Source organism: Solimonas aquatica (assembly GCF_900111015.1).
Lineage (GTDB): Bacteria > Pseudomonadota > Gammaproteobacteria > Nevskiales > Nevskiaceae > Solimonas > Solimonas aquatica.
In genome coordinates this window covers 1-57,243 of record NZ_FOFS01000018.1, presented here as the reverse complement: position 1 = coordinate 57,243, position 57,243 = coordinate 1, and the positions used below count along the sequence as shown (strand labels likewise).

The following is a 57,243-nucleotide window of genomic DNA, read 5'->3' as shown; positions in this document are numbered from 1 at the left end:
AGGCGGTGAAGTCACCACTGAACACCATGCGGATGCCGGGCATCACGTCCCAGCCGAAGTGACAGCGCGCGCCGTCCAGCTCGCTGTAGCGCGCCGCGTGGGCTGGCTCGGCATAAGAGAGATAGATCTCGCAGGGCGGCGCGCGGCCGCCGAGCAGCTCGCGCAGCTCGCAATGCGTGGCGAACACCAGGGCCTCCAGATGAAACTGCAGGCAGAGGTGGCTCATGGGCTGCGTCGGCGAAAAGCTCACCTCGGCGCGCTCGGCACTGGCGCGGTAGCGCATGCGAAACGCCGGCATGATCAGCTTGAAGTAGCGTGCCGCCAGCCGCAGGGCGTAGTCGGCATGCGGGCTGCTGAGCATGCCGTAGCCCACCATGCTGTGCGAACCGAGCTTGAGCGTGCGCCCGACCTCGATGCCGAAGTCGCTGCGGCCGGTGAGGCGGAAGGCTTCGTTGACCAGGATCTCCACCTGCTCGAAGGGCAGGCTGGCGTCGGGACGATCCAGGCGCTCGATGCGGATGCGCGCGGCCGCCAGCAGCTGCGGCACGTTCACCCCCATGCGCAGCAACACCTCGGCGGCGCGCAGGTAGTAGCGCGCAGGCACTTCCACAGGGGCGGCGGTCTTGCTCACCCCGCTAATGTCGAAAAATGACAGGCCCAAGTCAAGAAATGACAGGGTCGCGCAGGCCTTCCCCAAGAAAAATGGCTGCACGCAATGACCGGCGTCATTGCCATATGAACCAGCGGGATTCGGAGGAAGTTTCCAAATGACGACACAAAGTCTCAATGCGGCCGATGTGCAGTGGACCGACGGCAAGCGCTACCTGTGGCTGCTGAGCCCCATGATTCCGGTGCTGGCGCTGGCCGGCTTCGCCCTGTTCCTGGCCACCGGCTGGGGCGTGTTCACCTGGTCGGCCTTCATCCTGCTCTACGGCGTGATTCCGCTGCTGGACTGGCTGGTGGGCGTGGACCAGAACAATCCGCCGGAAGCGGTGGTGCGCGCGCTGGAAGAGGATCGCTATTACCGCAACATCGTGTTCGCCTTCGTGCCCATGCAGTACGTGGTCACCGCGCTGGGCGCCTGGCTCGCGGTGCGCGGCGATCTCGCCATCTGGGAATATGTGGGCGTGCTGTTCACCACCGGCGCGGTCAACGGCGTGGCGATCAACACCGCGCATGAGCTGGGCCACAAGAAGGAAAGCGCGGAGCGCTGGATGGCCAAGCTGACGCTGGCGCCGGTGGCCTATGGCCACTTCTTCATCGAGCACAACAAGGGCCATCACAAGAACGTGGCCACGCCGCATGATCCGGCCAGCTCGAAGATGGGCGAGAGCTTCTGGGTGTTCCTGCCGCGCACCGTGTTCGGCAGCCTGCGCTCGGCCTGGAACATCGAGAAGGAACGCCTGCAGCGCAACGGCAAGAGCGTGTTCAGCTCGGGCAATGAAAACCTGCAGGCCTGGGCGATGACCGTGGTGTTCTTCGCGGCGCTGACGCTGTGGCTGGGCTGGGCCGCGCTGCCCTTCCTGCTGCTGCAGGCCGCTTACGGTGCCTCGCTGCTGGAGACCGTGAACTATCTGGAGCACTACGGCCTGCTGCGTCAGTTCGACGCCCGCACCGGCCGCTACGAGCGCTGCCAGCCGCATCACTCCTGGAACAGCAATCACATCGTCACCAATCTGTTCCTGTATCAGCTGCAGCGCCATTCCGATCATCACGCCAACCCCACGCGCCGCTATCAGGCCCTGCGCCACTTCGAGAACACCCCGCAGCTGCCCTCCGGCTATGCCTCGATGCTGCTGCTGGCCTACTTCCCGCCGCTCTGGTACCGCCTGATGGACCCCAAGGTCGCCGCGCACTTCAAGGGCGATCTGTCCAAGGCCAACATCTACGAACCCAAGCGCGCCAGGCTGATGGCCCGCTGGCATCGCGCCGCCACGGCCAAGACCAAGGCATCGAGTGCAGTGGAAGAAGCGGTGGTCGCGACGCCGGTGCAGGCCACGCGCTTCCAGTGCCCCAACTGCGAGTACATCTACGACGAAGCGCAGGGCTGCCCGCATGAAGGCTTCGCACCCGGCACGCGCTGGGCACTGCTGCCGGCTACCTGGCCCTGCCCGAGCTGCGCAGTACGCGAGAAGCCGGACTTCAAGCCCCTGGCGCCAGACGCCTGAGCCCAACATCTGCAACACCGCCCTCGGCGCGCCACACGCGCCGGGGGCTTTTGCATGAGGTAGTCTCGCCACACGGACAATCCGCCCGGCGCAGCGGCCATGCCCGCAGCGTACGCCGCCGGGCGAAGATGGCCCTTCAAAATTCGGGAGAGCAGAACCATGGAATACGATGTGCTGATCATTGGCGCCGGCCTGTCGGGCATCGGCACCGCCGTGCATCTGGCGCAGCAATGCCCGCAGCTGAAGGTGGCGATTCTGGAACGCCGCCAGAGCGTGGGCGGCACCTGGGATCTGTTCCGCTATCCGGGCATCCGCTCGGACTCCGACATGCTCAGCTTCGGTTTCGAGTTCCGTCCCTGGCTCGGCTATCAGGTGCTGGCCGCCGGCGGCTCGATCCGCGATTACGTGCGCGACACCGCGCGTGAGTACGGCATCGAGCGCAACATCCGTTTCGGCCTGAAGATCACGCGCACGCGCTGGTCCAGCGACACGCAGCGCTGGACGGTGAGCGCGCTGGAAGAGGCCAGCGGCCAGACGCGCGAGTTTTCCTGCCGCTTCCTGATCAGCTGCACCGGTTACTACAACTACGATCAGGGCTATCAGCCGGAGTTCGCGGGTCTTGCGGACTTCAAGGGCCAGTTCATCCATCCGCAGAAATGGCCGGAGAACCTGGACTATCGCGGCAAGCGCGTGGTGGTGATCGGCAGCGGCGCCACCGCCGTGACCCTGGTGCCGGCCATGGCCGAGCAGGCCGCGCAGGTCACCATGCTGCAGCGCTCGCCCACTTACATCTTCTCGATTCCCGCGCAGGACAAGATTTCACAGCTGCTGGGTTATGTGCTGCCGCAGCAGTGGGTGTACCGCTTCGGCCGCTGGCGCAACATCTTCCTGCAGCGTTCGATGTACCGCCTGGCGCGACGCTATCCGAACTTCGTGCGCGGCTTTCTGCTGCGCGGCGTGCGCAAGGCGCTCGGCGGCGAAGAACACATGGCGCACTTCACGCCGCGCTACCAGCCCTGGGACGAACGTCTCTGCGCGGTGCCGGACGGTGATCTGTTCGCAGCAATCCGCGCCGGCAAGGCCGATGTGGTCACCGACCACATCGAGCGCTTCACCGCCAACGGCATCCTGCTGAAATCCGGTCGCGAGCTGCCGGCCGACATCATCATCTCGGCCACCGGCCTGCAGGTGCAGCTGTTCGGCGGCGCCGAGCTGGAAGTCGACGGCAAGCTGATGCAGCCGCAGCAGCTGATGACCTACAAGGCGGTGCTGGTGCAGGACATCCCCAACATGGGCATCCTGTTCGGCTACACCAATGCGCCCTGGACGCTGAAAGCGGACCTGGCCGCGCGTTATCTCTGCCGTCTGCTCAATCACATGCAGCAGCACCAGGTCGCGGTGGCCACGCCGCGCGCACCGGCCGGCGAGATGGTGCCCGACAAGAACATCTTCGATCTGGCTTCCGGCTATGTGCAGCGCGTGGCGCACACCCTGCCGCGACAAGGCCGCGATCTGCCCTGGCGCGTGCTGCACGACTACGAACGTGACAAGCCGATGCTGCTGGAAGAACCCATCGCCGACAGCGCCCTGGAGTTTCAGCCTTCAGTGGCTGCCGCGAAAGCGCTGCTGCGTTCGGCGGCCTGAACGTTCTGGCGCCCGCACAAGAAGAGAATCACGCAGAGGCGCCAAGGCGCAAGAAAGCAAGGCACATTGCTTTTCATGCCCGCGCAAGCGGGCATGACCGCGATTGAAGTTCAGACGCCGAATCGCGCATCAAGGCTTTGCACTTTTTGCGCCTCTGCGTTCTTGGCGCCTTGGCGTGATTCTTAAAAGTTCCTTACGCCGCAAGCCAGCCGCGCGTCCCTACAGATGCGCCTCGTGCACCTGCAGACAGGTGTCGTCGCGCCGGGCCACCGGCTGCAGCCAGGCTTCGATCTTGGGCAGCTCGTAGCGGAAGAAGTAGCGGCAGGCGGCGAGCTTGCCTTCGCGCATCGTCTCATCGGCCTGCGCCAGCGCGCTGAGCGCGACGTCCAGCCAGATCCAGGCCAGCACCAGATGGCCGAAGCCCTGCAGATAAAGCGTGGCATTGGCCAGCGTTTCTTCGGGCCTGCCACCGGCCCAGGCTGACTGCGTGACGCTCAGCAGCTGCTGCAGGGCCGCGCTCAGGTCCGCCGCTTCTTCGCGCAGTTGCCCGCGTCCGCCCGCCTTGCGGATCGTCGCTTCCATCTCGACGCTCAACAGCCGCAGGCCCTGGCCCTTGGCCATGGTCACCTTGCGGCCGAGCAGGTCCAGCCCCTGGATGCCGTGCGTGCCCTCGTGAATCATGTTGAGGCGGTTGTCGCGCCAGTGCTGCTCCACCGGAAAATCGCGCGTATAGCCATACCCGCCGTGCACCTGGATGGCGAGGCTGTTGGCTTCCAGACACCACTGGCTGGGCCAGCTCTTGGCCACCGGCGTAAGCATTTCCAGCAGCAGTCCGACACGCTGCGCTTCTTCGGCATTGCCGCTGTGCTGACGGTCGATCAGCTGCGCGCAGTACAGCAGCAGCGCCAGCGCGCCTTCGCAGTAAGCCTTCTGCGCCAGCAGCATGCGCTTGATGTCGGCGTGCTGGATGATCGGCACCTGCTGCGCGCCGACATCCTTGCCACCGGACTGCAGCGGCCGGCCCTGCCGACGCTGCTGCGCATAGTCGAGCGAGGCCTGATAGCCGGCCATGCCCAGCATCGCCGCGCCCATGCCCACGCCCACACGCGCCTCGTTCATCATGTGGAACATGCATTTGAGGCCCTCGCCCTCGGCGCCGACGCGATAGCCGATGGCGCCCTCGCTGCCGCGTGGCCGATATCGGCCTTCGCCGAAATTGAGCAGGGTGTTGGTGGTGCCGCGATAACCCAGCTTGTGATTGAGGCCCGCCAGCGCCACATCATTGCGCTCGGACGTGCGCACACCCTCCGCCGTCACCAGATACTTGGGCACGATGAACAGCGACAGGCCTTTGACCCCGGCCGGCAGACGCCCCTGGGCATCCGGCACCTTGGCCAGCACCAGATGCACGATGTTCTCGCTCAGCTCGTGCTCGCCTGCGGAGATCCACATCTTGTTGCCGCGCAGGCGGTAACGCGGCCCCAGCGGATCCTGCTCGCCATCCTCGCCATCGGGCTGCGCGCGGGTGGCGACATCGGAGAGACTGGAGCCGGCCTGCGGCTCGCTCAGGCACATGGTGCCGAACCAGCGCCCTTCCAGCTCGGCGCGTGCAAACACGTCCTTCTGCTTGGCCGTGCCATGCGCGAGCAGCAGATTGGCATTGCCGACCGTGAGCATCGGATAGGCAAACATGGCGATGCTGGCCATCGCAAAGAAGCTGTTGCCGGCCAGCTCCGCCACGCGCGGCAGCTGCAGGCCGCCCAGCGCCGCATCCTGGCTCGCGGCCAGCATGCCGGATTCGATATAAGCCCGCACCGCCTGGGCGGTGACCGCCGGCAGCTGCACGCGCTCGCCGTCGAACTGCGGCTCCTCGACATCCACCTGGCGGTTGTGCGGCGCGAACTCGCGCGCGGCGATGCGCTCGCAGTTCTCCAGCACCGCGGTGATGCTGGCGCGGTCCAGATCGGCAAAGCGCGCGCGGTCCGCCAGCTTCTCGACCTGCAGCCAGTCGAACAGCAGGAACTGCAGATTGCTCAGATGGTTCATGGTGCGTCCTGTTTGCGCCTGAAATGACCGCCGACGGCCCTGTGCCCCAGGCAGCGAGGCATCTCGCCGGATCATAGCGCCGCGACGGGTGGAGTTCCGGCGCGCGGACGGTCATCATGCGCCCCGCAGTCCAAGGCCCATCCGCAGTCCGGTCGGCCACCGCCTCAGGCTCACAGGCCGCCTTCACCGCCCGCTCATGCCCAGTCCCCTGCTCACCCTGCCCGTCCACCAAGCCCTGTGCGCGGCACGCGATGCCGGCGAAACGCAGCTCACCTGCTCGCTGGATCTGCAGCGCACGCAGACGCAGCTGCAGCTGGCTCGCGAACACTGGCAGTGGCAGGAACAGCGCTATCCCTACCCCGAGCGCTGCAAGGACCGCACGATCTACTACTGGGACGGACAGGCGTTTGCGCCGCTGTCGCGTTACGGCACGGCGCTGATCAAGCTGGTGCCCACCGAATGGGGCGCGCCCACCTTCGAGATCGACGGCATCAAGATGCTGCCCAGCGCGCAGCTCTCGCCTTACGAGGATGCCCGCAACAAGGTGGCGCTGATCGCGCCGCGCGGCAAACGCATCCTCGACACCTGCGGCGGCCTGGGTTACTTCGCGGCCTGGTGCCTGCAGGAACAAGCGGCCTCGATTCTGTCCTTCGAGAAGAATCCCGATGTGATCTGGCTGCGCACGCACAATCCCTGGTCACCGGATCATGAAGCGGTCTCGCCCCTGCAGCTGCGTCATGCCGATGTGAGCCAGGAGATCAGCGCGCTGCCCGATGCCAGCTTCGACGCCATCCTGCACGACCCGCCGCGCTTCGGCATTGCCGGCGAGCTGTATTCGCAACGTTTCTACGGCGAGCTGGCGCGCGTGCTGGTGGCCGGCGGCCTGCTGTTTCACTACACCGGCACGCCCAACAAGCTCACCAGCGGCCGCGATGTGCCGCGCGAAGTGAGTCAGCGTTTGACGCTGGCGGGCTTTGCCTGCGAAGTGGTAGGCGACGGCGTGCTGGCGCGCAAGGCAGCTCGCGCGGCATCAAGGCGGGCGGGACGATAGCGAGAGCCCCCTCTCCCCAACCCCTCTCCCGCGAGGGGAGAGGGGCTTCAACTTGCGGCCGGATCAAAGCTTTACTGATACCAGCGGAACGTTTCCCCTCTCCCCTTGCGGGAGAGGGGCCGGGGGAGAGGGGTGGCTTTGCCCCCTCAACGCGCCAAAGGATTCGGCGTCGGCTCCGCGAGCTTGCTCAGGGTGTTGCGATCCGTGTGATGAAAAGGCTCGCTCTGGCCACGGATCATCAGCACGGTGTCCTCGTCGTAGGACCAGGTGCCGTCGGCATTGATGCTGACCTTGATGCGGAACTCGGTGGTGCGGAAGGCGTGCTCCAGGAACGGCGCCGAACGGATGCCGAAGCTCACATCTTCGAGCTTGGCCACCACCTCGAAGCTCTTCGCATCGGCCGCCGCCTGGCCATAAGCCATCACCACCTGCCCGCGCGGAATGGCGATGGTGTGGATGATGCCGCCGGTGGCCGGCTCCCAGAGCCAGTAGCCCACCTGATCGTGATAGGTCTTCACCTGCCCGGGCTTGGTGATATGCGTGTGGTAGCGCAGGCCGTAGAGCAGCTGCGGGCCATTGGTCTGCGGATCGATGGGTTGCAGCTCGATGCGCTCCACATAGGCCTGCTTCTTCGGGCCCTCGGCCTTGGGCTTCACGTCCAGGCCGCGCGTGCCTTCCCAGACGCCGGCCATGCCGGCCAGCGGGCCGAGATTGCGCAGGGTGTGGACGTCGACGTCGGAAGGTTCGGTGTAGATATCGCTGGGAAATTGGCTCATGGCTCACCTTGGCGGACTCCGCCGCATGCTAAGGGCAGCCCCCCGCGCCGCTCAAGCGCGCGGCTACTGCATTCGGGCGAAGGGCCGGCGGCAGTAACACCGCACAATGGCCGAGGTAAAAAAGACCAGTTCCCGGGGGAGAAAGCGATGCCCAGTATTCTGCGGCGGTTTTTTGCGGTGGCACTGCTCGGCGCTGCGCTCAGCGCACAGGCCGCCAGCGAGATCGACAACGCGGCGCTGGCCAACGAAGCGGACAGCGCGAACTGGGCCGCTTACGGCCGCAGCTTCAGCGAGCAGCGCTTCAGCACCCTGGACCAGATCAATCGCGACACGGTCAAACGCCTGGGCCTGGCCTGGTCGCTGGACCTGCCGGATGTCTGGAACGTGTCGTCCACGCCGCTGGCGGTGGACGGCGTGCTGTATCTGGCCGTGGGCTTTTCCGTGATCAAGGCCGTGGACGCGGTCAGCGGCAAGCTGCTGTGGAGCTACGACCCCAAGGTGGACGGCCAGAAGATGCGCATGGCCTGGGGCATCCGCGGCCTGGCCTTCTGGAAGAACAAGGTCTACGCCGGCGTGCAGGACGGCCGTCTGTTCGCGCTCGACGCCAAGACCGGCCAGCTGGTCTGGGAAACGCTCACCACCACGCCCGGCGACAACCGCTACATCACCGGCGCGCCGCGCGTGTTCAACGGCCATGTGCTGATCGGCCACGGCGGCGCCGACTTCGGCCATGTGCGCGGCTATGTCACCGCCTATGACGCCGACACCGGCCGGCAGCTCTGGCGCTGGTTCGCGGTGCCGGGCAATCCCGCCGACGGCTTTGAAGATCCCTCGCAGGAACTGGCGGCGAAGACCTGGACCGGGCAGTGGTGGAAGTTCGGCGGCGGCGGCTCGGCCTGGAACGCGCTCACCTACGATCCGGAGTTCAACCGCGTCTACATCGGCACCGGCAATGGCGGCCCCTGGAACCGCAAGCTGCGCAGCCCGGGCGGCGGTGACAATCTGTTCCTGTGTTCCGTGGTGGCCCTGGACGCCGACACCGGAAAATATCTCTGGCACTACCAGACCACGCCCGGCGAGACCTGGGACTTCAACTCCACCATGGACATGGTGCTGGCCACGGTGCAGATCGAAGGCAAGCCGCGCAAGGTGCTGATGCACGCTCCGAAGAACGGTTTCTTCTACGTGATCGACCGCGAGACCGGCAAGCTGATTTCCGCAGAGAAGATTGGCAAGGTGACCTGGGCCGAGCGTATCGACATGCAGACCGGCCGGCCGGTGGAAGTGCGCGGCGCGCGCTATGAAAACGGCGAGTCGCTGATCTGGCCGGGCTCGGGCGGCACGCACAACTGGCAGCCCATGGCCTACAGCCCCGACAGCGGCCTGGTCTACATCCCGGCGCGCGAGCTGCCCGGTTACTACGATGATCGCGGCTACACGCCCGAGAACTACGACATGGACCGCGACGGTCCCATGGGCGTGCACGGCTTCTTCGACGACATTCCCAAGAACGCCGGCAGCAGCTCGCTGCTGGCCTGGGACCCGGTGCATCAGAAAAAGGCCTGGGAGAAGCCGCTGCCCGGCGCCACGCCCGGCGGCGTGATGGCCACGCATGGCGGCCTGGTGTTCCAGGGCCAGAGCGACGGCCAGCTCATCGCACACGACGCACAAAGCGGCGAAACCCTGTGGCGCTTCGACATGGGCGTGGGCACGCAGGCACCGCCCATCACCTATTCGGTGAACGGCAAGCAATACGTCTCCGTGCTCGCCGGCTGGTCCGGCGGCCTGATGGTGCTGGGCTCGCTCAGCGCCCAGCACGGCTGGGTGGGCCGCGAACACCCGCGCCGCCTGCTCACCTTCGCACTCGACGGTGATGCCAGGCTGCCGCCGTCCGCCGCACCCTCGATTCCGCAGCCGCTGCACGATGCCGGCTTCAAGGTAGACAGCGCGCTCGCAAGCCAGGGCCGCACGCTCTATCAGAAGTGCACGATCTGCCACGGCGTGGCCGCTGTCTCCGGCGGCTACGCGCCGGACCTGCGCGCTTCCGCGATTCCGCTCAACACCGCCGCCTTCACCACCATCGTGCGCGACGGCGCCCTGCAGTCACGCGGCATGCCGCCGTTTGCCGAGCTGAGCGACGCCGACGTTCAGGCCCTGCAGCACTACATCCGCCAGCAGGCCGACGACAAGCCCAGCGCCTGGGAACAGGTGAAGAGCGCGCTGAGCTTCATCTGGCTGATGATCAAGATGCAGCTGCTGAAATGGGGGCTGATGTAGCCGTCTTCTGCACTCAGGCATTCGACTTCGAGCGACAAGGCGCGTAAGCTCGCGCGCCCCTTGCAGCTGCGCTTGCACGCAGCCGCCGCGCACCACGGCACGGATGCCTGGCTTTAGCGGCTTATCGCTTTTCCCCCGAGCAGCGGGCGGAGTCAGCCGGACTTGGCGCTGTTGCGCGCCCGACCCGCTTCCGCCCACACCGGCCACCACCGCAGTTGATGGCACCGCAAACGCCATCCCAGACGGAGCGCATGTCCATGGCCACGCCCAATTACCGTTTCGAGAAGCGCCAGAAAGAACTGGCGAAGAAAAAGAAAAAGGAAGAGAAGGAGCTGCGCAAGACCGCAGCCAAGGCGAGCGATACCGAAGCCGCCCCTGGCCAGACGCCGGAATCCGACGCTGCGCCCTCCACCTGAAGCAGGAGTATCCCGATGGCCAAAGCCCATTATCTGATCAAAGTGATTCATTCCGGCCGCGAGAAAGACTACTTCGACTTCTGGCGCCGCAAGCTGGCGAAGAACGCCGCCGGCGAGCCGCTCAGCGCCGAGCTGGTGGGCTTCGACGTCAGCCAGCTGGCCAACAACGCCGAAGAAGCCGTCACCGCCGTGCGCCGCAAGCATCCGAACCTGCAGATCGACACGCAGAGCACGCAGTTGCAGGAGTGAGGGGGCGCGGCTGGGGTTGGCGGGCTGCGGCGCCTAGCTGGGGCTCAGCCCCGTACCACTTTCAAACCTTGTGGCGTTGCGAGCCTTGGTTTGGGGATTACCGAAGTCTGCCTTGAGGACGACGTCTGGTCCGGATGTTTGTCAGCCGGAGCCAGATCCGCCGGCCTTCTCGGCGGACTCGCCCGCCCGATTCGAACGGCGCAGCCGGCTCCCGCGCGGATCAAACATCAAAGATTTCGCGGCCGTGGAATCACGCTCATTCCTGCTCTTTGCCGCCTGGTAGAGCAGGGAGGTTCAATTCCCGTAGAAACGCATTGTGCTTCTGCGTGGCGGCGCGAATCTTCTTTTCGATCTCCACCAGATGCTGATGCGTGGCATGAAGATCGATCTCCTTCTCCGCCACGGCGGTGCTGATGTAGCGGGAGATGTTGAGGTTGTAGCCTTCCTCGGCAATGCGCGCCATGGACACACGCTTGGCGTAGCGTGGCTCCTCGCGGCGGTACTGGTAGGTGCTGACAATCTTCTCGATGTGCGCGTCACTGAGGGTGTTCTGGCGCTTGCCCTTGTCGAAGTGCTCGGCGGCGTTGATGAACAGCACATCGTCCGGCTTCTTGCACTTCTTCAGCACCAGGATGCAGACCGGAATGCCGGTGGAATAAAACAGGTTGGCCGGCAGGCCGATGACGGTATCGATATGCCCATCCGTGAGCAGCTTGGTGCGGATGCGCTCCTCGGCGCCGCCGCGAAACAGCACGCCATGCGGCAGGATAATGGCCATCACACCCTGGTCTTTCAGGTAATGAAAGCCATGGAGCAGAAACGCGAAGTCGGCAGCGGACTTCGGCGCGAGGCCGTGGTTCTTGAAGCGCACGTCTTCGCCCATGGCCTCCTTCGGCTCCCAGCGATAGCTGAAGGGCGGATTGGCGACCACGGCATCGAACTTGGGCATCTTCGCCGGGTTGGTTTCCCGAAGATAATCCCAGTCATTGAGCAGAGTGTCGCCGTGGTAGATCTCGAACTCGGTGTCCTTCACCCCGTGCAGCAGCATGTTCATGCGCGCGAGGTTGTAGGTGGTGATGTTCTTTTCCTGACCGACGATCCGGCCGATCGTGCCCTGGTTCTTCCGAACCATCTTGCGCACATTCAGCAGCAGCGAGCCGGAGCCGCAGGCAAAGTCGAACACGCTGCCCAGGTGCTTCACTGTGCCAGTTTCCGGCGCCTGGCTATCCAGCGTGACGATGGCGGAGAGAATGTCGGAGATGCGCTGCGGGGTGTAGAACTCGCCGGCCTTCTTGCCGGAGCCGGCCGCAAACTCGCCGATCAGGTATTCGTAGGCATCGCCCAGCACATCCACTTCCGTGGAAAACTCGGCCAGCCCACGGGCAATCTCCTTGATGATCTCGCACAACCGCTTGTTCTTGTCGGCATGGCTGCGGCCCAACTTCTCCGAACCCAGATTGATCTCGGAAAACAGGCCGTTGAAGGTGCTCTGGAACGACTCGTTCTCGATGTACTTGAAACCTTCGCGCAGGGTTTCCAGCAAGTCATCGCTCTGCCGCCTGGCCTGCGCGACGATGCTGGCCCAGAGATGCTCGGGCTTGATCACGTAATGCACCTTGCGGCGCATCTGCTTTTCAAATTCGACAGCGTCTGATGAGTTGGCGGCGTACCAAACGGCCAGCGGCACGCGGGTATCGTCTGCGGACAGTTTGGGGTAATCCGGCCCCAGTTCCTTCTTCGCCGCCGCCTCGTAGTTGTCGGAGAGATAGCGCAAAAAGAGAAACGCCAGCATGTAATCGCGGAAGTCGTCCGCGTTCATCGCACCGCGCAGTTGGTCGGCGATGTTCCAGAGCGTCTTGCCGAGTTGTTTTTGGTCTTTGTCGTTCATGAAGAGGGCAATCAGGATTTCTTGGGGCGACGCTTGATCGTGGCTTCGAGCTGCTTCAACTCGGCCTCGTCCGCCGCGTCGTCTGCGAGGGCTTCCTGCTGCTTGCGCCGCGCATCGAAGCCCTCGTAGCGCGCCTCGGTGGCGACTTGCATCTGTTCGTGGCTCACGCTGCCCTTGCCCGCGAGCAAGGGAAAGCCGTTGGAGGTGATGATCTGATCGACATTCTCCTTCCAGAACGCCATGCGCGTCTCCTTGCGGTTCTTGGCGCGCAACTCGGCGGTTTCCAGAAAGATCACCACGAGCCGGTTCAGGGTGTCGATTTCATCTTCCGTCAGATAATTCTTGGCGACGAGGATGTCCGCCTTGCGCACCTTGCTGCCCTTCCAGCTGAGTAGACCAAAGTTGGCATCATCCGGATTGGCGCGCGCCATCACCAGCTCGGCAGCCGTCTGGCGGGTCACCGCATAGATCAGCAGATTCTGCACCGTGGCAAAGAACTGCTGGGTGGCGCGGTCGGTCTTGTCGTAGTCGACGCACAGCGCGAACAGATCGCGCACTTTCTGGTAGAAGCGCTTCTCAGAGGCACGGATGTCGCGAATGCGCGCCAGCATCTCGTCGAAGTAGTCCGGGCGGCCGTCCGGGTTCTTCAGCCGCTCGTCGTCCATCGCGAAGCCCTTGAGCAGGTACTCCTTGAGGATGGTGGACGCCCAGCGACGGAACTGCACGCCACGCGGCGAGCGTACGCGGTAGCCGACCGCCAGAATGGCGTCCAGGTTGTACAGCGTGACGGGCCGGCGGATCTCGCGCTCGCCTTCGACCTGAACTGTCAAGGATTCCTTGACAGTTGCCGCAGGGTCTAATTCCCCGTCTTCAAAGATATTTTTCAGGTGAAGGGAGATGTTCTGCTTGCTGGCGTCAAACAGCTCCGCCATTTCGAGCTGCGTCAGCCAGACAGTCTGCTGATCAGCCCGCAGCTTAATCTGGCTTTTGCCGTCTTCGGTGGTGTAGAGGATCAGCATCAGGACGTTCCGCTGTTAGGCGCGCTGGGAAACAGCTCCGGGTTGAACGGATAGCGCGCGATGAACCCGTGGAGAATCTTGCGGAAGTAACGCTTGTTCTCCTCCAGCATCTCCTGCGGCTCATATAGCGAGTAGTTGCCGTGGCTCATGATATTGACGAGGCGGGTGTGAAGCACTGCGTCACTATCGTCATCGTCCTGCCGGATGCAGGCGGAGAAGCCCTTGTGCCCGTGAAAGCTCGCGGTCTTCTCCATCACGCTGCGCAGCATGTTGAAGTGGTGCGTGAACAGGCGTCCCGACTGGTCCGCCCGATAAAGCTCCGCCAGCGCTGCCACGTGGTGGAAATAAGGTGTATCTCCAGTTTCGCGCAACTCGTAGCCGCCCGGCGCGGTCCGGCTCAGGAAATACTTGCTCGCGTTCCTGAACTCGTTCCACAAGACGTTGAAGAACAGTGGGTGGTGGGTGGAGATAACCGTCTTGAGTCGATTGCCCTGGCGCTTGAGCATCTGCGCGAGATGATTAGCGACGGTAATCGCATTGTGCTCATCGAGCGACGAAATCGGATCGTCGATGTAAACGTACTTCACCCAGCGGTACGGACCGCTGCCGTCGTCGTCCATGGCGAGCTGCACGATGGCGAGGAAGAAGCACCAGATGAAAATATTCTCTTCGCCGCGAGAAACCTTGATGTCATACAGCGTCGTTGTGGTCGCCGCCGCGCCCTCGCCCGTCGTGATATCGCGCGAAAAGCTCACCTCCCATACTTCGGTATCGATCCGGAAATCAAAATCCGCATAGCGACTCAGCAGTGGTCGGATGCGGTTATCCATCTCCAGATCGTCGAGGCCAGCAAAGAAGGTGGAATCCCGGTTGAGCTTCAGTACCCGCTCACGATCATCCACGAGATCATTGTCCCAGGAGAACAGGTCTTCTGTGAAGGCATTGAAGTAAAGCGTATCGCCCCGCCAGACGTTGACCTCGATACTTTGCCCATCTTCCGTCTCGATGGGCTCGTCAGTCTCAGTTGTTAACCGCTCAGTTTCGAGGCGCTTTCCTAAGTCCTTGAAGGCCGTGGAGAGGCGCGTCTTGCCGGTGCCGTTGTAGGCGTATAGCAGGATGCACTTCTTGTTCTGTAACTCCTGACGGAGGTGCGTGGCCAGTTCGGTGAGGTCGGCGAACGGCATGGCGCTTAACCCTCGGCCTCAACAGGGGAAGGGAAAAGCTGCTGCATGAGCCCTTTCTTGTGGGTCTTGAGGGCTTCGAGCTGGTCGCTTTGGGCGGCGATCAGGTCGTCGAGGGAGGAGAGGCAGGAGGCGATGCGCTGTTGTTCTGCGACGGTTGGGTGAGCGATGGCTAGGGACTTGATGATGTCTGCGTTGAGATTTTTAACGCCGCCTCCAGCCGCCTGATCATTGAAGAAACTTTGGCTGCTTGGCGCGCCGATGGCGTAGTAAAGAAAATCACGGTCAATCAACTTCGAGAGACAAGTCACTGCAATCCAGCCGTCGTGGATGCAGGTTCTGATCTTCAGGATGTATGGCCGACCGAAACTCATTGAGTTGGACAGAATTAGGTCGCCTGGGAAGACCTCTCTAGTCTTGCTGAGAGCTTCTGGCCGAACGCGCTCTTCAGTTTGAGTTACGAACTTCGATTCTTTATCGACGTCACCGATTTTTAGCCAGTTCAATCCATCTGGCAGCTTGGTCAGATAGCCATCGATGGGGCGAGGAGAGCCTCCGCGAACAATCGTCGAGAGGCCGCCCAGTATCTTCTGCTCCCACTCCGGCGCGTCCTGAAACTCGGGAAAGCGGAGGCGGGGGAGGGTTTCGCCTTCGCGGGGGAAGAGTTGCTGCATGAGCCCTTTTTTGTGGGCCTTGAGCGCGTCGAGTTTTTGGCTTGCCGCATCGATCAGCTCGTCCAGCGTGCTCAGGCACTCGGCGATTTTTTGTTGTTCGGCTTTAGTAGGCGCTGAGATTGCGACCTTGAGGAACGCCTCAGGTGAAACTCGCTTCAGCGTACTGCTCGTTCCGGTTCGCTCGATTTCAAGACGCTGATAACTCGACTTGAGCCAACTCAGAAAGAACGCCGGCGCATGTTTGGTGTTGAACGAAAACGCTGGAACGTCTGACGATGAGGCGAAACCATCCAGCTCAGCCGGTACGACTCCAAAAGCGCCGTTGAGCAAATCTATTTTCGAGAAGATGAATTGACCGGCACGGCGTTGGAAGTAGCTCGCACCACCAGTGAGTGTTGTCTTCTCATTTTTTGTCACGCCATTTGCATGGAGTCTGACGGTAAGAAGTTTTTCCTTCTCAAAAGACGCCGCCTTTTCAGCTCTATCGGCGAGATCAAAGAAATCACCAACCGGGACTGATTTCCATTCGCCCTCAAACTCCGGGAATCGCAGCTTTGGTGTGAGCGCGTCTGAGGCTTTCATTATTCGTATGCGCTCAATCCGGAAATCTCCCGCCCCGCCGCCCGCTTCTTGAGCACGGGCAGCAGCGCGTCCATCAGTGCCAGTTCCTTCACGCGCCGTTCGCGCCATCCCAGACCCAGCGGCGCCAGCAGCTCGGTAAGCTGCTCACCGTCAAACACCATGCGTTGCAGAATGGCGTCGGTGAAGGCTTGCAGCCGCTCGGGCACAAGGCCGTGCTGAGTGGCGATGGCTGAAAGCTCCGCGCTCAAGCGCTCCGCCTTGAAGCGGACGTAGCCGGCCTCGATCTGTTGCAGCGTCTCGCCGCTGCCCTCCCGCAAGGTCCAAACGTAGTCAGTAATCAGCTCGCGCTCGTCGATGAACTTGGCATCGGCGGCAATCAGGCCGATGAGCTGTTCGCGGTTCATGCTCTGCCGGCCCGGTGTCTTCGAGGAGAAGTTGGCCAGCAGCTTCATGATGTAGTCGTAGTCGATAAGGGCGGAGGCGAACAGCACGAACTCGAAGTCGAGCTGGTCCACCTGCGGGATGGGCGCCTTGTCGCCGGTCTTGTTCTGCTGCTCCTTGAGGCGCTGGGCAGTGCCCAGGTACACGCCGCGATAGGCATTGAGTTGATCCGGCGGCAGCAGGGCTTCCACTTGCGCTTTTAGCTCGGGCTTCAGGTCCGTGTACTGGTCGAGCTGGGTCTTGAGGCGCTGCACCTCGCGGAAGCGCTCGATGAACATGGCGCGGGCTTCGTCGCCTTTGAGCGCCGGCACGCTCTCCGGTGCCGGCGGCAGGTCCTGCGATTGCAGGAAGTCGCCGAGCTTGGCCAGCGCGTCCTTGAGCTTGTCTACGACGGTGGGCGCCGGGTCCACCAGCCAGATCTCGCGGGCCTTGTCGCTCTTGCCACCGGAGAACAGGGTGATGGCCTCGTCCACCTGCTTCTGCTGGGCGCGGAAGTCCAGAATCTGGCCGTGCGGCTTGGTGGCGTTGAGCACGCGGTTGGTGCGCGAGAAGGCCTGGATCAGGCCGTGGTGCTTGAGGTTCTTGTCCACGTACAAGGTGTTCAGGTACTTGGAGTCGAAGCCGGTGAGCAGCATATCCACCACCAGGGTGATGTCGATCTTCTCCTCGCCCTTGCGCGGCAGGTCGGCATTGGGGAACTGCTGATCCTTGATGCGCTTCTGCACGTCCTGGTAGTAGAGATCAAACTCGCCGATGCTGTGGTTGCTGCCGTAGCGGGCGTTGTAGTCGGCGATGATGGCCTTGAGCGCTTCCTTCTTGCGCTCAATCTCGCTTTTCTTCTTCTCCGCGTCTTCGCCGGCCTGAATGGCGTACTCGGACGACTCCTGGGCCAGGTCTTCCTGGAGCTGCTTCACATCCGGATTGCCTTCTGCCGGTGGCGAGAACACGCAGACGATCTTCAGTGGCACAAAGGCCGGATCGGCCGCCTGCCGCTCGCGCTGAAGACTCTGGAACAACTCGTAGTATTCGATCGCGTCGCTGATCGACGCGGTGGCGAACAGGGCGTTGAAGCGGCGCGCCTGGGTGGCGGCCTCGTGCTTGTCGAGAATGGCTTCAACGATGGCGCGCTTGGTGAACGTCTGCCCGGCGGCCGGCAGTTCCTTGCCCTCGGCACGAAAGAAGTCCACGTGAAACCGCAGGACGTTCTTGTCTTCGATGGCGTGGGTGATGGTGTAGGCGTGCAGCTCGCGCTGGAACAGGTCTTCGGTGGTGCGGAAGGAACCCTGCTCGCCCTCGAACTGCTTCTGTGAGGCGTTCTGCTCGAAGATCGGCGTGCCGGTGAAGCCGAACAGCTGCGCCCGCGGGAAGAAGGCCTTGATCGCTGCGTGGTTCTCGCCGAACTGCGAGCGGTGGCATTCGTCGAAGATGAACACGATGCGCCTGGATGCCAGCGGTGCGAGCAGCTCGCGGTAGGTTTTCTTGTTCTCGCGCAGGCGCTGGGTGTTGCGGGCGCTGCTTTCGTCCAGCGCCAGGCCCAGCTTCTGGATGGTGGTGACGATGACCTTGTCGGCCTTGTCGTCGGACAGCAGGCGGCGGACCAGGGTGGCGGTGTTGGTGTTTTCCTCCACGCAGCCTTCCTGGAACTTGTTGAATTCCTCGCGCGTCTGGCGGTCCAGGTCTTTGCGGTCCACCACGAACAGGCATTTTTCGATCTGCTCGTTCTCCTTCAGCAGCGTGGCGGCCTTGAAGGAGGTGAGCGTCTTGCCGCTGCCGGTGGTGTGCCAGATGTAGCCATTGCCGCAGTTCTGCTCGATGCAGTCCACGATGGCCTGCACCGCATAGATCTGGTACGGCCGCATCATCAGCAGCTTCTGCTCACTCTGAATCAGCACCATGTAGCGGCTGATCATGCGGCCCAGCTCGCACTTCTGCAGGAAGCGGTCGGCGAAATCGTCCAGATGGCTGACGGGCTTGTTGTCGCGGTCGGCCCAGCGATACACGGGCAGAAAGCGCTCATCGGCATTAAAGGTAAAGTGCCGGGCGTTGTTGTTGGCGAAGTAGACCGTGTCGGTGCGGTTGCTGACCACGAACAGCTGCACGAAGCAGAGCAGCGTGCGGGTATAGCCATTGCCCGGATCGTTCTTGTACTCGACGATCTGCTCCATGGCCCGGCGCGGGTTGACGCTCAAGGTCTTGAGCTCCACCTGGACCACTGGCACGCCGTTGATCAGCAACAGCACGTCGTAGCGGTGGTGGCTGTAATCGGTGTTGATGCGCAGCTGGTGGATGACCTCGAAGTCGTTCTTGCACCAGTCCTTGAGGTTGACCAGGGTGTAGGTCAGCGGGGTGCCGTCCTCGCGGGTGAAGCCGTTTTTCTCGCGCAGCACACGGGCGGCGGTGAACACGTCCGGGATGGTCAGCTCGTCCAGCAGGCGCTTGAACTCGCCATCGGTGAGGCGGACGCGATTGAGCGCCTCAAACTTCTGGCGGAAGTTGGCCTCCAGCGCCGCGCGGTCGCGGATGTCCGGACGCTCGGTGTACTTGAGGTCACGCAGCTTCTCGATGAAAGCCGTCTCGATGTCCTGCTCCTTGAGAACAAGCGGCTGGGATTCGGGGGGCTGCGGATAGGGGGTCTCGGAGGGCATCAGAGAAGCGGGAGATCGCGCGTCTTCAGTCAGAAATATGGGCAGTATAGAAGGGCTTAGCCCCGGAAGTTTAAGCGGGCCGGCCCAGGATGAGAACGCAAGCGCGGCAGGCGCGTCCAGGGGCGGCCATCAGCTGATGTGACAAACAGCAAATAGGGGCCTGCGGACCGAGCAGCCGCTTGATCGCCTGGGCGCAATGGTCTGATGGTGAGCACGCACTGCAGGCGGTTTTGGCACCCGCCCTCCCGGATTCCGGCTCGCAATGGCAACAACCGCCATCGCCTCATCCTCCGCCAAACTCCGCCAGGGTCTCGCGCAGCAGCGCCTGCAGTTGTGTGAGCGCCGGCGCCTCCACCGGAAAGTGCCCCGCCTTCTCCAGCATCAGCAGGCGCTTGGGCGCGGCGATGCGTTCGAAGAAGGTCAGGCTCAGGCCCGGAGCGGTCCAGCGGTCGGCGGCCGGGTGGGCGAGCACCACGGGCACTTCGCGAAAATCTTCAGGCTCGCAGGCGGGCACGGATTGCAGATAGCTGCGCAGAAATCCCAAGGCGATGCGGCTGCCGCCGCCGCGTGGATCATGGCGGCACAAGCGCGCCAGCCGCGCGTCATTGGCGATGCGTGACATCGGCGTCAGCCAGCGGATCGGCAGGCGCAGGCGATCCGACAGCGGCGCCAGCATGCGCAGCAGCGCCGGACTGATGCGGCCCAGCCAGGGCCAGCGCGCCAGGCCTTCGCGCACCTGCGGCAGGCGTGGGTCGAGCAGGCAGGTGACGATCAGGCGCGCGATGCCAGGGCATTGCGCGACCAGCGAATACGCCAGCATGCCGCCGATGCTGGCCCCCAGCAGCAGCAGGGGCCGCGCATCGCGCTGGCGTTCCTGCGCGATGAATTCGCGCAGGCAGTCCAGCCAGTGCTCGTAGCGCAACGCCGCGGGGTCGGTCATCTCGCTCAGGCCATAGCCCGGCAGATCGGGCAGCAGCACTTCATAACCCAGTTGTGCGGCGAGCGCGGCGAATGGCCAGAGCGCGGCGGAATGTCCGCCGGCACCGTGCAGGATCAGCAGGCGCGCCGCTGCCTGCGGCTGGGGCACGCAGGCGATGTGCAGGCGCCCGGCCGACCATTGCCACCAGCGTGATTGCGGTTCCGGCGCAGTCTTGCGCCATGCGGGCGGCAGGAAGGCGAGATAGCGCTGGTGATCGATCATGTGGGTTTTTCTTGGAAGTGCGCGGCGGCCAGTGGCTTTATGATCAGGCCCGAAGCGCAGCCGGAATACTCGCATTCGCCCATGCCCACCCAGATCCGCAAAAGGCCGCGCCAACAACGCTCTAACGCGAGCTGGCTCGCCATACTCGAAGCCGCTGCTCAGCTTTTTCAGCAACACGGCTTTGCAGGAACCAGCACCAACAAGGTGGCGGCGCGCGCCGGTGTCTCCATCGGCACGCTGTATCAATATTTCCCGAACAAGGAGGCGCTGCTGCTGGCGCTGGCCGAGCAGCACCTGAGCGAAGCGGGTGCGGCGCTGCAAGGCTGCTTCGAACAACTGCGGCGAGCCCCCTTGGACGCCGCCCAGACGCTCGATAGCCTGATCGATGCAACCGTGCAGCTTCACCGGCATCAGCCGCAGCTGCATCGCCTGCTGTTCGAGTTCGCGCCACGCAGTGAGGCCTTGATGCAGCGTCTGCGCGCGCTGGAGCAGATGCTGGCGGCGGCGCTGGCGCCGGAGCTGCAGCGGCTGGGCATCGCCGGCGAGCAGCCGGGCTTGCGCGCGCTGTTGATCGTTCAGGCGGTGGAAGCGCAGGTACATGCCGCCGTGCTGTCACCGCCGGCGCAGGGCAGCCAGGCCTGCATCGCGCAGATCAAATCGCTATGGCGGCGGATGGCGCAGGCCGGGGCCTTGCCTTGAGATGCGGCGCCGCTTGCGCGGGCACCACCGCTGGTTGTGCCTGGATGGCTGACGGCGAGCATGGCGAATAGTCGCCATGCCCTGCCGCGCAGGCCTACTTCTTGGCCTGGCTCTCCAGCATGCTCGCCATGCCGGGCTTGGGCGCGCCGGCCTGCGGTGAGGCGGGACGTGGCGGCATGCGCGGCATGCCGACGAAGCCGATGGCGAACTGCTCTTCCATGGTCTTCATCTCGTCCTCGCTGTAGCCCATGCCGGCGAGGATTTCCTGGGTGTGCTCGCCCACCAGCAGCGGCCGGCTCTGAATGACGCCGGGCGTGTCGGAGAGGTCCACCAGCAGACCGATCTGATCCAGCTTGCCCACCACCGGATGCGGATAGGAGACGGTCCAGCGACGCGCGGCGAACTGCGGGTTGTCGTGCAGCTTGCGTGAGAATTCCGGATCGACGATCTCCACCGGTACGCCGGCGGCATCGAGCCTGGCGAACCCGTTGGCGGCCGTGTCGCCGGCCAGCTTTTCTGCGATCAGCTTCGCCAGCGCGGCATCGTTCTGCGCACGCGCCTCGAAGCTGGCAAAGCGCGCATCGCGCAGCAGCTCGGGCATGCCGAGCACGCTCAGCAGCGCGTCCCAGTGCGCGGCGCTGTGCGCGAGCAGGCAGAGCCACAGATCCTGCGTCTTGTAGAGACGATGGCCCGCGGAATAGCCGATCTGATCACCGGCGATGCGCGGCCGCGCAAAGCCCTTGCCCTCCGGCGTGGCCACCGCATACGAGGTATTGAGCAACGCGGCGTTGATGATCGAGGTATCGACGAACTGGCCTTCGCCGGTGCGGTCGCGGTGATACAGGGCGCTGATAATGGCGGTGGCGGAGAGAAAACCGTTGCCGGTGTCGCCGAAGCTGGTGAAGCTCCACAAGGGCCGGCCCACTTCACCGTTTTCGCCCGCGCGGCCCATGCCGCCGTCCTCGAACTGGATGCCGGACAGGCAGGCACCGGTCTGGTCATTGCCGGGCAGCGCCGCGCGCGCACCGCGCTCGAAGCCGCGCGTGTGGCAGTAGATGAGCTTCGGATTGAGCTGCTTGAGAGATTCGTAGTCGATCTTCAGACGCTCGGCGGCGTCGTAGCGCATGTTGTGCTGCACCACGTCCGCCTGCTTGACCAGCTCCAGCAGGATCTTCATGGCGCGCGGGTCTTTGAGATTGAGCGTGATGCTCTTCTTGCCGCGATTGGCCATGTAGGCGATGTGCACGCGATGCCAGAACAGATCAAACAGGCCGTTGACCTTGATCACCGTGGCACCCAGATCCGAGAGCAGCTGCGTGCCGAAGGGACCGGCGATGGCCAGACCCAGATCGAGCACGGTGATGCCGGCGAGCGGCGGCTTGCCGCTGCCCTGGCCGTTGCTCGCCGCCGTCGCTGCGGGCCTGGCCTCGGCCAGAATCTTCGCGGCGAGCGCCTTGATCTCCTCGGTGTCGGCGCCGGCAGCACGCGCGGGCGCACCCGGCTTGCCTTGCGTGACACTCATGTTGAAGGCATTGCCCACGGCGCGGATGCGGCCCAGCTCGGCATCCTGCATCTCGGTCACGCAGCCATCGGCGAGAAACGCAGGATCGGCGAGTGATTCCTCGATGCTGCGCACCGGCTGCATGGTCATCTCGGCGGTGGCGGCGGCTTCCACCCAGTCTTTCACCGGGAACTTGGCGACGGCCTCGGCGAGTATCGGCTGGTAGTGCGACATCACCAGGATTTCTTCCGGACCGGTGCCGAAGCGGTCGGGATCGTTCTGCACGGTGAGATCGGGCGTGGCATTGAGCGTGTCGCCCTGCGCGGCCTGCAGGATGAAGCGCGGGTTCGGCACCCAGTTGTGCAGCCAGTGTCCGTCCTTGGCCTGGAAGTGCCCCTTGGAGGATTTGCTGTTGAGAATCCAGGTGTCGAAGCCGGGCGCATCGGGCTTTTCCGCGCGCTGCCAGACACCGGCGGCACCGGCCAGCGCGCCTTGCAGCAGCGAGGTCTCCACCCACTGGCCGCGACCGGTCTGTTCGCGCGCACGCAGCGCGGCGGCAATACCCATCGAGGCATTGAAGAAGGCGCCGAGGCTGGGCCAGTGCGAGGCCACGAACAGCGGGCCTTCGCGCGGCGCGCCCTGCACGGCGTCCTGCGGAATCTCCAGATCCGGGAAGGGATCGGGCAGGCCGCTCATGTGATTGAGCGCGCCTTCCGGCCAGCCGCGCTGTTCGAACATCAGGCCCGTGCGGGCCTGCACCAGCGCATCGTAAGCGGGACGATCACTGTGCGCGTTGTCGCGGCCGTAGCCGGTGATGGAGCAATACACCAGACGCGGATTGCGCTTGGCCAGCGTGGCGTAGTCGATGCCCAGCTTCGCGGTAGTGCCCGGCGAGAACGACTCCACCAGCACGTCGGCCTGGGCGGCCAGGGCCAGGAACAGCGCGCGCTCCTGCGTGTTTTTCAGATCGAAGATCGCGCGCTTCTTGCCGCGCTGCCAGACCTTGTAGCCCAGCTGATTGCCGAACGGATCGCCGCCGGGCGGTTCGATCTTGGTGACCTCGGCGCCGTTGTCGGCGAGCAGCATCGCCGTCATCGGTCCGGCGATGCCCCAGGACAGGTCCAGAACTTTCAGCTTTTCGTATACGCCAGCCATCTTGATTGATCCTGTTTCGCGCTCAGCCCAGACCGAAGGTCTTCAGGGCATTGCCGGAAGTGATTTTCTTGCGATCCGCCTCGGGAATGCCGGCTTCCCTGAACTGACTCACCACCTGCTTGCGCGAGTGCGGCCAGCAGGTGGCGGGATGCGGAAAGTCGGTGGACCAGTACAGGCAGTCCGGACCGAAGTAGTCGTAGCAGGCCTTCAGCCCCGAAGGCTCATACATGAAGGTGGCACCGCACTGCGCCTTGAAGGTTTCCGAAGGCGGACGCTTCACGCCGGGAAACTCGTAGTGCTGATGCATGCGCGGATCGAGCAGCTCGCGGAAGAACCAGGGCAGCCAGCCCAGGCCCGGCTCCACGAACAACACCTTGAGCCGGGGATATTTCTCCAGCGTGCCGGTGAGAATCCACATGCAGATGCTCTGCGCCAGCGGCGCCCAGGCCAGGCCGGTGAAGATGCCCTTCTGCGGCGTGGGATCGCGGCGGAATACGTCCCAGAGCTCGGCCTTCAGGTCCAGATGATTGAGCACGGCAAGACCGGCTTCTTCGATGGTCTTGAGCAGCGGCTCGTAGCGCGCATCGTAGATGTCGGGCAGACCCAGATCGGACGGAAACGGCGAGATCTGCACGCAGCGCGCCTTCTTGTCGCGCGCCAGGCGCGTGACTTCCTTCACCGCGAAATCGATGTCGTAGAGCGGCAGCTGGTAGGCCGTCATCAGCCGCACCGGATCGTGCGCGGCGAAGTCGGCCATGGCGTTGTTGTAGCCCTGGAAGACTTCCTTCCAGTCGCTGCCCATGAGCGAAGGATTGACGATCTTGGCGCCGGCCAGCTCGGGAAAAATCACCTCGGCATAGACGCCGTCGCGATCCATGGCCTTGAGCTTGGCCGCCGGTTCGAAGTGCCCGGGGTCCTGCGAGGCTTCCGGATCGACGAAGTCCTCCAGCTCCAGATTCTTCTGCCCGCCGCGCAGCACGCGGGCGGCGTATTCCTCGGCCTTGCGATTGGCTTCATCCCAGACCGGCTGCAACTCGCGACGCAGCCGCGCCTTCACCCAGTCGTCGCTGAAGTGCACATGCGAATCCACGGAAACCAGGCGTTCGGTGGCCAGCTCGCTCATGTCCCGCTCCTCCAAGATTTGGAGAGAAGCCTAGGCCCCGCCCCGAAGCGGGACATGCCTTAAACGGGTGAGATGCAGGCGCCCCAAAACAGCAGAGCCCGGCACCGCCATCCGGGGTGCCGGGCTCTGTCGAGCAAAACGGCCGGCGGCGCGCGCGACGCCGCCGGCTCAGACTTCAGTTGACGGCCAGGCGATAGCGCGGCTCGTCCTCGTTGGCGCTGTACAGCACGCCGTTGCAACCCACCCAGTAGGTGCCCTGCGCCACGTTCTCCCACTGCTCCGGGTCCGCGCCCAGGCCCAGCAGCGTGCCGCGGATGTAACCCGCGCATTGCGCGACGCTGATCAGCGCCTGGAAGCGGCCCTGCTCGTCATACAAGGAACCGATCCCCATGGAATCGAACTCGATATACCAAAGATCATCCACCCCATTGCCATGGCGGTTGTATTCCGGCTCATCGCTGACCTGCACACGCTGGCCGCCGGGAAAATGAAACGTGAACCCGGGCATCGGCGAACTGGACGTGCTGACCACCTGCCGCTCGTTCATGAAGCGCCTGACCGAGTTACTTCTGTCCGGCATCACCGGCAGTTCAAGCGAACCTGCGACCACCCGGCTGAAAGCGCGATCTTTGAACAGCTGTCTTTTGGTATTGGGGGATTCGATGCTCATTTGTCTGACACCGTCGGGACTGTGTGTCAGATGATCCCTTACTCCACTGAGTCCTGCCTGAACTCAAGCCTCAAAATTTGCGCTTTTCCGGAAAATTTGAGGCCGCTCATCCCCGCTCATCGCGCCGTTCGTCGGACGCAAAAAATTCACGCGGCGCGGCGCTCGTTCAAGATCAAAAACGGTCGTTTATTTTTTGCACCACAACGATCTGCAATCACAGTCACTTCTGCACTCAATCAGGGCAGATCCGCAGGCGGATGTGCCAGCTGATCGGCGGCACAGACATCGAAAATCGCCGCCGCATCACCGGCCGTCGCGGCAAAGATCGCGGGCCGGCAGTAACTGAGCTGCGGCTGATAGTCCGCCATCACCGTCGCCACGCTTTCGCCCTTGTCGACGCTCTGAATCGCCTGCGCAAAATCCGCTGCCGGCAGCATGTGGCGATAGATCAGCAGGCCATCGACGAACGGCCCCCAGGGCAGCCAGTCGATGTGCTGCGCGGCGCTGGCATTGGCAGGACGATCCGCAGCATCCGATACCGCCACGGTGACATAACCCTGTGCATCCGGGTGCGTCTGCTGGTCGGCGACGCAGGCGGTATAGCGCTGCGTGAGGAATTCGTTCTGACAGATCGACCAGTAGCGCAGCTGCTCCTGCCCCGGGGGCACGCCGCTCATGCCGCGCCAGGCCGGCGCCTTCAGGCGCATCAGCATCAGCTGGCCATAGCGCCGTGAAAAGCCGCTGGTGACATAGGCGTTGTCGAGATTGCTGAGAAAGCCGCCATCGCCCAGCGGCAGTGCGGCGCCGAGATTCTGCAGCGGCAGGGGAATCACGTTGCCGAGTATCGCCAGCAGCGAATCGGGCAGGCCGTAGAAGCGCGCGATGCGCGGCGGATACACCGCCGTGGGAAACGGCAGCGGCAGGCTGTCGGGGTAATCGATGCCCAGCAACAGGGCGTTGAGTCCCGGCGCCGGCAGCAGGCCGCCCAGCGTCGGCAAGGGCGGCGTGGCGCAGTCCGGCAGACGCGCCAGCTCACGCGCGCCGTCGGCCGATTCGATGGTCAGCTGCGGCAGGCCCACGCCACCGTCGGCGCCGTAGGCGGCATCCGGCAGATACACGCGGTACAGCAGCGGCACCAGATTGTTGGGCAGCTGCAGCGGGCCGGCCGCCAGCTCGCCGCCGTAGAGCACATTGCTGGCGCGCGTCGCCGGCGGCGCACCGTATTGCAGATAGGCGGTGTAGCGCGCGCCGGGCAGCGCGGCGGGATTGCGCAGCGGGTTCTCGCCGGCACGCAGCGGCGTGATCGCAACATCGGTGAGCACATCCAGTGCGCGCAGCAGTGCGTCGTAACTGTTGTACGAGGAATAGCGTGCGGCGGGAAAACGCCCGTCGATGCGCACGCGCGTCTGCGCCGTCAGCGGCAGCAAGGCCACCCAGTAAGTCGCGGCGCTGTCGGGAAACGCGACATTGACGGTGTCGGCATCGGAAATCAGCGTCCAGCCGCAGCCCAGACCCAGCGGCAGACTGAGCGCCTGCGGCCAGGGCGCGTCCTGCAGCTTCAGGCTGCCGGCATCGGCCGCAGGCTCGCCGCTGCTGCTGCAGGCCAGCAGGCCGGCAACGCCGAGCAGCGCCAGCGTGCGCAGGATGATTCGCTTCATGTCCCCCCCAAGCGCCCCCGGCGACTTGTTGCGGCGGCTCGCACCCGCCCCGTTCAGGCGCGCGCCGGTGCCTGTTCCGCGCTCAGACGCCTGAGCAGCGGCACCGCCAGCAGCATCAGCACGCCCGCGCCGACACCCACCAGCGTCATGTGCAGAAACTGCGCAGGCATCTGTTCGACGCTGCCCCCACCCACCTCGCCACCAATCAGTCCGGCCGCGACATTGCCCACCGCCGAACCCAGAAACCAGGTGCCCATCATCTGCCCCACATAGCGCGGCGGCGACAGGCGCGTGACGTTCGACAGACCCACCGGCGACAGGCACAGCTCGCCGGTGGTCTGCAGCAGATAGGTGAAGAGAATCCAGCTGGGGCCGACGCGACCGCCGCTGTTGATCACCAGCTCCGCCGCCGCCACCATCACCGCAAAGCCCAGGCCCAGCTGCAGCAGTCCCAGCGCGAACTTGGCCGGCGCGGAAGGATTGAGATTGCGCTTGGCCAGCGCCACCCACAGCCAGGCGAAGAAGGGCGAGAACAGGATGATGTAGATCGGCTGCGCCGACTGATACCAGGAAGTGGGATGCATGCCGGCCGGGAAGTAGCTGCCGAACAGCGAGCGGTCGGTGTAATCCTCGGTGAACAGATTGAGCGTGGTGGCGGCCTGTTCGTAGCCGGCCCAGAACAGCGCCGCGCAGATGAAGAACACCGCAATCACCGCCACGCGGCCGCGCTCCACACGCGACAACGGCGCAAAGATCAGCACATAGCCGAAGTAGGCCACCGCCAGCGCCACCATCGCGCTGCCGGCCAGCTGCGCCAGCCGCGTGACCGGCACCGCGAGCACACCGCTGAACAAGAGCAGCAGCGGCAGTGCGATCAGGCCGGCGCCCAGCGCCAGCAGGCGCAGATCGCGCGCGCGCTGCGCCGGGTCCGCCACGCTGATGCGTCCGGCCTCGCCCAGATAGCGCTCGGTATAGCGGAACTGGATGACGCCCAGCAGCATGAACAGACCCGAGAGCGCGAAGCCCAGGCGCCAGGACCAGCCCTCGCCGGCGGTGCCGACGATGAAGGGCGAGAGGAAGGCGCCGATGTTGATGCCCATGTAGAAAATCGAGAAGCCGGCATCGCGGCGCGCCGCCGGCTGGTCTTCGTACAAGGCGCCCACCACCGCCGAGATGTTCGGCTTGAGCAGACCGACGCCGGCGGTGATCACCGCCAGGCCCAGGTAGAAGAGATCCGCTCCGGCCGGCACCGCCAGCAGAAAATTGCCCAGGGCGATCAGCATGCCGCCGTAGAACACGGCGCGGCGCGCACCGAGCAGGCGATCCGCGATCCAGCCGCCGGGCAGACAGAACAGATACACCGCGCCGGTATAGAGCCCGTAGATGGCGCCGGCCGATTCGCGATCGACGCCGAAGCCGGGATTGAGCCCGGTGGGCGGGGCGATCAGGAACAGCACCAGAATCGCGCGCATCCCGTAATAGGTGAAGCGCTCGAACATCTCGGTGAAGAACAAGGTGGCCAGACCGCGCGGATGCCCCAACCAGGTTTGTGTGCTCATGCGAAGAATCGGGTGCTCAGGCCTCGGGTGGCGATCGGGCGGGGGACTGCCGGGCACTATAGCCGGGCGCGGGCGCTGATCGTGAGGCGGTGAATCCACCCAGGCGCGGGGCCGCCGCCACGCCCGCAGCGGCGGCCCGGCCCTGCGCCTCTGCCGAGCGGAAAAGCGACTCGAAAGGCCCTGCCTCGCGCGCGCGGCTTCTGCCGCCCAGCCCGCCAGCGCTGCGTTAAACTCTGCCGGCTCGACAACAAGAGCCCGGCGTGGCCGGAGACAAGGCGACGTCGGTACACGGCGCGCTGCGGCAAAGTACGGGTTCGGCAAGGAGACGCATGCGCGCTCTGCTCAATAGTCTGCTGTATACGCTGGTGTGGTGGCTGTTCCGTCCATTTTCGGGTCTGGTGCGCTATCGCTGCGCACCTTATCCCTTGCGTGAAAACCTCAAGATCGATCCCACCAAGCCGGTGGTCTACATCCTCGCGCAGCGCTCCTGGGTGGATCTGTTCGTGCTGGCGCGCATCTGCCGCGAGCTGGTGCTGCCGCCGCCCAGCCGCACCGGCTCGCACTTCCCCACCGTGGAACGCGCCGGCGTGGTGTACATGGACGCGGTGCTGGAAATGCGCATGCATGCCACCGAGCTGATGCGCCTGATCGAAACCGGCATCGCCACGCAGAGCTTCGATGCGCAGCTGATTCCGGTGTCGATCTTCTGGGGCCGCGATCCGGGCAAGGAAACCAGCCTGTGGAAGCTGCTGTTCGCCGACAGCGTGCAGGCCGGCCGCGTGCGCAAGTTTTTCATCATGCTGTTCAACGGCCGCAATGTGCTGGCCAACTTCGGCCTGCCGCTGTCGTTCCGCGAGTACGTGGATCGCGGCAGCGACGCCAGCACCTCGATCCGCAAGCTCAGCCGCGTGCTGCACTTCCACTTCCTGCGCGCGCGCACCGCGGCCCTGGGGCCGACGCTGCTCGCCCGGCGCGTGGTGATCGAAGGTCTGCTGCAGGACGAACAGGTGCGCCACGCGGTGAACCACGCCGCCGGCAAGAACGGCATGACCCTGGAGAAGGCGCGCGCCTACGCACGCAAATGCGCCGAGGAGATCGCCGCCGACTACTCCACCACCAGCATCAATTTCCTGGAACGCTTCCTGACCCTGGTGGTGTTCAAGCGCGTGTTCTCCGGCATCGATGTGCGCGGTCTGGAACGCGTGCGCGAACTGGCGCAGCGCTTCGAGCTGATCTACATGCCCTCGCACCGCTCGCACGCGGACTATCTGATCGTCTCCTACTCGCTGTATCACGCCGGCATCGTCTCGCCGCATATCGCCGCCGGCGTCAATCTCAATTTCTGGCCGGTGGGCGGCCTGCTGCGCCGCTGCGGCGCGTTCTACCTGCGCCGCAGCATCTCCGGTGATGCGATCTACACCGCGGTGTTCCGCGCCTATGTCGATTCGCTGATGCGGCGCGGCTACGCCATCGAATTCTTCCCCGAAGGCGGCCGCAGCCGCACCGGACGCCTGCTGGCGCCCAAGACCGGCCTGCTGTCGATGGTGGTGGAAGCCGGTTTGCGGCAGAGCGCGCGCCCGGTGGCCATCGTGCCCACTTACATCGGTTACGACCGCGTCTGGGAAGTGTCCAGCTACACCAAGGAGCTGCGCGGCGGCGCCAAGACCAAGGAATCCGCCGAAGGCCTGCTCAAGGCCGGCAAGATTCTCAACCGCTCCTACGGCAAGGCCTATGTGAATTTCGGCGAGCCGATCGTGCTGCGCGACTACGCCGACATGCATCTGCCGTTGTGGCGCGAGGCGGTGGCCAGCCGCGACAACCCCATGCCCGACGGCTTCAAGACCTTCGTCGGCCAGCTGGCCTGGGAGAACAGCCGGCGCATCAATGCCGCCGCCGTGGCCAATCCGGCGAGCCTGTCGGCCGTGGCCCTGCTCGCCGCGCCGCAGCGCGTGGTGGCGCACGACGAGCTGGTGGAGCAGATCGGACATCTGATCTGGCTGCTCAAGGGCGAGCCCTACAGCGAACATCTCTACATCCCGGAGACCTCGCCACAGAACGTGGTGGAGCTCAGCGCGCCCATCGGCGGCATCGCCCGCGTGCCGCATCCCTGGGGTGATCTGCATGGCGTGAGCAGCCGCGAAGCGGTGGCGCTCACCTACAACCGCAACAACATCCAGCACCTGTTCGCGATTCCCTCGCTGATCGCCAATCTGTTCCGCACCCGCTCGCTGCTCGCCGATGAAGCCGTGATCATGGGCGTGCGCGCGCTCTACCCCTTCCTGCGCACCGAGTTCTTCCTGCGCTGGGAGCCGGACCAGATCGAGAGCGTGGCCAAGGCCTGGATTCAGGTGATGCTGGGCCTGGGCCTGCTCAGCCGCGAGAACGAGCGCCTGCGCCGGCCGGACGCCGACCAGCCGCAATACTCCACGCTGGCCATGCTCGGCCGCGTGCTGAGCGAAACCCTCGAACGCTACTGTATGACGGCCTTGTTGCTGGCCGAAGAACGTCGCAGCCAGGCCAGCCTGAAGCGCGAAAAATTCGAAGAGGATTGCCGCTTGCTGGCCGAGCGCATGGCCATCCTCACCGGCCGCGATGCACCGGAATTCTTCGACAAGACCCTGTTCAAGGGTTACCTCAACACCCTGATCGACATCGGCCTGGTCACGGTCAGCAATGACCGCACGCTGGCGGTGGACGCCCGCATCGAAAGAATCGCCGAACGCTCGCTGGAACTTTTGTCCGACGAGACGCGTCAGATGCTCGCCCAGCTGCTGTCGCGACGCCGCGCCGCCCAGGCGCCTGCCGAAACGCAGACAGCCGAGGTTAAGTCTGCGTAGACCATTTGGCTGGCGACAGGCGGGGAGCATGCCGCATAATCCGCCCCGACCGGGGGCCGCACGCCCCCTTTATTGCATCTGCAGATTTCACCGGAAACCCCAATGAACAAATCGTTTCGCGCTCTGCTTGTCACGCTCGCGGCCGCCGCCCTGATCAGCGCCTGCGCCACGAAGGAAGACAAGGCCGCCGCCGGCGCGGCGACCGGTCTGGAGACCGACGCGCAGAAGTTCGGCTATGCCATCGGCATCGACCTGGGCAAGTCCCTGCAGCCGGTGAAGGAAGACGTGGATCTCGCCGCCCTGAAGGCCGGCCTGGATGACGCCGCCGCCGGCGCCACGCCCAAGCTGGACGATCAGGCCCGCGAGCAGATCAAGACCACGGTCGCACGCAAGATGCAGGAGCGTCAGCTCAAGCAGCGCGAGGAGCAGGCTGTGAAGAACAAGGAAGAGGGCGAGAAGTTCCTGGCCGAGAACGGCAAGCGCGAGGGCGTGAAGACCACTGCCTCGGGCCTGCAGTACGAAGTGCTCACCGAAGGCAAGGGCGATCACCCCAAGGCTTCCGACAACGTCACCGTCAACTACAAGGGCACGCTGATCAACGGCGAAACCTTCGACAGCTCCTATGATCGCGGCCAGCCGGTGACCTTCCCGCTGGGCAATGTCATTCCGGGCTGGACCGAGGGCGTGCAGCTGATGACGCCGGGCTCCAAGTACAAGCTCTACATTCCCTCCGCCCTGGCCTACGGCGAGCGCGGCGCCGGCGTGAAGATCGGCCCCAACCAGACGCTGATTTTCGAAGTCGAGCTGATCTCGGTGGAAAAAGCCAAGTAAGCGCGCTTCGCTGTGCAGACAAACGCCGCCTCCGGGCGGCGTTTTTTATTGCCGCCGGACTCGCCTACCATGGCGCATCCTCATCAGCCGGGAAGCAAACATGCGCCAGCGTAGCGGCCGTTGTCTGTGCGGGGCGGTGCAATACCAGATCGATCAGGAGCCGCTGGCGGTGCGCGTGTGCTGGTGCCGCGACTGTCAGCGCCTGGCCGCCAACGGCACGGTGAACATGGCGGTGGCGGATGCCGGGCTGCACATCCGCGGCACGCTCAGCGAACATCTGGCCACGGCCGAAAGCGGCAACCAGATGCGCCGGCGCTTCTGTCCGGCCTGCGGCTCGCAGCTGTTCTCGAATTCTTCGGGCCGGCCGGGTTTTACCGTGGTGCGCGTGGGCACGCTGGATGATCCTTCCTCGGTCAAGCCGACGATGAACATCTGGGCGCGCAGCGCACCGTCCTGGGCCTGCCTGGACCCGGCGCTGGAGCGCGTCGAGCAGCAGCCGGCGCCGCCGCCGGCACGCTAGGGCTCAACGCAAGGCCTTGCTCAGGCGCAGGCCGTCGGCGCCGTCGTCGTAATAACCGCGCAGCAGCGCGCTCTGCGTGTAGCCCAGATTCGCATACAGCCCGCGCGCGGCGGCATTGTCTTCACGCACTTCCAGTGCGATGCGTTCGCAGCCGCTGGCGCGCGCCTCGCGCTCGGCGGCGCGCACCAGACGCTGCGCCAGGCCCTGCCCGCGCGCCGCCGGACTCACCACCACCGAATAGATGCGCGCCACCTTCGAGTTGCGCCGCGTGAGCAGAATCAGCGCCGCGATGATCACCTGCGCCTGCACCACCCAGACCCGCGCAGCGGGGCTGCGCAGCAGATGGCGCACGCTGCGCAGGGACATGCGATCCGAAGGAAAATGCCGCTCCAGATCGAGAATGCCCAGGGCATCGGCAGGCCGCGCCGCCCGCAGCCGCAAGGTGCGTCTCAGGGGCTGCGCCTCACGCGCGCGACTCACCGCGACTGCTCGCGCGTGCGCTGCTCCAGCCGGCGCGCGAAGTAGGCCATGATCTTCTGGTACAGCGTGTCCTTGAGCACCAGGTCTTCGACGCCGAAATCGACATTGGGGTTGTCGTTGACCTCGATGACCTTCACCAGCTTGCCGAACTGTTTCAGGTCCACACCGTACAGGCCCTCGCCCACCGCGCGCGCGGCCTGCACCGCGACATTGAGCACCTGCGCCGGCACGTCCTTCACGTCCAGGGTTTCGTGCGAGCCTTCCAGCACCGCGCCATTGCCGCCGCGCTTGACCACCTGCCAGTGATCCTTGGCCATGTAGTAGCGGCAGGCATACAGCGGCTGGCCATCGAGCACGCCCACGCGCCAGTCGTACTCGGTGGGCTCGTAGGACTGCGCGATGATCAGATCCGAACGTTCCAGCATCTCGGTGGCGGCGCGCTTGAGCTCGGTCTCGCTGTCCACCTTGATCACGCCCTTGGAGAACTGCGAGTCCGGCTGCTTGAGCACGCAGGGGAAACCCAGCTCGCGCGCCGCCTGCTTCACATTGCGTGAATGCAGCAGCAGGGTCTTGGGCTGGGGAATGCGATGCCGCTCCATCAGCTGCGCGAGGAACACCTTGTTGGCGGCGCGCAGGATCGACAGCGGATCGTCCACCACCACCAGACCCTCACGCGCGGCGCGGCGCGCGAAGCGGTAGGTGTGATGATTCACCGCCGTGGTCTCGCGGATGAACAGGGCGTCGAACTCGGCGACATGGCCGTAGTCGGACTTGTCGAGAAACTCGACGTCGAAGCCCAGGTCCTCGGCAGCCTTTTCGAAGGCCTTCAGGGCGCGGGCATTGGACGGCGGTTCCTTCTCGTCCTCGTTGATCAGAATCGCCAGGTCGTAGCGCGCCGAGTCGCGGCGCGTGCGCGGCGTACGCTTGCGCGCGAAGTAGTCGCGCGCCGCCTCGTAGAGAAATTCCAGATGCGAGCCCGGCACCTCGCCCAGGGCGATGGGCCCCAGCGTTTCCACGCGCCACTCATCGCCCCGGTACACGAAGCGCGCCTGCAGCAGCGGCGCGGGAAACAGATTGAACAGCGCCCGCGCCAGACGCTCGTGGCGCTTGGCCAGCGATTCACCGAAGTAGACGTTGAGCAGGTATTCCGAAGAGCCGATGGGCGAGAGCGAGCGCTGAATCAGCTCCTCGATCTCGTCGTTCAGGAAGCGCGGCGACTCGGCCAGCTTCAGGTCCTGGATGGTGGTGATTTCCGGCAGCGGCTTGTGGCCGCGCGCACCGGCCAGCAGCGACACGTAATAGCCGGTGGTCTGATAGCCGAAGGAGCGGCACAGGTTGTAGACCCGCAGCTTGCGGGCACGCGTGTGCAGCTCGTGCGTGAGGTAATCCCAGGCGGTGACGACCTCGATGCCGGGAATCAGCACCGGCCAGTCATTGCGGTCATCAACGACGACGATGCCGCTCATCGCGTGGCGGCACGGCTCGCGCCGGCCAGCTGGGGGTCTTCGGGCATGAGAAAAACGCAGGGGAAATTCGCGGGCGCCATGCTAGCAGAGCGCGCGAGCGCGGCGCAGTGCTAACCTCCCGCTTTCGTGCAAAACGGAGCTTGGCGCATGCGGCGGATGGTGGCGGGCCTTTCCCTGGCGATGGCAGGCGTGACAGCTGCGGCCGCCGAACCTGCCGCGATCCTCAGCGTGCAACGCAGTGAAGGCAATGTGCTGGCGGTGAGCGCGCAGCAGATCGCGCTGCCGCTGTCCGAGCACAGCCCCATCCCGGTGAAGACCCTGCTGCGCAACGATCTCGAAGGCCGGCTCGCGCTGGTGGTCAACGGCGGCGGGCATCTGGTGCTGGGCGGCGACAGCGAGCTGCTGGTGCAGGATCTGCAGCCCGGCGAAGCGCCGGCGCGCTCGGCGCTGCTGCGCCTGCAGCTCAAGAGCGGCGCGCTGCTGGTGGACGCGCGCAAGCTGGAACAGGCCGCGCCGGCGGATGTGCGCCTGCAGCTGCCGCTGCTGTCGATGCGCATCTACGGCGGCAATGCCTGGCTGCAGTCGGGCCCGGACGGCGACGAGGTCTGCGCGCTGGCCGGCGCCGTGGAAGTGGACACGCCCAGCGGCCATGACCGCCTGGACCGTCCCGGCGAATGCCTGCGCTGGTACGAGCAAGGCGGCGAGCACCTGGGCCCCGGCCGTCGCCAGGGTCTGGCGCTGGATACGCTGCGCACCAGTTTCAGCGACGACCGCGAAGCACAGTACGCGGCGCGTCAGGCGCTGACCCAGCCCGGCACCACCGCCAGGAGCACACCGCCCGCAGTGGCGACGACGCCCCCTGTCGTGCCGCCGCCCATACCTGCCGCACCGGCCCCGGCGCCGGTGGCTCCTGCGGCGGCGCCCGTCACGCCGCAGCCAGCCCCGGCTCCAGCCAGCGAAGAAACCATTGCCAGCCCGGCGCCCGCCGCACCTGCGGCGCTCACGCCGGCGCCGGCCCCACCGCAGGCGGCGACGCCGACGCGCTGGTCCCTGGTGCTGGGCAGCTTCAACGACAAGGCGCTGGCACAACAGGCCCTGACGCGCTGGCGCGCGCGCGGCTTCAAGCTGCGCCTGCTGCAGGCCCCGGGCGTGAATCAGGTCTATTACCGCGTGCTGGCCGGGGAATATCCGAGCCGCGCCGCCGCCGACGAGGCGCTGCGGCGGCTGCAGCGCAAGGCCGAGTTCAAGAACGCCTGGGTGCTCGGCGCTTGAAGCGCGCTCACCAGCTGCGCTGATACTGCGGCGGCACCTCGATCTTCACGCCCAGCGCCGCGGCGGCGCGACGCGGCCAGTAGGGGTCACGCAGCATCTCGCGCGCCAGCATCACCAGATCGGCCTGCCCGCTGCGGATGATGTGATCGGCCTGCTCGGGCGCGGTGATCATGCCCACCGCGCTGGTGGCGATGCCGCTGCGCCGGCGGATCTCGGCGGCAAACGGCGTCTGGAAGCCCGGCCCCACCGGAATCGGCGTGCGCGCCAGCGTGCCGCCGCTGGAGACGTCGATCAGGTCCACGCCGCTGCCGCGCAGCGCCTCGGCCAGCGCGCAGCTCTGTTCCAGATCCCAGCCCTGCAGCCCCTCCGGCGCCCAGTCGGTGGCGGAGATGCGCAGCAGCAGCGGCAGACGCTCCGGCCAGACCGCGCGCAGCGCCGCGACGATGCGCAGCACGAGGCGGATGCGGTTTTCAAAGCTGCCGCCGTACGCATCCTCGCGCTGGTTGGACAGCGGCGAGAGAAACTCATGCAGCAGATAACCATGCGCAGCGTGCAGCTCGATCAGCTCGAAACCCGCATCCAGCGCACGTTTGGCGGCGGCGGCGAAGTCGGCCACCAGCGCATCGATCTGGCTCAGGCTCAGCGCCTGCGGCACGCGGCTGTGCTCGTCGAAGGCCAGCGCCGAGGGCGCGCACACCGGCCAGCCACCCTGCTCGTCCGGCACATTGCGACCGCCGTTCCAGGGCGCGGCGATGCTGGCCTTGCGCCCGGCATGCGCGAGCTGGATGGCCGGCACCGCACCGTTCTCGCGGATGAACTGCGCAATCGGCGCCCAGGCCTGCGCCTGCGCCTCGTTCCACAAACCGGTGTCGGCGGGCGAGATGCGCCCGGACGGCTGCACCGCGCTGGCCTCGGCCATCACCAGCCCGGCGCCGCCCACGGCGCGGCTGCCCAGATGCACCAGATGCCACTGGTTCGGCTCGCCGTCCTGCGCCGAGTACTGGCACATGGGCGAAACGGCGATGCGGTTGCGCAGGGTGAGGTCGCGCAGCTTCAGAGGCGTGAACAGGCTCATGAGGGTTTCCGGAAAATTCAGGCGCCGCGCAGCAGCGACAGCGCAATCGCAAACATGGTGAGGGCGATCAGCATATCAAGCGCCCGCCAGGTGGCCGGCTTGCGGAACAGCGGCGCCAGATAGGCCGCGCCAAAGCCCAGGCCATAGAACCACAGCGCCGAGACGCTGGCCGCGCCCAGCGCAAAGGCCGCGCGCGGCTCGGCGGGATAGCGTCCCGCGAGGCCGCCGACCAGCAGCACGGTGTCCAGATACACATGCGGATTGAGCCAGGTGAGCGCCAGCACCGTGAGCAGGGCCTGCCTGCGACTGAGACCACCGCCGCTCTGCGCCTCCAGCGCGCCGGGCCGCAGCGCGGCGCGCGCGCTGCGCAGGCCGTAGACGATCAGAAACGCAGCGCCGATGTAACGCACCGCCGTGACCAGGCGTGGCAGCGACTGCACCAGACTGCCGAAGCCGGCGCAGCCCAGGGCGATGAGCAGGGCATCGGAGACGAAACACAGCGTGGCGATCAGCAGCACATGCTCGCGGCGCAGGCCCTGGCGCAGCACGAAGGCGTTCTGTGCGCCGATGGCGACGATCAGGCCACCGGAGAGTGCGAAGCCTTGCAGGTAAGCGGAGAGCAGCGGGGGCATGGATTTTCGTATCGTCGTCGCTGCTTGCCGCCTTGCCGCTGCGTCGCGCTCAGGTGCCGCGTGCAGCGAGTGATTGAGACGCCCCCTCTCCCGCAAGGGGAGAAGGGCTCTGGCCTTGCGTCAGCATCGCACCTTTCATTGCGGAGCAAGCCGGCTCCCCTCTCCCCGTGCGGGAGAGGGGCCGGGGGAGAGGGGGAAACAAGCCCTCAACCCAAACGCAGCTCAGTCACCCTTGTCCGCGCGCTTGCGCTCATGGTGAGCCGGAGCCAGACGAACTGCCTTGAATGGCAGTTCGTCCCGGCGAACGCCCGGCCAAGGATGGCCGGGCAGGCGAGGCTCACCGCAGACGGTCCCGCCATGGACGGCCTTCAGTCACCCTTGTCTGCACGCTTGCGCTCGTGTTCCTTCAGGAACTTCTTGCGCACGCGGATCGACTGCGGGGTCAGTTCCACCAGCTCGTCGTCGTTGATGAATTCCAGGGCCTGCTCCAGCGAGAACTTCACCGGCGGCGTCAGGATCACGTTTTCATCCGAGCCCGAGGCGCGCATGTTGGTGAGCTTCTTCTCGCGCAGCACATTGACCACGAGGTCGTTGTCGCGCGAGTGGATGCCGACGATCTGGCCTTCGTACACCTCGTCGCCCGGCGAGGAGATCATCTTGCCGCGCTCCTGCAGGTTGAACAGCGCGTACGCCGGCACCTTGCCCTGATCGTTGGAGATCATCACGCCGTTGTGGCGCTGGCCGATGTCGGTGGATTCGGTCTTGGGGCCGAAATGGTCGAAGTTATGGAACAGCAGGCCGGTGCCCGAGGTCATGGTCATGAACTGGGTCTGGAAGCCGATCAGGCCGCGCGAGGGCACGATGTATTCCAGACGCACGCGACCCTTGCCGTCCGGGACCATGTTCTGCATCTTGCCGCCGCGTTCGGCCAGGCCCTGGATGGTGCCGCCCTGGTGCTGCTCTTCCACGTCGGCGACCAGCGATTCGTAAGGCTCCAGGATTTCACCATCGACTTCCTTGGTGATGACCTGCGGACGCGCCACCGCCACTTCAAAACCTTCGCGGCGCATGTTTTCCAGCAGGATGCCCAGGTGCAGCAGGCCGCGACCGGAGACGCGGAACTGGTCGGGCGACTCGCCCGGCTCCACGCGCAGCGCCACATTCGTGCGCAGCTCGCGCTGCAGACGATCGCCGATCTGGCGCGAGGTCACGAACTTGCCTTCCTTGCCGGCGAACGGTGACTTGTTCACCTCGAAGATCATGCTCATGGTCGGTTCGTCGACCTGCAGCGTGGGCAGCTGCTCCGGCGCCTTCGGATCGCAGATGGTTTCCGAGATGCCGAGTTCTTCGATGCCGGTGATGGCGATGATGTCGCCGGCCTGCGCTTCGGGCACTTCCACCTTGTCCAGGCCCATGAAGCCCAGCACCTGCAGCACGCGGCCCTGACGCACGGCGCCGTCGCGGTTGACCACCGCCACCGGGGTGTTGGTCCTGATCTTGCCGCGCTTCACGCGGCCGGTGCCGATGATGCCGACGTAGGTCGAGTGCGCCAGCGAGGTGATCTGCATCTGGAACGGACCGTCGGTATCGACATTGGGCGCCGGCACCTTGTCGACGATGGTCTCGAACAGCGGCGTCATGTCCCCTTCGCGGGTGTCGGCCGAATGGCCGGCATAGCCGTTGAGGCCCGAGGCGTAGATGAAGGGGAAGTCCAGCTGCTCATCGGTGGCGCCGAGGCGGTCGAAGAGTTCGAAGACCTGATCCACCACCCAGTCCGGGCGCGCGCCGGGGCGGTCGATCTTGTTGAGCACGACGATGGGCTTCAGGCCCATGTTGAAGGCTTTCTGCGTGACGAAGCGGGTCTGCGGCATGGGGCCGTCCACCGAGTCCACCAGCAGCAGCACGGAATCGACCATCGACAGCACGCGCTCCACCTCGCCGCCGAAGTCGGCGTGTCCCGGGGTGTCGACGATGTTGATGCGGTACTCGATGTCGGTACGCTTGTCGGTCCAGCGGATCGCGGTGTTCTTGGCCAGGATGGTGATGCCGCGCTCACGCTCCAGGTCATTGGAGTCCATGATGCGCTCGCCGAGCTGCTCACGGGCATCCAGGGTATGCGACTGGCGCAGCAGCTTGTCTACCAGCGTGGTCTTGCCGTGGTCGACGTGCGCGATGATGGCGATGTTGCGAAGATTCTGAATCACAAGAAATACCGATCAAGAAAACCAAAATTGAAAGTCCCGGCCATGGACGGCCGGATCTTGTACAGGAGGTACCGACATCTTGCACTGGACGTGCAAAAGCGCGTGATTGTACGCGCCCGCCGATGACCGCGATAGGGCAAAAAACCGCCAGCCCCCGCCCGGCCACCCGCCGGACTAGTGCGCGGCGGTGGGTGAAGGGCCTAGAATCGGAGCCTTCACGTTCTATTCATATACCGCGCATGAGCGCCGCACAGAGTTTTTGGCGCCTGATTCTCGGCAAGAAGCTGGACCCTTTCGATCCCAAGACCCGCCAGCACATCGTGCTGGTGGCCTTCCTGGCCTGGATCGGCCTGGGTGCGGACGGCCTGTCCTCCTCCTGCTACGGCCCCGAGGAGGCGTTCCTGGCCCTGGGGGAATACCGCCACATCGCCCTGTTCCTGGCGGTGGCCACGGCGCTGACGGTGTTCATCATTTCGCTCGCCTACAACCAGGTGATCGAGCTGTTCCCCTCCGGCGGCGGCGGTTACAAGGCCGCCACCCAGCTGATCGGCCCGCGCGCCGGCCTGATCTCGGGGTCGGCGCTGATCGTGGACTATGTGCTGACCATCGCCATCTCGGTGGCCAGCGGCATGGACGCGCTGTTCAGCCTGCTGTCCAGCGAGGCGCTCAGCTACAAGCTCATCACCGAAATCGGGGTGATCATCCTGCTGATCGTGCTGAATCTGCGCGGCATGAAGGAATCGATCATGGTGCTGGCACCGATCTTCCTCGGCTTCTTCCTCACCCATGTCTTTCTCATCGTCTACGGCATCCAGTTCCACTCCGAGGGCCTGCTGACCCTGGCCGACGACACCTGGGCGGAGACGGCCCGGCTTTCGCAGGAGTCCGGCTGGATGTTCACCGTGGCGCTGTTCCTGCGTGCCTACTCGGTGGGCGCCGGTACTTACACCGGCATCGAGGCGGTCTCCAACAACATCAATATGCTGGCCGAACCGCGCGTGCGCACCGGGCACTGGACCATGGCCTACATGGCCCTGTCCCTGGCCTTCACCGCCGGCGGCATCATCCTGCTCTACCTGCTCTGGAACGCGCAGCACACGCCGGGGCAGACGCTCAATGCGGTGACCTTCCGCGCAATTCTGGAAAGCCTGCCCTGGTCGGCCGAGAGCGCCGGCACCGCGCTGTGGGTGGTGCTGCTGCTGGAAGCGGGCCTGCTGCTGGTGGCGGCCAACACCGGCTTTCTCGGCGGACCGTCGGTGCTGGCGGCGATGGCGGCGGATCGCTGGGTGCCGCGCCAGTTCCGCCAGCTGTCCAGCCGCATGGTCACCCAGAACGGCGTGCTGGTGATGGGCCTCGCCGCGCTGGCGGTGCTGCTGCTCACGCGCGGTCAGGTCGGTGTGCTGGTGGTGCTGTACTCGATCAACGTCTTCCTCACTTTTTCACTGTCGCTGTTCGGCCTCACCGGCCACTGGTGGGAACAGCGCCGCTTCCGCCTGGACTGGAAGCTGAAATTCTTCGTCGCCCTGGTCGGCTTCGTGGTCTGCGTGTCGATCCTGATGGTGATCCTGTTCGAGAAATTCATGCTCGGCGGCTGGGTGACGGTGCTGATCACCAGCGGCGTGGCCGGCATCTGCCTGTTGATTCACCGTCACTACGAAGGCGTGCACCGGCAGATGCAGCGCGTCGATCAGGTCTACGCGGTCAAGCCCGACTGGGACGAGGAACTCAAGGCCCTGCCCGCGCGTCCTGAACTGGAAACCGCCGTGCTGCTGGTCGGCAACAGCCGCGGCGCCGGCATGCAGGCCCTGCGCTGGGTGCTGGACAACTTCCCCGGCCGCTTCGGCAATTTCGCCTTCGTGTCCGTGGGCGAGGTGGACAAGGAAGCCTTCAACAGCGAGCGCACGCTCAAGAGCCTGCGCGCGCGCATCGAAAACTCGCTCAACTACTTCACCAGCTTCTGCGCCAGCCGCGGCCTGGCCACCAAGACCTATCAGGGTTACGGCGGCGACCCCCTGGGCGAGCTGATGGCCCTGCTGCCGCAGGTGTTCGTGGACTTCCCCAAGTGCACGGTGTTCGCCAGCAAGCTGGTGTTCGGCCACGAGACCCTGGCCACGCGCTGGCTGCACAACCAGATGCCGCTGGCCGTGCAGCAGAAGCTGGCCGCCGAAGGGCGCAGCATGATCGTGGTGCCGCTGCACGTGCCGGAACTGCCGCCGCCACCGCCGCGGCCGAGCATTCGCTAAAGCCACGGATTAAGCTCGGGGCAGCCTTCCAAATGGTGCCCTCATGAGCCGCATTCTCGATGTCCTGCAGGGCCGCCCGCGTGATCTGGGCGGCTTCACCGTGCGCCGCGTACTGCCCATCGGCCACCGACTCAATGTCGGTCCCTTCATCTTCTTCGACCACATGGGACCGCTGCGCCTGCCGCCGGGCCAGGGCCTGGACGTGCGCCCGCATCCGCACATCGGGCTTGCCACCGTCACCTATCTGTTCCAGGGCCGTTTTGAACATCGCGACTCGCTGGGCACGGTGCAGACCATTTCACCGGGCGATGTGAACTGGATGACTGCCGGCGCCGGCATCGTCCATTCCGAGCGCAGCCCGCAAGACGACCGCGCCAGCGGCGCCGCGCTGCACGGCATCCAGTCCTGGGTGGCGCTGCCGCGCGAGTTGGAAGAATGCGCGCCTGCGTTTGCACATCACCCCGCCGCCAGCCTGCCGCGTCGTGAACAGGACGGCACGAAGCTCTGCGTGATTGCCGGCGAGGCCTACGGCCTGCGTTCCCCCGTGGCGGTGGCCACGCCCACGCTCTATGTGGAAGTACAGCTCACCGCCGGCGCCACACTGGCGCTGCCCGAGGAACACGCCGAGCGCGCGCTGTATGTGGTGGACGGCGAAGTGCAGATCGAAGACCAGCGTTTCAGCGAAGGCGCGCTGCCGGTATTCGCGCCCGGCGTGGTAAGCGTGCAGGCGCTGCGCGACACACATCTGATGCTGCTGGGCGGCGCGCCACTGGATGCGCCCCGCAAGATCTGGTGGAACCTCGTCTCCAGCCGGCCCGAACGGATTGAACAAGCCAAGGACGATTGGAAAGCGCAGCGTTTTGCGAGGGTGCCGGGGGAGACGGAGTTCATTCCGTTGCCGGAGAACTGAGTCGCGACGTCTCACGCAAAACGTAGAGAGGGTTAGGCCGCAGGCCGTAACCCTCCTTGAGGGTGCATCGCGGCGGGTTACGCGGCGATGCCGCTAACCCGCCCTATGGACTGCCAGCCAGATTATTGGGCAGCCTTTTGTCATCTATTTTTAGTTAGTCATCACACATGAGCATGCTATGCGTCAGCACTGAACTCTCAAGCTCGGAATGGGCGTCGTGGGTTCAGGCCATCGGCACAATCCTGGCCGTTATTGCCGCAGCTTGCATCGCCGCCTGGCAATCCTCAATGCAGCACATGAGCGCCCTCGCCCTTCAAAAGGAGGAGCGGCGCGCAAGGCGTGTTGAACTGGCGAAGACGTTTTTGGCTCTCTGCACAAACTGCGCAAAGGCAGCGAGGCACTTCACTGAGCAGATGCACGATCGGGAGGCGGTGTTCAAGATCGCAACGCGCGAAACGTACTTCGACTTTAGTGAACTGCAGGCGCTCCAAAATGCAACAAGTAACATCCCGCTGCACGAACTACCGCATTCCCTCGTTAGCCTTGCCATGGTGCTCGGCGCCACCGTACGGCAGTACGCCCAGTTAGTGGATATGGCTGTGGCGCGTCATCGCTCCATGAACGCAGATGAGTTCGCGCATCTGTTCACGACGTTGCGCGAAATAACTGCAAGCCTGGAGGCCACACGAGACGATGTCAACGCTCTCAAGAAGGCCGACGGTGATGCCTAACTCGGCGTCGCAGCCGATGCTTAGCATTCGTGCTTGGCATCGGCTGAACTTAGTCGTTGAACCTAAGGGAGGGCCATTATCATGAAGAAACCGCTTGCTGCATTTGTCGCAATCTTAGGGTTTACCAGCTCTACTGCTTACGCCAGTTGCCAGTGCGTCTGTATGAGCGGCGAGGTTCAAGCCGTGTGCAGCAGCACGCTGGACATTGAGCCAATTTGTTCGTCACGGATTTGCCCCATAACACCACCATCGGTTGAGCCCATACAGCAGCCGCGGGTGCCGCCAGTCGGTACATCCAATTGTGTTCAGCGCCAGGTCTATAACGAATACACCCACAGGTATGAGTGGAAAGAGGTTTGCTATTAGGCCCAACAACTCGCTGCAGTGCGGCGGCACCACCTCGCTTCGCTCAACGGGTGCCGCGCCTGAGCGCGGGCGTTGAGAGGAGAAGGGGTCGGAGCAAATAAGACTTAAAGTCAGCACACCGTGACCCCAAAATCCTTCGCCTTGGTCGTCGCCACCATCGGCCTCGCCTTTGCCGCAGCTTTCGTCTGGATCGTAATACCGCCGTTGCTGCAGCATCCCGACATCCTCGGCGCTTTCGCTGCTGGCTTCGTGAATCCCTATTCCTCGGGCTATGCCCTTGATGCCATCTGTTGCTGGCTGGTGCTCGCGGCCTGGGTGGCTTACGAGGCCAAGGCGGAAGGAATTCGGCATGGCTGGATTGCGCTGGTGCTCGGGCTGGCGCCCGGCGTGGCGACGGGCTTTGCGTTTTATCTGCTGCTGCGGATGCGACGGCGTGGAACGACACGCGGTCACCGCAGGCAGGCCGAAGACGCTTAACACCCGGCGGCGGCTTACGCGGCTGCGCCGCTAACCCGCCCTACTTTTCACTCCACCAGCTTCACCTTGCCCGCCGCCACGCGCGCTTTCTCGCGCGCCTGATCGACGTTCTCGCCCAGGGCCAGGGCCACGCCCATGCGGCGCTTGCCGATGATTTCCGGCTTGCCGAACAGGCGCAGCTGGGTATCGGGTTCGGCCAGCGCGGCTTCGGCGCCGGCAAAGCGCGGCGCCTTGCGGTCACCGGCGAACAGGATCGCGCAGGAGGCCGAAGGCCCGCGTGCGCGGATGTTGGGAATCGGCAGGCCGAGAATGGCGCGCGCGTGCAGGGCGAACTCGGAGAGATCCTGCGAGATCAGCGTCACCAGGCCGGTGTCGTGCGGGCGCGGCGAGACTTCCGAGAAGATCGCTTCATCGCCCTTGATGAACAGCTCCACGCCGAACAGGCCGCGGCCATTGGGCTGGCACAGCGAATCCACCACCCTGGCGGCGATCTCCTGCGCCTGCTTGAGCACCTTCTCGCTCATCGCCTGCGGCTGCCAGGATTCGCGATAGTCGCCGTCGATCTGCAGATGGCCGATGGGCGCACAGAAGCTGATGCCGCCGATGTGCTTGATGGTGAGCAGGGTGATTTCGTAGTCGAAGGGCACGAAGCCTTCGACGATCACGCGGCCCTGCCCGGCGCGGCCGCCGGCCTGCGCGTAGTCCCAGGCCTTCTGGATGTCGTCCGCCGTCTTCACCAGCGACTGGCCCTTGCCGGAGGAGGACATGATGGGCTTGACCACGCAGGGCAGGCCCATGGCCTGCACCGCCTCACGGTACTCTTCGACGGTGCCGGCGAAGCGGTAGGGCGAGGTCGGCAGCTTGAGTTCTTCGGCGGCGAGACGGCGGATGCCTTCGCGGTCCATGGTCAGGCGCGCGGCGCGCGCGGTGGGAATCACCGTGTAGCCCTCGCGCTCGAGTTCCTGCAGCGTGGGCGTGTGGATGGCTTCGATCTCCGGCACGATCAGCTGCGGCTTCTCCAGCTCGATCACGCGCCGCACCTCGGCGCCGTCGAGCATGTTGATGACATGGCTGCGGTGCGCCACCTGCATGGCCGGCGCATCCGCGTAGCGATCCACGGCAATGGTCTCCACGCCCAGGCGCTGCAGCTCGATCACCACCTCCTTGCCCAGCTCACCCGCACCCAGCATCAGCACACGCGTGGCTCCATCGCGCAAAGGGGTTCCAAACTGGGCCATGGGCATCTCCTGAAGTGGGCGCTAAGAAAATTTTGCTTGCCTGAAGCCGGCGCGGGCCAGAGACTAGCGGCCCTAATTGTAGACGGATGCCACGCGCGCACATGAACCGCCGGACCAAGATCGTCGCAACCTTAGGCCCCGCCACTGACGATCCCGCAATATTGCGCAAGCTCTTGCGCGCCGGCGTGGACGTGGTCCGTCTCAACTTCTCGCACGGCAAGCTCGCCGACCAGCAGCGTCGCGCCGCCGCGGTGCGCAGCGCCGCCGCCGAGCTGGGCCTGGACATCGCCCTGCTGGCCGATCTGCAGGGCCCGAAAATCCGCATCGAGTCCTTCGCCAAGGGCGCGGTGGAGCTGGCCGAGGGCCAGCGCTTCACCCTGGACACCGCGCTGGCCGCCGATGCCGGCGACGAGCAGGCCGTGGGCTGCGCCTACAAGGAGCTGCCGCAGGACGTGCGCGCCGGCGATGTGCTGCTGCTCAACGACGGCGTGATCTCGATGCGCGTCGATGCCGTGGAAGGCACGCGCGTGAGCTGCACGGTGCTACTGGGCGGCACGCTGTCCAATCGCAAGGGCATCAACAAGCAGGGCGGTGGCCTCACCGCCGCCGCGCTCACCGACAAGGACAAGGAGGATTTGAAGGCCGCCGTGGCGCTGGACGTGGACTTCATCGCCGTGTCCTTCCCGCGTGATGCCGCCGACATGGACCTTGCCCGCCAGCTGCTGCGCGACGCCGATGGCAACGCCATGCTGGTGGCCAAGATCGAACGCGCCGAGGCCCTGGGCAATCTGCGCGAGCTGATCGCCGCCAGCGATGTGGTGATGGTGGCGCGTGGCGATCTGGGCGTGGAGATCGGCGACGCCGAGCTGCCAGGCTGGCAGAAGCGCATCATCGCCGAGTCGCGCGAGCAGAACAAAATGGTGATCACCGCCACGCAGATGATGGAATCCATGATCAGCAATCCGGTGCCCACGCGCGCCGAGGTGCTGGACGTGGCCAATGCGGTCATGGACGGCACCGATGCGGTGATGCTGTCTGCCGAAACCGCCGCCGGCAAATATCCGGTGAAGACCGTGGAGGCGATGGCGCGGGTCTGCGCCGGCGCCGAGCTGACCCTGCCGCCCAGCCAGCCGCGCGACAGCCTGCGTCAGGACGCGCACTTCGCGCGCACCGACGAGGCCATCGCCATGGCCGCCGCCTGGACCGCGAAGAACATGCACGCGCAGGCCATCATCGCGCTCACCGAATCCGGCAGCACCGCGCTGATGATGGCGCGCACCGAGTCGGTGATCCCGATCTACGCGCTCACGCCGCGCGAGCGCACGCGCCGGCGCATGGCCCTGTGTCGCGGCGTGTATCCGGTGGCCTTTGCCAAGGGCGGCGACGCGCCGAACGTGGTGCGCGAGGCCATCGAGGTGTTGCGCTATCGCGGCGTGCTCGCCGAAGGGCGGCGCGTGCTGATCACCAAGGGCGACGGCGCCGGCTCGGGCGGCACCAATCTGCTCAAGATCATGACGGTGGAAAACCACAGCTGAAGGGCGAGCACAAAGCCCCGCCGAGGGCTAAAGTGGGGCCATCCCGGCGCGTCATTTCGACGGAGGCTCGCAGATGAACCACAACAGCCGCCCCACCCCGGAGCCGGCCGCAGCCCGCCCGACAGCCCGCAGCGTCGGCGCGGATGAACAGACCAGGCCCCGGCCGGCACGGACGCCCCGAAAGAAGAATGGCGGCGCCATGCTGCGGCCGCTGACCGTCATCGGTCATCGCGGCGCGCGCGGACATGCCCCGGAGAACAGCCTGCTGGCCCTGGACACCGGCATCCGCCTGGGCGCGCAGTATCTGGAATTCGATGTGCAGCTGGCCGCCGGTGAGCTGTGGCTGCTGCATGATCTCACCGTGGACCGCACCACCCGCAGCAAGGGCCTGCTCAGCACGATGAGCGCTGCCCGGATCCGCGCGCTGCGCGACAAGAGTGGCGAGCCGCTGCCCACGCTGCGCGAGGCGCTGGACCTGATCGAGAACCGCGCCGGCGTGAACATCGAGCTGAAGAGCTGGGGCGGCTGCGCGGCCGCCGTGGCCGAGGTGCTGCGCGAATACATCAACGAGGGCTGGCCGGCGGAGCGTTTCCAGGTGTCCTCGTTCCACCATCCCGAACTCTGGGAGTTTCACCAGCTGATGCCCGAGGTGCCGATCGGCATGCTGGTCTGCGGTGTGCCGCTGTCCTGGGCCGGCGAGGCCGCCGAACTCGGCGCCAGCGTGCTCTCGGTGTCCGCCGAGTTCGTCGACGCACAGCTGATTGCCGACGCGCATGCGCGCGGCCTGCAGCTCTGGGTCTACACCGTCAACGACCGCAAGCAGCTGCGCGCGCTGCGCGCGCTGGGCGTGGACGGTGTGTTCAGCGACTACCCGGAGCGCGCGCTCAAGGCGTAGTCACCGCCACCGGTCTGGCCAGCTTCGGCAGCAGACGGCGGCGCAGCCAGTTGCTGAGCCACTGCTCGCAGATGCGCCAGCTCAGATGCGCCGCGATCAGCGCCATGGGAATGGTGAGCGCCACCAGCGTCAGCCACAGTGCCAGACTGCCGGGCGGCAGCTTGTGCTTGAGCACCATCGCCAGGGTGGCGATGATCGGGCTGTGCCAGAGGTAGAGGCTGAAGCTGATGCTGCCCAGATACTACAGCACGCGGTTGCGCAGCACCGCCGCCAGCAGGCCGCGACCTTCGACGGTGGGCGCGAAGAACAGCAGCGAGAGAATCAGGCAGGCCGCCATGCCCAGCATGCCCGGCGCCGAAACCTGATGATCGTCGGCATAGGCCCAGAGGATGAGATTCCAGATGCCGATCCAGGCCACCAGCGCCAGCAGCGGCCAGCGCCAGTTCTGCAGCAGCGCGCGCAGCGGCGCGCGATACAGATACACGCCGGCACCGACGAAGAAGAACACCACGCCCGGATAGAGCACCGCCGCCACCATCGCCACCATCACGCAGAAGCTGGCGGCCAGGGCCTGGCCGAAGCGCGGCGCCAGCAAGAAGGCGCCGCTGGCGGTGAGATAGAACAGCGCCTCGAAGCTCAGCGTCCAGCCCACACCCAGGGCAATGGGCAGCGGCAGCACGCCGGGCAGGAAGAACAGATTGGAGAGAAAGTGCAGCGGCATGCTCGCCAGCGAGGCGCCATCCAGGAAGTTCGGACTGATCAGCGGCTTGAGCAGGAACAGCGGCAGCAGAATGCCCAGGTAGGCCGGCTGCAGGCGCAGGCTGCGTTCGAGCAGGAACAGGCGCACGCTGTTCTTGCGGCGCAGGCTCTCGGTGATCAGATAGCCGCTGATCAGGAAGAACACTTCCACGCCGTAGCGGCCCAGATGCAGGAACTCGCCGAACCCCAGAGACAGCGCCTGCGGCCACAGCCCGTAATCACGCGGCAGCGTGAAGCAGTGGCAGAGCAGCACACTGAACGCCGCCACACCGCGCAGACCGTGAAGATAAGGGTTGAACTCCGGCTTGGCCTGACTCACGGACTTGCGCTCTTTGATCGTTGTGGGGGTACACGAAACTTTCGCACTGCTTTCACGCCGGCGTAAAGACCGGCGCCTAGGGTGGAGGCGTCATGGCGCGCTATCCACAATTGTTCGTCGTCGGCGCCGCCAAGGCGGGCACCAGCGCGCTGCATCACTATCTGGCGCAGCATCCGGAGCTGGGCATGTCGGCCTTCAAGGAGCCGCACCACTTCGCCAGCTTCACGCCCGATCCGCGCCTGCGGCACATGATCCGCCGCTACGAGGACCCGGCGCAGTATCTGGCGCTGTTCGCCGCGCACGCGCAGCGCCGCATCTGGGGCGAGTCCAGCCCCTCCTATCTGTTCGACGAGCAGGCGGCGCGCCGCATCCACGCACGCGTGCCGCAGGCGCGGCTCATCGTGCTGCTGCGCGATCCGGTGGCGCGTGCGTACTCGCACTACCTGATGGACTGCCGCGAAGGCCTGCAGCGCGAAGCCTTCTGGCCGGCCCTGCAGCGCGATTACGCCCTGCCCGGCAAGACCTGGGGCGGCGCCGGCCACTGCTATGTGGAGCTGGGCTTCTACGCGCGCCAGCTGCGCCGCTATCTGGATCTGTTCGCCCGCGAGCAGCTGCTGATTCTGGAATTCGCCGAACTCTGCGCGCAGCCGGCCACCACCTTGCGTCGCGTGGCGGCGTTTCTGGACATCGACCCGCAGGGCTTTGCCGCCGTGCAGGCGGAAGCGGTCAATGCCTATGCCCAGCCGCGCCATGCCCTGGGCCGCCGCCTGATGGCGCAGCAGGGTCTGCGTCGCGCCGCACAGGCGCTGCTGCCGCCCGGCGCGCGCCGCTTCATCCGCGAACGGCTGCTGCTGCGCCGCAGTGCCAAGCCCGCCATCGAACCGCAGGCCCTGCACTGGCTGCGCGCGCTGTATGCGCCCGAGCTGCAGGCGCTGGAGGCGCTGCTCGGCCAGGCCCTGCCCAGCCTGCGCCTGGAGCTTCCCGAACACCCGCACGCGCTCCCGGACCTCAGCCCGCAGCCGGCTTGAGCGCCGGCAGATAAGGCTGCAGCAGCGGCATCAGCAGGCGCGTGTGCTGCAACTGACATTCTTCGTTCAGGTGATACAGGCTGTCGAAGAAGCAGTCGTGCGGATACTGCGAATGCGAGGGCAGATCCACGAAGTGCTGGCCGTGGTCCAGGTAGATCGCCCGCACCTTGTCGATCACCCCGGGCGGAATCTGTATCTCCTCGCTCATCTGCGGCAGGCCGCCGACCACCGTCACGCCGTGCGCGCGCGCCCAGTCGAGAAACAGCTCCAGCTGCTGGGTGAAGTAATGCCGCTGCGGATCGAAGTGCGCGGCATCGGGAATGCGGGGCTTGAGCGCCAGCAGCGCCGCATAGCCCTGCGCCTGCGCGGCACTGTGTCCGGTCTCGTCGCCCCAGGCGTTGAGATTCTGCGCGCCGAACTCGCGGCTGGCGCCGGCCTTGCGCTTGAGCCCGACCGCCGCCAGCGCCATCTCGGCGCTGGAAGACACCACATAGGGCAGATTGAAATAGAACAGCGCGTGCAGCTGGCGATACCAGGACATCTTCGGCAGCGTGGCGCGGTCATAGCTGAACAGATAGGCGGCGTCGCGCTGGGTGGCGACGAACTCGCGGCTCCACAGATATTGCTCATAGGCCGGCGGCACGTAGACCACATCGCCGGCATGCAGCAGCGGCTCGAACTTGGCCACCATCAGATCGATGCCGACGTCGGCGATGAAGCCTGCGTTCACGCAGGGCACGCCGCTGAGCTGCTCGGCCAGTTCGCAGCGCAGGCCGAAGCGCACATTGCTGCCGCCGAAGAACACCAGCTTGGGACCATCGATGGCCGCCGCGCGCTGCAGCTTGATCTGGAAGTAGTCGCGGATGGTGCCCACCGACAGCGGCTTGTGCAGCACACAGGCAAACAGCAGCGCGTAGAGCAGCAGCGAGCCGAGCATGGCGGCGATGATGGCCAGCAGGGTGCGCGGCGAGGACAGCGGCAGATCGGGCTTCTGGTTCATGGTCGCCTGCGCCTCAGAACTGGAAGTAGAGGAACTGCGCCGGCACGCCGGCGAACAGCGCGCCCTGGATGGCGAAGGCGAAGCACAGCACCAGCAGCAGCACGCGCCGGCGCTGCGAAATCTCCGCCATGTTCTTGAAGCCCAGGGTCAGCAGCACGCTCAGCGCCAGCATCGCGCTCAGCTCCATCAGGCCCAGCACCGTGCCGCCGGCCAGATGCGGCAGCACGCGCACCGGCGTGATCCATTCCTTCAGCACCGGCACGAAGGCCAGCAGCTGATCCGGCAAGGCGGCGCCGTAGACACCGGCCATGCCCTTCCAGATGTCCACGGCGGTGCTGACATTGGCGGCGCGGAACAGCACCAGCCCCAGGCACCAGGTGAGCATGGTCAGCGCCCAGGAGGCGTACACCTCCCACCAGGCGCCGAGCTGGATGTTGTTCGCCTCACGCCAGCGCATCCAGGACAGGTTGATGATCATGGCGATGCCATGCGCGACGCCGAACACGAAGAAGGTCCAGCCGGCGCCGTCGCCGTGCCAGAGCCCGCACATGACCATGGTCAGGAACATGTTGAGCTTCTGCCGCGTCGGGCCTTTGCGGTTGCCGCCGAGCGGGATGTAGAAGTACTCGCGCATGAAGCGCATCAGCGTCATGTGCCAGCGCCGCCACAGCTCGGCCATGCTGCGCGACTTGTACGGCGAGTCGAAGTTCTGCGGCAGCTGCACGCCGAACATGCGCGCCAGGCCAATGGCCATGTCGGCGTAGCCGGAGAAATCGAAGTACAGCTGGAAGGTGTAGCCCAGCGCCGCGGCCCAGGCCTCGAACAGGCTCAGATGCGTGCCGGCCGCCGCCGCTGCGAACGCCGGATCGACCAGATGGCCGATGGGATCGGCGATGGCCACCTTCTTGAACAGGCCGAGAAAGAACAGCGGCAGGCCGAGATTGAAGTTGGCCAGCTGCGGCGTGAACACCTTGGGATCGGCGAACTGCGGCAGCATCTCGCGGTGATGCACGATGGGGCCGATGATCACGTGCGGGAAGAAGGTCACGAACAGCGTGAAGCGCAGGAAGCTGGGTTCGCTCTCGCCGGCGCGGTGCGAGTCGATCAGATACGCCATCTGCTGGAACGTATAGAAGGACAGGCCCAGGGGCATGATCACGTGATGCCAGTTCCAGCCCAGGTCCAGCCAGTGGTCGAGCTTGTCGACCGTGGGATTGGAATACTTGAAGAACAGCAGCACGGCGATGTTGAGCGTCACACCGATGCTCAGCCAGACGCGGCGATGCTCGCCCGTGGAGACGCGCTTGCCCAGATAGAAATTGCCGAACAGCGAGCCCGCCAGCACCCAGAGCTGCCAGGGGTTCCAGTAGGCGTAGAAGAACAGCGAGGACGCCACCACCCAGCCCAGCGCGATCGACGGGCCGCGCCAGCGCCCGAGGATGAAGAACACGCTCAGCGCGATCGGCAGGAAGATGCAGAGAAATTCGAAGGAGTTGAACAGCATCGCGGTATCTGTGTCTTTAACTGCCGGTAGCGGGCGCGCGGCGCAGGCGCGCGCGCAGATTCTGCAGGGCTTCGCGTTCGGCTGCGCCCAGCAGCCGGGTCCAGCAAATCAAGAACCAGGCCAAGAGCCAGACGCCGGCCAGCAGCAGACGCGGCGCCAGCGGCAGCGGCGCGAAGAACGGCAGGAAGCTGGCGATCAGCAGCGCAAGGCCCGGCACGCTGCGGCGCAGCGCCGCCGCACTCTCCGGCAGGAGCCGGCCGCTGGCCCAGAGCAGGAACACGAACTCGATGAGGATGCGCGCCAGCCAGACCAGGGCCGCGCCCTGAAGACCGGCGACATGAATCGCCCAGAACAGGGCCGGCAGATAGAGCGGCAGTTCCAGCATCGACAGCTTCGGCACCCAGTCCGGCCGCCCGCCGGCCTGCACCAGGGCCAGGGTCACGAAGTTGAAGCTGTTGATGAACACGCCCAGGGCGAACAGGCGCAGCAGCGGCCCGCCGATGCGGCCGTAGTCACCGCCCAGCCAGAGCTGCATGAACTCGGTGGCAAAGGCCGCCAGCAGCAGGCACACCGGCGCGATCATGAACACCACCGACTTCATGGCCAGCAGGAACAGCCGGGCGGCGCGCGCGCGATCGGTGAGCAGATGGATGCTCAGCGCGGGAAACAGCACGCCCACCACCGCCGCAATCACCGGCCACAGGCGCGTGGTCATCTGATAGGGCACGGAGTAGTAGCCCAGCAGCGACAGCGCCACGGTGGCGCCGATCACGAAATGGTCGGTATAGCTCAGCAGCGGTCCCAGGATGTTGCCCAGGGTGATCCAGCCGCCGAACACGAACAGCGCGCGCAGCTCGCGGCGCTGCCAGTGCAGGCGGCTGCGCACCTGCGGCAGCTGCTGCCAGCAGGACTGCAGGAAGGCCAGGGTGGCCAGCACCTTGCCGGCCGCCAGCGCGGCGATGATCCAGCCCATGTCGTGGGTGAAGGGCAGCAGCAGCAAGGGACCGAGGAACAGGTACACGCCGCTGAGCACGCGCACCACATTGATCAGATCGAAGCGCTGCAGCGCCTCCAGCACGCCGCGCGCGACCGTGCCGAGAATCACGAAGGGAATGCTCACCGCCAGCACCCGCATCACGCTGGCGGCCTCGGGCTGCAGCTCGGGCGGCATCTTCATCACCTGCTGCACCAGCGGCGCCGCCAGCAGCCACACCGCCAGGCCCGAGGCCAGCGACACCGCCAGGGCGAAGATCGCGGCGGTCCCAAGCAGCCCCGGCAGGCTGTCCTGCCGCTGCTCGGCGATGCGCGCCGAGACCAGCTGGGTGAGCGCGCGGCCCAGGCCGAAGTCGAAGATCGTGAAGTAGCCGACGAACACCCAGGCCAGCGACAGCAGGCCGAAGCGCGCCGCGCCCAGGGCCTGCGTCAGCAGCGGCACCGCCAGCAGCGCCACCAGCGCCGGCAGCACCACGCCGGCGAGATTCCAGACCACGTTGCGCGCCAGCAGTCCTCCCCGTGTGAGGCTGGCGGCGTCCTGCCCGGCGGTCACTGCAACAACATCCCGCGACAGGCGGGCCTGCGCCGGCGGGCGCCCGATGGCTGCACGCTAAAATCCCCTGTTCGCAGTCATGATCGTCACAGCATAGCCAAGAAGCGGTAGCGGGGCTGTAAGATGATGCTGCTTCCCTTCTTTCGTTAAACCTGACCGCCTTGGACACACTCGCCGCGAGCCCGATCCGCCGCACAGACCGGCGCCTGTCGCCCGTGCCCACCCTGCTCACCCTGATGCTGCTGGCCTGGTGGCTGCTGTCCTTCGTGGACTCGGCATTTCAGCAGGCGCAGATGGCGGTGTTCGCCGACAACGTGATCATCCCGCGCTGGAGCCTGGATGCGCTGATGCTCTGCGCCCTGGGCTGGATGGTGCTGCAGCGCGGCTGGCAGCCGCAGCTGCCCACCGCGCTGCTGACGGCCTGGGCGATGTTCGGCGCCTGCCTGCTGGTCAGCGCGGTGTTTCTGGAAGCGCGCTTCGGCGGTGTGCTGGACGATCTGATTCCCACCTATTACCGCATCTACTTTCTCAGCCTGCTGCTGCCCCTGGCCACCGCCCTGGAGGGCAGCTTCAAGCCGCAGCGCATGGAAGTCCTGCTGATGCTCGTGGCCCTGCCGCTGGCCGGCATCGGCCTGGACCAGTACCTCAAGAACGATCCGGTGCTGCCCACGGTGGCCAATGGCAACACCTGGCAGGTCTATGCCTGGAAGCTGGAGGATCAGGTCCGCGCCTTCTCGCTGTTCAATTCCGGCTGGTCCTTCGGCCACTTCATGATTTTTGTCGGCCTGATCGCGCTGTATCGCAGCGTGCAGCGGCGCCAGCACTGGCTGCTGGCGCTCGCCTATCTGGGCATCAGCGCGTTCTGCGTCTACATCTGCCGCACCCGCACTGCCTATCTGGTGGGCGGCGCGGCCATCGTCAACGCCGCGCTGATGCTGTGGGTGCCGCCACGTCATCGCGAACGCCTGCTGGCCCTGCTGCCGATGTTCTGGCTGTTCGTCGCCTACATGGTCGCCAGCGGCATCAAGAACGTGCTGCATTTCCTGGGCATCGGCGGCGATGGCGGCGTGCTCAATTCCGCTTCGCTGGATGCCCGTCACGAGTCCTGGGCGCAGTATGCGGAGGTCTGGTTCCACGACTGGGCCAATGCCCTGTTCGGCGCCGCCGTCACGCAGAAGGACAGCGGTCAGATGTTCGGCGAATCGACGGTGCTGATCGACAATGCCTTCATCGCCATCGGCGCGCAGATCGGTCTGGTGGGCCTGCTGCTCTGGATGTTCATGTTCTGGCGCACCTGGCGCTTCCTGCTCAGCGAAACCCTGCGCCGCGAAGACGCGCTGAGCCTGGCCATTGCATCCGTGTGGGCGGCCTGGCCGTTCTCGCTCATGTTCAATGCCAGCAGCGTGTACTACTGCCTGCTGGCCCTGCTGGCGGTGCTCAGCCGCAGCCCGCAGCTGCCGCAGCCGCTACGGCGCCGCCAGACCGCTGGCGCGCAGCTGGGCGAGCAGGCGCTCCGCCACTAGGCGGTGCCCGGCCGAGCCCAGATGGGTATCGTCGGGCAGATACAGATCGCGCGTGCCGGCGCGTAGCGCAGTCTCGAAATCCAGGTCCAGCCTCGGCATCAGCAGGTTCGGATTGGCCGCCAGCGCGGCGATCACCGGCGGGTAATCCCCGGCCGGAAAATCGCGCACATAGGGGCGATAGGCGCTGAGCTTGTCCGGCACCATCAGCAGCACGAAGCGCGTGCGGCCGTCGGCTTCCACTTCCTGCTGCAGGGCCTGCAGGGCGCAGGCCTGCTGCGCCAGGAAACGCGCGGGCAGCCCGAGCTTTTCCAGATCGTCACGGAACACCAGCAGCTCGCCGGCGCGACGGTTGCTGAACAGGTCCTCGCGCGTGAGCCGGTAGTGCAGGGCATCGATGCTGCCGGGCGCAAACTGGCGCAGCAGCAGGTGCTTGAGGCGATGGCCGCCCAGCGACAGGTCGAGCCAGGCGCGTGGCGGCTGCGGTCGCGCGAAGTCTTCTGGCGTCGCCTGCAGCGGGCGGATCTCGAGCACCGGCTGACGCGGCGCCGGTGGCGCGCCGCAGCCGTAGCGGCGCGCGGCGGTTTCGGTGATGCGTTCCAGGGCGGTGACGGTACGCTCGGCGATTTCCAGCACGAACAGCTTGGGCGGATGCGCCTGGTAGTCCGCGCGCGACAGCACTTCTTCGACCGTGTGTTCGCGGCGATGCAGGGCGGCGATTTTCCAGCCGGTCTGCGCGGCGAGCACATTGGGCCAGTAGACGCCGGGATCGGTCTGCTCGGTAGGCCGGTGCACGGTCATGGAGTCGCCGAGGATCAGCACCTGGGTGTCGGCGTCGTAGTGATCAGGCGTGAACAGCGGCGGGCGGTAGCGCTGCTGCGGCGCCTCCCAGCCGAACTCGTCCTCGCGATAGCCGCCCAGGCGGGTGAGATCGCCCAGGTACTGCGGCGTGGTGAAGCCAAACCAATAGATCGCCGCACCGACCAGCGCATAAATCGCCAGCAGCGCGAGCGCATAGCGCTTGAAGGCGTTCATGTCTGTGATTCTCCATCGTAGGGCGGCTTAGGCGCGCGAGCGACGTAACCCGCCAGGGTTTTGCTGTTGCTGCTTGGGCTGTTGCCTGATCCGGCCTTGGTTTCGTGCGCCCTTCGGCGCCCGAGGTACTTCTCTTTGCTCGTGCAAAGAGAAGTACCCAAGAGAAAGCACGCCCTACGCCTCGCATCCGTCGCCGC

45 protein-coding genes (1 of these 45 only partly in view) are annotated in these 57,243 nt (G+C 65.4%); 19 read left to right on the top strand and 26 right to left on the bottom strand.

Annotation, left to right across the window (positions count from 1 at the left end):
- On the bottom strand, positions 1 to 631 hold the 5' portion of the coding sequence (locus BMY12_RS18800) for an AraC family transcriptional regulator (RefSeq protein WP_093289450.1). 395 nt of this gene lie to the left of the window's left edge; only the first 631 of its 1,026 coding nucleotides appear in the window; the start codon lies at positions 629 to 631; its stop codon lies beyond the left edge, outside the window.
- A 136-nt stretch (positions 632 to 767) separates the two neighbouring features.
- Here BMY12_RS18800 and BMY12_RS20840 point away from each other — a divergent pair, with 136 nt between their 5' ends.
- Both BMY12_RS20840 and BMY12_RS18790 read left to right on the top strand, forming a co-directional pair.
- On the top strand, positions 768 to 2,168 hold the full coding sequence (locus tag BMY12_RS20840) for a fatty acid desaturase (RefSeq protein WP_093289448.1): 1,401 nt from the start codon (positions 768 to 770) through the stop codon (positions 2,166 to 2,168).
- A 159-nt stretch (positions 2,169 to 2,327) separates the two neighbouring features.
- Complete coding sequence (locus BMY12_RS18790) at positions 2,328 to 3,812, top strand: flavin-containing monooxygenase (RefSeq protein ID WP_093289447.1); 1,485 nt, start codon at positions 2,328 to 2,330, stop codon at positions 3,810 to 3,812.
- Positions 3,813 to 4,031: 219 nt separating this feature from the next.
- Here BMY12_RS18790 and BMY12_RS18785 read toward each other — a convergent pair whose 3' ends face one another.
- Positions 4,032 to 5,858 (bottom strand): acyl-CoA dehydrogenase, encoded by a 1,827-nt coding sequence (locus BMY12_RS18785; RefSeq protein ID WP_093289445.1) that lies wholly within the window; start codon positions 5,856 to 5,858, stop codon positions 4,032 to 4,034.
- 196 nt (positions 5,859 to 6,054) lie between these two features.
- Here BMY12_RS18785 and BMY12_RS18780 point away from each other — a divergent pair, with 196 nt between their 5' ends.
- Positions 6,055 to 6,909, top strand: coding sequence for a class I SAM-dependent methyltransferase (locus BMY12_RS18780; RefSeq protein ID WP_093289444.1), 855 nt, complete (start codon positions 6,055 to 6,057; stop codon positions 6,907 to 6,909).
- A 146-nt stretch (positions 6,910 to 7,055) separates the two neighbouring features.
- Here the strand turns inward: BMY12_RS18780 and BMY12_RS18775 are convergent, their stop codons facing one another.
- Complete coding sequence (locus BMY12_RS18775; RefSeq protein ID WP_093289442.1) at positions 7,056 to 7,685, bottom strand: FABP family protein; 630 nt, start codon at positions 7,683 to 7,685, stop codon at positions 7,056 to 7,058.
- A 147-nt stretch (positions 7,686 to 7,832) separates the two neighbouring features.
- Here BMY12_RS18775 and BMY12_RS18770 point away from each other — a divergent pair, with 147 nt between their 5' ends.
- The 3 genes from BMY12_RS18770 (at position 7,833) to BMY12_RS18765 (ending at position 10,627) form a co-directional block, all read left to right on the top strand.
- Positions 7,833 to 9,962, top strand: coding sequence for a PQQ-dependent dehydrogenase, methanol/ethanol family (locus BMY12_RS18770; protein WP_093289441.1), 2,130 nt, complete (start codon positions 7,833 to 7,835; stop codon positions 9,960 to 9,962).
- 257 nt (positions 9,963 to 10,219) lie between these two features.
- Positions 10,220 to 10,378, top strand: coding sequence for a hypothetical protein (locus BMY12_RS20415; RefSeq protein ID WP_177189080.1), 159 nt, complete (start codon positions 10,220 to 10,222; stop codon positions 10,376 to 10,378).
- A gap of 15 nt (positions 10,379 to 10,393) precedes the next feature.
- Positions 10,394 to 10,627, top strand: a complete 234-nt coding sequence (locus BMY12_RS18765; protein WP_093289439.1) for a hypothetical protein — start codon at positions 10,394 to 10,396, stop codon at positions 10,625 to 10,627.
- A gap of 256 nt (positions 10,628 to 10,883) precedes the next feature.
- On the opposite strand, the gene BMY12_RS18760 is transcribed toward BMY12_RS18765, so the two are convergent.
- The 6 genes from BMY12_RS18760 to BMY12_RS18730 form a co-directional block, all read right to left on the bottom strand.
- The gene (locus BMY12_RS18760) at positions 10,884 to 12,515 is read right to left on the bottom strand and encodes a type I restriction-modification system subunit M (protein WP_093289438.1); all 1,632 of its coding nucleotides are present in this window, start codon (positions 12,513 to 12,515) and stop codon (positions 10,884 to 10,886) included.
- A gap of 11 nt (positions 12,516 to 12,526) precedes the next feature.
- Complete coding sequence (locus BMY12_RS18755; RefSeq protein ID WP_093289436.1) at positions 12,527 to 13,534, bottom strand: virulence RhuM family protein; 1,008 nt, start codon at positions 13,532 to 13,534, stop codon at positions 12,527 to 12,529.
- On the bottom strand, positions 13,534 to 14,718 hold the full coding sequence (locus BMY12_RS18750; RefSeq protein WP_093289435.1) for an AAA family ATPase: 1,185 nt from the start codon (positions 14,716 to 14,718) through the stop codon (positions 13,534 to 13,536). The genes BMY12_RS18755 and BMY12_RS18750 overlap by 1 nt, the downstream gene beginning before the upstream one ends.
- Before the next feature lie 5 nt (positions 14,719 to 14,723).
- Complete coding sequence (locus BMY12_RS20085) at positions 14,724 to 15,971, bottom strand: restriction endonuclease subunit S (protein WP_177189079.1); 1,248 nt, start codon at positions 15,969 to 15,971, stop codon at positions 14,724 to 14,726.
- Entirely contained in the window at positions 15,971 to 19,057 is a 3,087-nt protein-coding gene (locus BMY12_RS18735) for a type I restriction endonuclease subunit R (protein ID WP_093289433.1), read from the bottom strand. Before BMY12_RS18735 ends, BMY12_RS20085 begins: the two co-directional genes overlap by 1 nt.
- 283 nt (positions 19,058 to 19,340) lie before the next feature.
- A complete protein-coding gene (locus BMY12_RS18730) occupies positions 19,341 to 20,258 on the bottom strand; it encodes an alpha/beta hydrolase (RefSeq protein ID WP_093289431.1) in 918 nt (305 codons plus the stop codon).
- A 39-nt stretch (positions 20,259 to 20,297) separates the two neighbouring features.
- Between BMY12_RS18730 and BMY12_RS18725 the strand changes: the two genes are divergently transcribed.
- Positions 20,298 to 20,957, top strand: a complete 660-nt coding sequence (locus BMY12_RS18725) for a TetR/AcrR family transcriptional regulator (protein ID WP_218140264.1) — start codon at positions 20,298 to 20,300, stop codon at positions 20,955 to 20,957.
- Positions 20,958 to 21,051: 94 nt separating this feature from the next.
- Here the strand turns inward: BMY12_RS18725 and BMY12_RS18720 are convergent, their stop codons facing one another.
- From BMY12_RS18720 to BMY12_RS18700, 5 genes are all read right to left on the bottom strand, one after another.
- Positions 21,052 to 23,613, bottom strand: a complete 2,562-nt coding sequence (locus tag BMY12_RS18720) for a CaiB/BaiF CoA transferase family protein (RefSeq protein ID WP_093289430.1) — start codon at positions 23,611 to 23,613, stop codon at positions 21,052 to 21,054.
- A 22-nt stretch (positions 23,614 to 23,635) separates the two neighbouring features.
- Positions 23,636 to 24,736, bottom strand: a complete 1,101-nt coding sequence (locus BMY12_RS18715) for an amidohydrolase family protein (RefSeq protein WP_093289428.1) — start codon at positions 24,734 to 24,736, stop codon at positions 23,636 to 23,638.
- A gap of 175 nt (positions 24,737 to 24,911) precedes the next feature.
- Positions 24,912 to 25,406 (bottom strand): hypothetical protein, encoded by a 495-nt coding sequence (locus tag BMY12_RS18710; RefSeq protein ID WP_093289427.1) that lies wholly within the window; start codon positions 25,404 to 25,406, stop codon positions 24,912 to 24,914.
- Between the two features lie 236 nt (positions 25,407 to 25,642).
- Positions 25,643 to 27,064, bottom strand: coding sequence for a hypothetical protein (locus tag BMY12_RS18705; RefSeq protein ID WP_093289425.1), 1,422 nt, complete (start codon positions 27,062 to 27,064; stop codon positions 25,643 to 25,645).
- Positions 27,065 to 27,117: 53 nt separating this feature from the next.
- Positions 27,118 to 28,623, bottom strand: a complete 1,506-nt coding sequence (locus BMY12_RS18700; RefSeq protein ID WP_093289423.1) for a peptide MFS transporter — start codon at positions 28,621 to 28,623, stop codon at positions 27,118 to 27,120.
- Between the two features lie 329 nt (positions 28,624 to 28,952).
- On the opposite strand from BMY12_RS18700, the gene plsB reads away from it, so the two are divergent.
- The 3 genes from plsB (at position 28,953) to BMY12_RS18685 (ending at position 32,811) form a co-directional block, all read left to right on the top strand.
- Entirely contained in the window at positions 28,953 to 31,460 is a 2,508-nt protein-coding gene (gene plsB, locus BMY12_RS18695) for a glycerol-3-phosphate 1-O-acyltransferase PlsB (protein ID WP_093289422.1), read from the top strand.
- A gap of 102 nt (positions 31,461 to 31,562) precedes the next feature.
- The gene (gene bamJ / locus BMY12_RS18690; RefSeq protein ID WP_093289420.1) at positions 31,563 to 32,291 is read left to right on the top strand and encodes a BamJ family beta-barrel-assembly machinery protein; all 729 of its coding nucleotides are present in this window, start codon (positions 31,563 to 31,565) and stop codon (positions 32,289 to 32,291) included.
- 100 nt (positions 32,292 to 32,391) lie between these two features.
- Positions 32,392 to 32,811 carry a GFA family protein gene (locus BMY12_RS18685; protein WP_093289418.1) on the top strand — a complete coding sequence of 140 codons (420 nt, stop codon included), beginning with the start codon at positions 32,392 to 32,394 and terminating at the stop codon, positions 32,809 to 32,811.
- Between the two features lie 3 nt (positions 32,812 to 32,814).
- Here the strand turns inward: BMY12_RS18685 and BMY12_RS18680 are convergent, their stop codons facing one another.
- Together BMY12_RS18680 and BMY12_RS18675 are read right to left on the bottom strand one after the other, a co-directional pair.
- The gene (locus BMY12_RS18680) at positions 32,815 to 33,291 is read right to left on the bottom strand and encodes a GNAT family N-acetyltransferase (protein WP_245732625.1); all 477 of its coding nucleotides are present in this window, start codon (positions 33,289 to 33,291) and stop codon (positions 32,815 to 32,817) included.
- Complete coding sequence (locus tag BMY12_RS18675; RefSeq protein ID WP_093289417.1) at positions 33,288 to 34,757, bottom strand: RimK family ATP-grasp domain-containing protein; 1,470 nt, start codon at positions 34,755 to 34,757, stop codon at positions 33,288 to 33,290. The genes BMY12_RS18680 and BMY12_RS18675 overlap by 4 nt, the downstream gene beginning before the upstream one ends.
- A gap of 147 nt (positions 34,758 to 34,904) precedes the next feature.
- Between BMY12_RS18675 and BMY12_RS18670 the strand changes: the two genes are divergently transcribed.
- Complete coding sequence (locus BMY12_RS18670) at positions 34,905 to 36,029, top strand: SPOR domain-containing protein (protein WP_143069009.1); 1,125 nt, start codon at positions 34,905 to 34,907, stop codon at positions 36,027 to 36,029.
- Between the two features lie 7 nt (positions 36,030 to 36,036).
- On the opposite strand, the gene BMY12_RS18665 is transcribed toward BMY12_RS18670, so the two are convergent.
- The 3 genes from BMY12_RS18665 to typA all read right to left on the bottom strand — a co-directional run bounded on the left by BMY12_RS18665 (position 36,037) and on the right by typA (position 39,940).
- Entirely contained in the window at positions 36,037 to 37,104 is a 1,068-nt protein-coding gene (locus BMY12_RS18665; RefSeq protein WP_093289414.1) for an NADH:flavin oxidoreductase/NADH oxidase, read from the bottom strand.
- A 17-nt stretch (positions 37,105 to 37,121) separates the two neighbouring features.
- Positions 37,122 to 37,736, bottom strand: a complete 615-nt coding sequence (locus BMY12_RS18660) for a LysE/ArgO family amino acid transporter (RefSeq protein ID WP_093289413.1) — start codon at positions 37,734 to 37,736, stop codon at positions 37,122 to 37,124.
- 368 nt (positions 37,737 to 38,104) lie between these two features.
- Complete coding sequence (gene typA / locus BMY12_RS18655) at positions 38,105 to 39,940, bottom strand: translational GTPase TypA (protein ID WP_093289411.1); 1,836 nt, start codon at positions 39,938 to 39,940, stop codon at positions 38,105 to 38,107.
- A 239-nt stretch (positions 39,941 to 40,179) separates the two neighbouring features.
- Here typA and BMY12_RS18650 point away from each other — a divergent pair, with 239 nt between their 5' ends.
- The 4 genes from BMY12_RS18650 to BMY12_RS18630 all read left to right on the top strand — a co-directional run bounded on the left by BMY12_RS18650 (position 40,180) and on the right by BMY12_RS18630 (position 44,667).
- The gene (locus tag BMY12_RS18650) at positions 40,180 to 42,183 is read left to right on the top strand and encodes an amino acid permease (RefSeq protein ID WP_093289410.1); all 2,004 of its coding nucleotides are present in this window, start codon (positions 40,180 to 40,182) and stop codon (positions 42,181 to 42,183) included.
- 43 nt (positions 42,184 to 42,226) lie between these two features.
- Positions 42,227 to 43,093 (top strand): pirin family protein, encoded by an 867-nt coding sequence (locus tag BMY12_RS18645; protein WP_093289408.1) that lies wholly within the window; start codon positions 42,227 to 42,229, stop codon positions 43,091 to 43,093.
- 167 nt (positions 43,094 to 43,260) lie between these two features.
- The gene (locus BMY12_RS18640; protein ID WP_093289406.1) at positions 43,261 to 43,824 is read left to right on the top strand and encodes a hypothetical protein; all 564 of its coding nucleotides are present in this window, start codon (positions 43,261 to 43,263) and stop codon (positions 43,822 to 43,824) included.
- A gap of 507 nt (positions 43,825 to 44,331) precedes the next feature.
- Positions 44,332 to 44,667, top strand: a complete 336-nt coding sequence (locus tag BMY12_RS18630) for a DUF2834 domain-containing protein (protein ID WP_218140263.1) — start codon at positions 44,332 to 44,334, stop codon at positions 44,665 to 44,667.
- A gap of 47 nt (positions 44,668 to 44,714) precedes the next feature.
- Here the strand turns inward: BMY12_RS18630 and purT are convergent, their stop codons facing one another.
- Positions 44,715 to 45,905 (bottom strand): formate-dependent phosphoribosylglycinamide formyltransferase, encoded by a 1,191-nt coding sequence (gene purT, locus BMY12_RS18625; protein ID WP_093289465.1) that lies wholly within the window; start codon positions 45,903 to 45,905, stop codon positions 44,715 to 44,717.
- Positions 45,906 to 46,006: 101 nt separating this feature from the next.
- On the opposite strand from purT, the gene pyk reads away from it, so the two are divergent.
- Together pyk and BMY12_RS18615 are read left to right on the top strand one after the other, a co-directional pair.
- Positions 46,007 to 47,440: a pyruvate kinase gene (pyk, locus tag BMY12_RS18620; RefSeq protein WP_093289402.1), complete on the top strand. Its 1,434-nt coding sequence runs from the start codon at positions 46,007 to 46,009 to the stop codon at positions 47,438 to 47,440.
- Between the two features lie 199 nt (positions 47,441 to 47,639).
- Positions 47,640 to 48,335, top strand: a complete 696-nt coding sequence (locus BMY12_RS18615; protein WP_177189077.1) for a glycerophosphodiester phosphodiesterase — start codon at positions 47,640 to 47,642, stop codon at positions 48,333 to 48,335.
- Here the strand turns inward: BMY12_RS18615 and BMY12_RS18610 are convergent.
- Entirely contained in the window at positions 48,325 to 48,513 is a 189-nt protein-coding gene (locus tag BMY12_RS18610) for a hypothetical protein (protein ID WP_093289398.1), read from the bottom strand. The two genes, BMY12_RS18615 and BMY12_RS18610, sit on opposite strands and share 11 nt — an antisense overlap.
- A gap of 63 nt (positions 48,514 to 48,576) precedes the next feature.
- The gene (locus tag BMY12_RS18605) at positions 48,577 to 49,413 is read right to left on the bottom strand and encodes an acyltransferase family protein (RefSeq protein ID WP_177189076.1); all 837 of its coding nucleotides are present in this window, start codon (positions 49,411 to 49,413) and stop codon (positions 48,577 to 48,579) included.
- A 92-nt stretch (positions 49,414 to 49,505) separates the two neighbouring features.
- Here BMY12_RS18605 and BMY12_RS18600 point away from each other — a divergent pair, with 92 nt between their 5' ends.
- Positions 49,506 to 50,441, top strand: coding sequence for a sulfotransferase family protein (locus BMY12_RS18600; protein ID WP_093289395.1), 936 nt, complete (start codon positions 49,506 to 49,508; stop codon positions 50,439 to 50,441).
- Here BMY12_RS18600 and BMY12_RS18595 read toward each other — a convergent pair.
- From BMY12_RS18595 to BMY12_RS18585, 3 genes are read right to left on the bottom strand one after another with little or no spacing between them, the layout of a single operon-like run.
- Positions 50,422 to 51,441 (bottom strand): hypothetical protein, encoded by a 1,020-nt coding sequence (locus tag BMY12_RS18595; RefSeq protein WP_093289394.1) that lies wholly within the window; start codon positions 51,439 to 51,441, stop codon positions 50,422 to 50,424. The two genes, BMY12_RS18600 and BMY12_RS18595, sit on opposite strands and share 20 nt — an antisense overlap.
- Positions 51,442 to 51,454: 13 nt before the next feature.
- On the bottom strand, positions 51,455 to 52,945 hold the full coding sequence (locus BMY12_RS18590; protein ID WP_093289392.1) for an MBOAT family O-acyltransferase: 1,491 nt from the start codon (positions 52,943 to 52,945) through the stop codon (positions 51,455 to 51,457).
- A 16-nt stretch (positions 52,946 to 52,961) separates the two neighbouring features.
- The gene (locus BMY12_RS18585) at positions 52,962 to 54,491 is read right to left on the bottom strand and encodes a flippase (protein WP_177189075.1); all 1,530 of its coding nucleotides are present in this window, start codon (positions 54,489 to 54,491) and stop codon (positions 52,962 to 52,964) included.
- Between the two features lie 215 nt (positions 54,492 to 54,706).
- Between BMY12_RS18585 and BMY12_RS18580 the strand changes: the two genes are divergently transcribed.
- Entirely contained in the window at positions 54,707 to 56,014 is a 1,308-nt protein-coding gene (locus BMY12_RS18580) for an O-antigen ligase family protein (RefSeq protein ID WP_143069008.1), read from the top strand.
- Here the strand turns inward: BMY12_RS18580 and BMY12_RS18575 are convergent.
- Entirely contained in the window at positions 55,958 to 57,046 is a 1,089-nt protein-coding gene (locus BMY12_RS18575; protein ID WP_093289388.1) for an alginate O-acetyltransferase AlgX-related protein, read from the bottom strand. The two genes, BMY12_RS18580 and BMY12_RS18575, sit on opposite strands and share 57 nt — an antisense overlap.
- Positions 57,047 to 57,243: the final 197 nt, after the last annotated feature.

What these genes read in the sequence shown, in the direction of transcription:
- purT (WP_093289465.1), bottom strand. Translation starts at nt 45,905, where the DNA reads ATGGCCCAGTTTGGAACCCCTTTGCGCGATGGAGCCACGCGTGTGCTG.
- BMY12_RS18725 (WP_218140264.1), top strand. Translation starts at nt 20,298, where the DNA reads ATGATCAGGCCCGAAGCGCAGCCGGAATACTCGCATTCGCCCATGCCC.
- BMY12_RS18755 (WP_093289436.1), bottom strand. Translation starts at nt 13,534, where the DNA reads ATGCTGATCCTCTACACCACCGAAGACGGCAAAAGCCAGATTAAGCTG.
- BMY12_RS18640 (WP_093289406.1), top strand. Translation starts at nt 43,261, where the DNA reads ATGAGCATGCTATGCGTCAGCACTGAACTCTCAAGCTCGGAATGGGCG.
- BMY12_RS18615 (WP_177189077.1), top strand. Translation starts at nt 47,640, where the DNA reads ATGCTGCGGCCGCTGACCGTCATCGGTCATCGCGGCGCGCGCGGACAT.
- BMY12_RS18775 (WP_093289442.1), bottom strand. Translation starts at nt 7,685, where the DNA reads ATGAGCCAATTTCCCAGCGATATCTACACCGAACCTTCCGACGTCGAC.
- BMY12_RS18715 (WP_093289428.1), bottom strand. Translation starts at nt 24,736, where the DNA reads ATGAGCGAGCTGGCCACCGAACGCCTGGTTTCCGTGGATTCGCATGTG.
- BMY12_RS18670 (WP_143069009.1), top strand. Translation starts at nt 34,905, where the DNA reads ATGCGGCGGATGGTGGCGGGCCTTTCCCTGGCGATGGCAGGCGTGACA.
- BMY12_RS18765 (WP_093289439.1), top strand. Translation starts at nt 10,394, where the DNA reads ATGGCCAAAGCCCATTATCTGATCAAAGTGATTCATTCCGGCCGCGAG.
- BMY12_RS18610 (WP_093289398.1), bottom strand. Translation starts at nt 48,513, where the DNA reads ATGGTGCTCAAGCACAAGCTGCCGCCCGGCAGTCTGGCACTGTGGCTG.
- BMY12_RS18730 (WP_093289431.1), bottom strand. Translation starts at nt 20,258, where the DNA reads ATGATCGATCACCAGCGCTATCTCGCCTTCCTGCCGCCCGCATGGCGC.
- BMY12_RS18760 (WP_093289438.1), bottom strand. Translation starts at nt 12,515, where the DNA reads ATGAACGACAAAGACCAAAAACAACTCGGCAAGACGCTCTGGAACATC.
- BMY12_RS20415 (WP_177189080.1), top strand. Translation starts at nt 10,220, where the DNA reads ATGGCCACGCCCAATTACCGTTTCGAGAAGCGCCAGAAAGAACTGGCG.
- BMY12_RS18720 (WP_093289430.1), bottom strand. Translation starts at nt 23,613, where the DNA reads ATGGCTGGCGTATACGAAAAGCTGAAAGTTCTGGACCTGTCCTGGGGC.
- BMY12_RS18700 (WP_093289423.1), bottom strand. Translation starts at nt 28,623, where the DNA reads ATGAGCACACAAACCTGGTTGGGGCATCCGCGCGGTCTGGCCACCTTG.
- BMY12_RS18770 (WP_093289441.1), top strand. Translation starts at nt 7,833, where the DNA reads ATGCCCAGTATTCTGCGGCGGTTTTTTGCGGTGGCACTGCTCGGCGCT.
- BMY12_RS18645 (WP_093289408.1), top strand. Translation starts at nt 42,227, where the DNA reads ATGAGCCGCATTCTCGATGTCCTGCAGGGCCGCCCGCGTGATCTGGGC.
- BMY12_RS18790 (WP_093289447.1), top strand. Translation starts at nt 2,328, where the DNA reads ATGGAATACGATGTGCTGATCATTGGCGCCGGCCTGTCGGGCATCGGC.
- BMY12_RS18710 (WP_093289427.1), bottom strand. Translation starts at nt 25,406, where the DNA reads ATGAGCATCGAATCCCCCAATACCAAAAGACAGCTGTTCAAAGATCGC.
- BMY12_RS20840 (WP_093289448.1), top strand. Translation starts at nt 768, where the DNA reads ATGACGACACAAAGTCTCAATGCGGCCGATGTGCAGTGGACCGACGGC.
- BMY12_RS18590 (WP_093289392.1), bottom strand. Translation starts at nt 52,945, where the DNA reads ATGCTGTTCAACTCCTTCGAATTTCTCTGCATCTTCCTGCCGATCGCG.
- BMY12_RS18665 (WP_093289414.1), bottom strand. Translation starts at nt 37,104, where the DNA reads ATGAGCCTGTTCACGCCTCTGAAGCTGCGCGACCTCACCCTGCGCAAC.
- BMY12_RS18660 (WP_093289413.1), bottom strand. Translation starts at nt 37,736, where the DNA reads ATGCCCCCGCTGCTCTCCGCTTACCTGCAAGGCTTCGCACTCTCCGGT.
- BMY12_RS18675 (WP_093289417.1), bottom strand. Translation starts at nt 34,757, where the DNA reads ATGAGCGGCATCGTCGTCGTTGATGACCGCAATGACTGGCCGGTGCTG.
- BMY12_RS18595 (WP_093289394.1), bottom strand. Translation starts at nt 51,441, where the DNA reads ATGAACCAGAAGCCCGATCTGCCGCTGTCCTCGCCGCGCACCCTGCTG.
- BMY12_RS18785 (WP_093289445.1), bottom strand. Translation starts at nt 5,858, where the DNA reads ATGAACCATCTGAGCAATCTGCAGTTCCTGCTGTTCGACTGGCTGCAG.
- pyk (WP_093289402.1), top strand. Translation starts at nt 46,007, where the DNA reads ATGAACCGCCGGACCAAGATCGTCGCAACCTTAGGCCCCGCCACTGAC.
- BMY12_RS18780 (WP_093289444.1), top strand. Translation starts at nt 6,055, where the DNA reads ATGCCCAGTCCCCTGCTCACCCTGCCCGTCCACCAAGCCCTGTGCGCG.
- BMY12_RS18685 (WP_093289418.1), top strand. Translation starts at nt 32,392, where the DNA reads ATGCGCCAGCGTAGCGGCCGTTGTCTGTGCGGGGCGGTGCAATACCAG.
- BMY12_RS18650 (WP_093289410.1), top strand. Translation starts at nt 40,180, where the DNA reads ATGAGCGCCGCACAGAGTTTTTGGCGCCTGATTCTCGGCAAGAAGCTG.
- BMY12_RS18575 (WP_093289388.1), bottom strand. Translation starts at nt 57,046, where the DNA reads ATGAACGCCTTCAAGCGCTATGCGCTCGCGCTGCTGGCGATTTATGCG.
- BMY12_RS20085 (WP_177189079.1), bottom strand. Translation starts at nt 15,971, where the DNA reads ATGAAAGCCTCAGACGCGCTCACACCAAAGCTGCGATTCCCGGAGTTT.
- plsB (WP_093289422.1), top strand. Translation starts at nt 28,953, where the DNA reads ATGCGCGCTCTGCTCAATAGTCTGCTGTATACGCTGGTGTGGTGGCTG.
- BMY12_RS18750 (WP_093289435.1), bottom strand. Translation starts at nt 14,718, where the DNA reads ATGCCGTTCGCCGACCTCACCGAACTGGCCACGCACCTCCGTCAGGAG.
- BMY12_RS18705 (WP_093289425.1), bottom strand. Translation starts at nt 27,064, where the DNA reads ATGAAGCGAATCATCCTGCGCACGCTGGCGCTGCTCGGCGTTGCCGGC.
- BMY12_RS18735 (WP_093289433.1), bottom strand. Translation starts at nt 19,057, where the DNA reads ATGCCCTCCGAGACCCCCTATCCGCAGCCCCCCGAATCCCAGCCGCTT.
- BMY12_RS18600 (WP_093289395.1), top strand. Translation starts at nt 49,506, where the DNA reads ATGGCGCGCTATCCACAATTGTTCGTCGTCGGCGCCGCCAAGGCGGGC.
- bamJ (WP_093289420.1), top strand. Translation starts at nt 31,563, where the DNA reads ATGAACAAATCGTTTCGCGCTCTGCTTGTCACGCTCGCGGCCGCCGCC.